This window comes from Cryobacterium sp. TMT4-31 (genome assembly GCF_004403385.1).
GTDB lineage: Bacteria > Actinomycetota > Actinomycetes > Actinomycetales > Microbacteriaceae > Cryobacterium > Cryobacterium zongtaii.
The window spans coordinates 1-56,723 of the sequence record NZ_SOGI01000032.1 but is presented as its reverse complement, the minus strand read 5'-3'; the positions used below and the strand labels follow the sequence as shown (position 1 = coordinate 56,723).

The 56,723-nt window shown below is 69.2% G+C and carries 55 protein-coding genes (1 of these 55 running past the window's edge); 35 read left to right on the top strand and 20 right to left on the bottom strand.

The genetic code is table 11. The annotated features are described in order from the left end of the window. The 5 genes from E3T19_RS07640 to E3T19_RS07620 all read left to right on the top strand — a co-directional run. On the top strand, positions 1–520 hold the end of the coding sequence (locus E3T19_RS07640; protein ID WP_121678507.1) for a phosphoribosyltransferase domain-containing protein. Its footprint begins 899 nt before the window's first position; the window shows 520 of its 1,419 coding nt (coding positions 900–1,419); the start codon falls outside the window, past its left edge; its stop codon occupies positions 518–520. Beyond that, complete coding sequence (locus tag E3T19_RS07635) at positions 517–1,677, top strand: cysteine protease StiP family protein (protein WP_166788826.1); 1,161 nt, start codon at positions 517–519, stop codon at positions 1,675–1,677. Before E3T19_RS07640 ends, E3T19_RS07635 begins: the two co-directional genes overlap by 4 nt. A 5-nt stretch (positions 1,678–1,682) precedes the next feature. Then, complete coding sequence (locus tag E3T19_RS07630; RefSeq protein WP_134408514.1) at positions 1,683–2,489, top strand: HAD family hydrolase; 807 nt, start codon at positions 1,683–1,685, stop codon at positions 2,487–2,489. Positions 2,490–2,582: 93 nt separating this feature from the next. Continuing rightward, positions 2,583–3,008 (top strand): YciI family protein, encoded by a 426-nt coding sequence (locus E3T19_RS07625; RefSeq protein ID WP_088457533.1) that lies wholly within the window; start codon positions 2,583–2,585, stop codon positions 3,006–3,008. A 26-nt stretch (positions 3,009–3,034) separates the two neighbouring features. Then, positions 3,035–4,270, top strand: a complete 1,236-nt coding sequence (locus tag E3T19_RS07620) for an RNA polymerase sigma factor (protein ID WP_088457534.1) — start codon at positions 3,035–3,037, stop codon at positions 4,268–4,270. Here E3T19_RS07620 and E3T19_RS07615 read toward each other — a convergent pair. Next, positions 4,267–4,677 carry a low molecular weight phosphatase family protein gene (locus E3T19_RS07615; RefSeq protein ID WP_088457535.1) on the bottom strand — a complete coding sequence of 137 codons (411 nt, stop codon included), beginning with the start codon at positions 4,675–4,677 and terminating at the stop codon, positions 4,267–4,269. The two genes, E3T19_RS07620 and E3T19_RS07615, sit on opposite strands and share 4 nt — an antisense overlap. Before the next feature lie 162 nt (positions 4,678–4,839). Between E3T19_RS07615 and E3T19_RS07610 the strand changes: the two genes are divergently transcribed. The 7 genes from E3T19_RS07610 (at position 4,840) to E3T19_RS07580 (ending at position 9,736) form a co-directional block, all read left to right on the top strand. Next, positions 4,840–5,832, top strand: a complete 993-nt coding sequence (locus E3T19_RS07610) for an epimerase (RefSeq protein ID WP_134408513.1) — start codon at positions 4,840–4,842, stop codon at positions 5,830–5,832. Beyond that, positions 5,829–6,077: a hypothetical protein gene (locus tag E3T19_RS07605; protein WP_134408512.1), complete on the top strand. Its 249-nt coding sequence runs from the start codon at positions 5,829–5,831 to the stop codon at positions 6,075–6,077. Before E3T19_RS07610 ends, E3T19_RS07605 begins: the two co-directional genes overlap by 4 nt. A 97-nt stretch (positions 6,078–6,174) precedes the next feature. Next, positions 6,175–6,579 (top strand): molybdopterin-binding protein, encoded by a 405-nt coding sequence (locus tag E3T19_RS07600; protein ID WP_088458155.1) that lies wholly within the window; start codon positions 6,175–6,177, stop codon positions 6,577–6,579. Next, entirely contained in the window at positions 6,576–7,361 is a 786-nt protein-coding gene (gene modA, locus E3T19_RS07595; protein ID WP_088457538.1) for a molybdate ABC transporter substrate-binding protein, read from the top strand. The genes E3T19_RS07600 and modA overlap by 4 nt, the downstream gene beginning before the upstream one ends. Positions 7,362–7,365: 4 nt before the next feature. Further along, positions 7,366–8,160, top strand: coding sequence for an ABC transporter permease (locus tag E3T19_RS07590; protein WP_134408511.1), 795 nt, complete (start codon positions 7,366–7,368; stop codon positions 8,158–8,160). Further along, positions 8,157–9,245 (top strand): sulfate/molybdate ABC transporter ATP-binding protein, encoded by a 1,089-nt coding sequence (locus E3T19_RS07585; protein ID WP_134408510.1) that lies wholly within the window; start codon positions 8,157–8,159, stop codon positions 9,243–9,245. The genes E3T19_RS07590 and E3T19_RS07585 overlap by 4 nt, the downstream gene beginning before the upstream one ends. Continuing rightward, positions 9,242–9,736 carry a MepB family protein gene (locus E3T19_RS07580; RefSeq protein ID WP_240632289.1) on the top strand — a complete coding sequence of 165 codons (495 nt, stop codon included), beginning with the start codon at positions 9,242–9,244 and terminating at the stop codon, positions 9,734–9,736. Before E3T19_RS07585 ends, E3T19_RS07580 begins: the two co-directional genes overlap by 4 nt. A 59-nt stretch (positions 9,737–9,795) precedes the next feature. Here the strand turns inward: E3T19_RS07580 and E3T19_RS07575 are convergent, their stop codons facing one another. The 3 genes from E3T19_RS07575 to E3T19_RS07565 all read right to left on the bottom strand — a co-directional run bounded on the left by E3T19_RS07575 (position 9,796) and on the right by E3T19_RS07565 (position 12,800). Then, complete coding sequence (locus tag E3T19_RS07575; RefSeq protein ID WP_255578498.1) at positions 9,796–10,857, bottom strand: EAL domain-containing protein; 1,062 nt, start codon at positions 10,855–10,857, stop codon at positions 9,796–9,798. 35 nt (positions 10,858–10,892) lie between these two features. Beyond that, positions 10,893–11,069 carry a DUF1059 domain-containing protein gene (locus E3T19_RS07570; RefSeq protein ID WP_088457543.1) on the bottom strand — a complete coding sequence of 59 codons (177 nt, stop codon included), beginning with the start codon at positions 11,067–11,069 and terminating at the stop codon, positions 10,893–10,895. Between the two features lie 93 nt (positions 11,070–11,162). Then, positions 11,163–12,800, bottom strand: coding sequence for a peptide chain release factor 3 (locus E3T19_RS07565; RefSeq protein ID WP_241980076.1), 1,638 nt, complete (start codon positions 12,798–12,800; stop codon positions 11,163–11,165). Between the two features lie 227 nt (positions 12,801–13,027). Between E3T19_RS07565 and E3T19_RS07560 the strand changes: the two genes are divergently transcribed. Continuing rightward, positions 13,028–13,990, top strand: coding sequence for an ROK family protein (locus E3T19_RS07560; RefSeq protein ID WP_088457544.1), 963 nt, complete (start codon positions 13,028–13,030; stop codon positions 13,988–13,990). On the opposite strand, the gene E3T19_RS07555 is transcribed toward E3T19_RS07560, so the two are convergent. The 7 genes from E3T19_RS07555 to E3T19_RS07525 form a co-directional block, all read right to left on the bottom strand. Further along, complete coding sequence (locus tag E3T19_RS07555) at positions 13,987–15,540, bottom strand: glycoside hydrolase family 3 protein (RefSeq protein WP_134408509.1); 1,554 nt, start codon at positions 15,538–15,540, stop codon at positions 13,987–13,989. The two genes, E3T19_RS07560 and E3T19_RS07555, sit on opposite strands and share 4 nt — an antisense overlap. Beyond that, positions 15,537–16,475 (bottom strand): carbohydrate ABC transporter permease, encoded by a 939-nt coding sequence (locus E3T19_RS07550; protein ID WP_088457546.1) that lies wholly within the window; start codon positions 16,473–16,475, stop codon positions 15,537–15,539. The genes E3T19_RS07555 and E3T19_RS07550 overlap by 4 nt, the downstream gene beginning before the upstream one ends. Continuing rightward, a complete protein-coding gene (locus E3T19_RS07545; RefSeq protein ID WP_088457547.1) occupies positions 16,472–17,416 on the bottom strand; it encodes a carbohydrate ABC transporter permease in 945 nt (314 codons plus the stop codon). Before E3T19_RS07545 ends, E3T19_RS07550 begins: the two co-directional genes overlap by 4 nt. A 49-nt stretch (positions 17,417–17,465) precedes the next feature. After that, complete coding sequence (locus E3T19_RS07540) at positions 17,466–18,818, bottom strand: extracellular solute-binding protein (protein ID WP_134408508.1); 1,353 nt, start codon at positions 18,816–18,818, stop codon at positions 17,466–17,468. Between the two features lie 69 nt (positions 18,819–18,887). Continuing rightward, positions 18,888–20,063 carry an ROK family transcriptional regulator gene (locus tag E3T19_RS07535; protein ID WP_088457549.1) on the bottom strand — a complete coding sequence of 392 codons (1,176 nt, stop codon included), beginning with the start codon at positions 20,061–20,063 and terminating at the stop codon, positions 18,888–18,890. 115 nt (positions 20,064–20,178) lie between these two features. Beyond that, entirely contained in the window at positions 20,179–20,940 is a 762-nt protein-coding gene (locus E3T19_RS07530; protein WP_134408507.1) for a DNA alkylation repair protein, read from the bottom strand. Positions 20,941–20,968: 28 nt separating this feature from the next. Next, on the bottom strand, positions 20,969–21,217 hold the full coding sequence (locus tag E3T19_RS07525; protein ID WP_133160304.1) for a hypothetical protein: 249 nt from the start codon (positions 21,215–21,217) through the stop codon (positions 20,969–20,971). Positions 21,218–21,339: 122 nt separating this feature from the next. Here E3T19_RS07525 and E3T19_RS07520 point away from each other — a divergent pair, with 122 nt between their 5' ends. From E3T19_RS07520 to E3T19_RS07460, 12 genes are all read left to right on the top strand, one after another. Next, positions 21,340–21,960, top strand: a complete 621-nt coding sequence (locus E3T19_RS07520; protein ID WP_134408506.1) for a helix-turn-helix domain-containing protein — start codon at positions 21,340–21,342, stop codon at positions 21,958–21,960. Between the two features lie 178 nt (positions 21,961–22,138). Continuing rightward, entirely contained in the window at positions 22,139–23,536 is a 1,398-nt protein-coding gene (locus tag E3T19_RS07515) for a DUF6421 family protein (protein WP_134408505.1), read from the top strand. Next, positions 23,529–24,275: an SDR family NAD(P)-dependent oxidoreductase gene (locus E3T19_RS07510; RefSeq protein ID WP_134408504.1), complete on the top strand. Its 747-nt coding sequence runs from the start codon at positions 23,529–23,531 to the stop codon at positions 24,273–24,275. Before E3T19_RS07515 ends, E3T19_RS07510 begins: the two co-directional genes overlap by 8 nt. 34 nt (positions 24,276–24,309) lie before the next feature. Beyond that, on the top strand, positions 24,310–25,716 hold the full coding sequence (locus E3T19_RS07505; protein WP_088457555.1) for a sensor histidine kinase: 1,407 nt from the start codon (positions 24,310–24,312) through the stop codon (positions 25,714–25,716). Further along, positions 25,713–26,453 carry a response regulator transcription factor gene (locus E3T19_RS07500; RefSeq protein ID WP_088457556.1) on the top strand — a complete coding sequence of 247 codons (741 nt, stop codon included), beginning with the start codon at positions 25,713–25,715 and terminating at the stop codon, positions 26,451–26,453. The genes E3T19_RS07505 and E3T19_RS07500 overlap by 4 nt, the downstream gene beginning before the upstream one ends. Before the next feature lie 147 nt (positions 26,454–26,600). Beyond that, entirely contained in the window at positions 26,601–27,641 is a 1,041-nt protein-coding gene (locus E3T19_RS07495; protein ID WP_134408503.1) for an LPXTG cell wall anchor domain-containing protein, read from the top strand. A 594-nt stretch (positions 27,642–28,235) separates the two neighbouring features. Next, positions 28,236–28,742, top strand: coding sequence for a universal stress protein (locus E3T19_RS07485; RefSeq protein WP_134408501.1), 507 nt, complete (start codon positions 28,236–28,238; stop codon positions 28,740–28,742). Positions 28,743–28,848: 106 nt separating this feature from the next. Further along, a complete protein-coding gene (locus tag E3T19_RS07480) occupies positions 28,849–29,733 on the top strand; it encodes an ABC transporter ATP-binding protein (RefSeq protein ID WP_088457559.1) in 885 nt (294 codons plus the stop codon). After that, a complete protein-coding gene (locus tag E3T19_RS07475; RefSeq protein ID WP_134408500.1) occupies positions 29,730–30,899 on the top strand; it encodes an ABC transporter permease in 1,170 nt (389 codons plus the stop codon). The genes E3T19_RS07480 and E3T19_RS07475 overlap by 4 nt, the downstream gene beginning before the upstream one ends. A 125-nt stretch (positions 30,900–31,024) precedes the next feature. Beyond that, the gene (locus tag E3T19_RS07470; RefSeq protein WP_088457561.1) at positions 31,025–32,095 is read left to right on the top strand and encodes a low specificity L-threonine aldolase; all 1,071 of its coding nucleotides are present in this window, start codon (positions 31,025–31,027) and stop codon (positions 32,093–32,095) included. Continuing rightward, the gene (locus E3T19_RS07465) at positions 32,092–33,795 is read left to right on the top strand and encodes a long-chain-fatty-acid--CoA ligase (protein WP_088457562.1); all 1,704 of its coding nucleotides are present in this window, start codon (positions 32,092–32,094) and stop codon (positions 33,793–33,795) included. Before E3T19_RS07470 ends, E3T19_RS07465 begins: the two co-directional genes overlap by 4 nt. A gap of 122 nt (positions 33,796–33,917) precedes the next feature. Continuing rightward, complete coding sequence (locus tag E3T19_RS07460; protein ID WP_088457563.1) at positions 33,918–34,493, top strand: nitroreductase family protein; 576 nt, start codon at positions 33,918–33,920, stop codon at positions 34,491–34,493. Positions 34,494–34,799: 306 nt separating this feature from the next. Here E3T19_RS07460 and E3T19_RS07455 read toward each other — a convergent pair whose 3' ends face one another. Together E3T19_RS07455 and E3T19_RS07450 are read right to left on the bottom strand one after the other, a co-directional pair. Then, entirely contained in the window at positions 34,800–35,849 is a 1,050-nt protein-coding gene (locus E3T19_RS07455) for a zinc-dependent alcohol dehydrogenase family protein (RefSeq protein ID WP_088457564.1), read from the bottom strand. Positions 35,850–35,920: 71 nt separating this feature from the next. Continuing rightward, positions 35,921–36,418 carry a nitroreductase/quinone reductase family protein gene (locus E3T19_RS07450; protein ID WP_088457565.1) on the bottom strand — a complete coding sequence of 166 codons (498 nt, stop codon included), beginning with the start codon at positions 36,416–36,418 and terminating at the stop codon, positions 35,921–35,923. On the opposite strand from E3T19_RS07450, the gene E3T19_RS07445 reads away from it, so the two are divergent. After that, the gene (locus E3T19_RS07445; protein ID WP_134408499.1) at positions 36,417–36,608 is read left to right on the top strand and encodes a hypothetical protein; all 192 of its coding nucleotides are present in this window, start codon (positions 36,417–36,419) and stop codon (positions 36,606–36,608) included. The two genes, E3T19_RS07450 and E3T19_RS07445, sit on opposite strands and share 2 nt — an antisense overlap. An 87-nt stretch (positions 36,609–36,695) precedes the next feature. On the opposite strand, the gene E3T19_RS07440 is transcribed toward E3T19_RS07445, so the two are convergent. Next, positions 36,696–37,694, bottom strand: a complete 999-nt coding sequence (locus E3T19_RS07440) for a RimK family alpha-L-glutamate ligase (protein ID WP_134408498.1) — start codon at positions 37,692–37,694, stop codon at positions 36,696–36,698. 126 nt (positions 37,695–37,820) lie between these two features. Here E3T19_RS07440 and E3T19_RS07435 point away from each other — a divergent pair, with 126 nt between their 5' ends. Together E3T19_RS07435 and E3T19_RS07430 are read left to right on the top strand one after the other, a co-directional pair. Next, the gene (locus tag E3T19_RS07435; RefSeq protein WP_088457567.1) at positions 37,821–38,996 is read left to right on the top strand and encodes a MalY/PatB family protein; all 1,176 of its coding nucleotides are present in this window, start codon (positions 37,821–37,823) and stop codon (positions 38,994–38,996) included. After that, positions 38,993–40,312 carry an O-acetylhomoserine aminocarboxypropyltransferase/cysteine synthase family protein gene (locus E3T19_RS07430; RefSeq protein ID WP_134408497.1) on the top strand — a complete coding sequence of 440 codons (1,320 nt, stop codon included), beginning with the start codon at positions 38,993–38,995 and terminating at the stop codon, positions 40,310–40,312. Before E3T19_RS07435 ends, E3T19_RS07430 begins: the two co-directional genes overlap by 4 nt. Here E3T19_RS07430 and E3T19_RS07425 read toward each other — a convergent pair. The 6 genes from E3T19_RS07425 to E3T19_RS07400 form a co-directional block, all read right to left on the bottom strand. Further along, positions 40,305–41,933 carry a HAMP domain-containing sensor histidine kinase gene (locus E3T19_RS07425; protein ID WP_134408496.1) on the bottom strand — a complete coding sequence of 543 codons (1,629 nt, stop codon included), beginning with the start codon at positions 41,931–41,933 and terminating at the stop codon, positions 40,305–40,307. The genes E3T19_RS07430 and E3T19_RS07425 overlap by 8 nt on opposite strands. Before the next feature lie 114 nt (positions 41,934–42,047). After that, positions 42,048–44,210 carry an ATP-dependent Clp protease ATP-binding subunit gene (locus E3T19_RS07420; RefSeq protein WP_088457570.1) on the bottom strand — a complete coding sequence of 721 codons (2,163 nt, stop codon included), beginning with the start codon at positions 44,208–44,210 and terminating at the stop codon, positions 42,048–42,050. 79 nt (positions 44,211–44,289) lie between these two features. After that, positions 44,290–44,943, bottom strand: a complete 654-nt coding sequence (locus tag E3T19_RS07415) for an alpha/beta hydrolase (RefSeq protein WP_134408495.1) — start codon at positions 44,941–44,943, stop codon at positions 44,290–44,292. Then, the gene (locus E3T19_RS07410; protein WP_134408494.1) at positions 44,940–45,854 is read right to left on the bottom strand and encodes a VOC family protein; all 915 of its coding nucleotides are present in this window, start codon (positions 45,852–45,854) and stop codon (positions 44,940–44,942) included. The genes E3T19_RS07415 and E3T19_RS07410 overlap by 4 nt, the downstream gene beginning before the upstream one ends. A 64-nt stretch (positions 45,855–45,918) precedes the next feature. Next, positions 45,919–46,311 carry a VOC family protein gene (locus E3T19_RS07405; protein WP_088457573.1) on the bottom strand — a complete coding sequence of 131 codons (393 nt, stop codon included), beginning with the start codon at positions 46,309–46,311 and terminating at the stop codon, positions 45,919–45,921. A 126-nt stretch (positions 46,312–46,437) separates the two neighbouring features. Further along, a complete protein-coding gene (locus tag E3T19_RS07400; protein ID WP_134408493.1) occupies positions 46,438–47,817 on the bottom strand; it encodes an LLM class flavin-dependent oxidoreductase in 1,380 nt (459 codons plus the stop codon). 284 nt (positions 47,818–48,101) lie between these two features. Here E3T19_RS07400 and E3T19_RS07395 point away from each other — a divergent pair, with 284 nt between their 5' ends. The 7 genes from E3T19_RS07395 (at position 48,102) to E3T19_RS07365 (ending at position 56,600) form a co-directional block, all read left to right on the top strand. Next, entirely contained in the window at positions 48,102–49,532 is a 1,431-nt protein-coding gene (locus E3T19_RS07395; protein ID WP_241980074.1) for an aminobutyraldehyde dehydrogenase, read from the top strand. Further along, the gene (locus E3T19_RS07390; RefSeq protein ID WP_134408491.1) at positions 49,529–51,562 is read left to right on the top strand and encodes a primary-amine oxidase; all 2,034 of its coding nucleotides are present in this window, start codon (positions 49,529–49,531) and stop codon (positions 51,560–51,562) included. The genes E3T19_RS07395 and E3T19_RS07390 overlap by 4 nt, the downstream gene beginning before the upstream one ends. Beyond that, positions 51,559–52,434, top strand: a complete 876-nt coding sequence (locus tag E3T19_RS07385; RefSeq protein WP_241980072.1) for a universal stress protein — start codon at positions 51,559–51,561, stop codon at positions 52,432–52,434. The genes E3T19_RS07390 and E3T19_RS07385 overlap by 4 nt, the downstream gene beginning before the upstream one ends. 54 nt (positions 52,435–52,488) lie before the next feature. Next, complete coding sequence (locus tag E3T19_RS07380) at positions 52,489–54,039, top strand: APC family permease (RefSeq protein WP_088457577.1); 1,551 nt, start codon at positions 52,489–52,491, stop codon at positions 54,037–54,039. 48 nt (positions 54,040–54,087) lie between these two features. After that, positions 54,088–54,450 (top strand): hypothetical protein, encoded by a 363-nt coding sequence (locus E3T19_RS07375; protein ID WP_088457578.1) that lies wholly within the window; start codon positions 54,088–54,090, stop codon positions 54,448–54,450. Positions 54,451–54,633: 183 nt separating this feature from the next. Beyond that, complete coding sequence (locus E3T19_RS07370; protein WP_134408490.1) at positions 54,634–55,998, top strand: glycosyltransferase 87 family protein; 1,365 nt, start codon at positions 54,634–54,636, stop codon at positions 55,996–55,998. Continuing rightward, positions 55,995–56,600 (top strand): histidine phosphatase family protein, encoded by a 606-nt coding sequence (locus tag E3T19_RS07365; protein WP_134408489.1) that lies wholly within the window; start codon positions 55,995–55,997, stop codon positions 56,598–56,600. Before E3T19_RS07370 ends, E3T19_RS07365 begins: the two co-directional genes overlap by 4 nt. The last annotated feature ends 123 nt before the right edge of the window (positions 56,601–56,723 follow it).

The following is a 56,723-nucleotide window of genomic DNA, read 5'->3' as shown; positions in this document are numbered from 1 at the left end:
CCTCGCCCCGCTGCGAAGCGCCCGATTCGGCACCACGGCACCCGCGGACGCCGCCCTCGCCGCGGCGGTCGCCGATCGTGTGGCCGCCCTGCTCCCCGCCGGGGAGGCGACCGCGGACGACCGCGGGGTCCTGGTCCTGGGCTCGGAAGAGTTCATCGCCCTGCCGATGCTGACCGCGGACGAGCTCGGACGCGCCGCCACGCCGCTGTTCGTCAGGTTCTCCACCAGCACCCGATCGCCGATCGCCGCCCTCGATGCGGCCGACTACCCGATCAGAAGCGCCATCAGTTTCCGCAGCCACGACACCACCTCCGACGGCGCCGGCGTGCGATTCGCCTACAACCTCACCGCCGGCCATCACCGGTTCGGCACCGTGGTGTTCATGCCGGAACCCGGCACCGACCCCGCCCGGCTGACCGGTGCCGACGGCGTGATCGACGCCCTCCGCCGCGTGAGCGACCGCATCGTGGTCGTGCTCCTGACCGCTTCAGCCCCCACCGATGGGATACCCACCCCGTGACCACCAGCCCTCTCCCGCCGGCGGCCGTGCTGCCGCATCCGCTCAGCGGCCCCGCCTTCGGCTCATACGCCGCCGAGGACGTGAGCTGGCTGCTGCAGGACCTGCAGGGCGTTGCCCTCGAGGCACCGGCCGAGGAACGCGAGCACGCCATCCAGACCGGGGCGGCGAACTACGCCGAGTCGTTACCCATCGAGTACCTGCCGTCGCCGGAATACGAGGCGCTCTACCGGGAGGCGCTTCAGCGTTCCGGCCGCCGGCTCGCTGTAGCCGTCGGCGTCGTCACCGACCTGGCCCTCGCCGCCCGCGGTGACCGGCCGGTGTTCGTCTCCCTCGCCCGGGCCGGCACCCCGATCGGCATCCTGATGCGGCGCTGGGCCCAGCAGGCGCGCGGGATCGACGTGCCGCACTACACGATGAGCATCGTGCGCGGCGTGGGGCTGGACCAGACCGCCCTGCGCTACCTCGCCGCCCACCACGATCCGGAGCAGATCATCTTCGTCGACGGCTGGACCGGCAAGGGCGCCATCGCGCGGGAGCTGTCCGCGGCGATCGCCCTGTTCGGCCGGACCGACGGTGTGTTCTTCAGGGACGACCTGGCAGTGCTGGCCGACCCAGGACACTGCGTCACCATCCACGGCACCCGCGAGGACTACCTGATCCCGTCCGCCTGCTTGAACTCCACGGTGTCCGGGCTCGTGTCCCGCACCGTCTTCAACCGGGATCTGATCGGCGAGGACGAGTTCCACGGCGCCAAGTTCTACGCCGAGCTGAGCCCCAACGACGTCTCGGGCGACTTTCTCGACACCGTCTGCGGCTACTTCACCGATGTCGCCGCCGACGTCGCCGCCGGAGTCGCGGCGGCGAGCGGCGAGGACCGCACCCCGTCGTGGGTCGGCTGGAAGGCTGTCGAGAAGATCAGCACCGAGTACGGCATCAACGATGTGAACCTGGTCAAGCCGGGAGTCGGCGAGACCACCCGGGTCCTGCTGCGCCGGGTGCCCTGGAAGGTGCTGGTGCGGGCGGATGCCGTGGCGGATGTCGCGCACGTGCTGCTGCTGGCCGAGCAGCGCGGCGTCCCGATCGAGGTCGTTCCCGACCTGCCGTACAGCTGTGTCGGGCTCATTCGGCCCGGTCGCGGGATTGCGGGTGCACAGTGACCGGCATGCCCCTGGTCGCCTGCGATCTCGACCGCACCCTCATCTACTCATCGCGCGCCTTCTGGCTCGAGACGACCGACGCCCAGGCTCCACCGATCGTCGTCTCCGAGGTCTATCAGGGCGTGCCGATCTCGTTCATGACGCGCGCCGCCGAGCAGCTTCTGCTCGACCTCGCCGCGACCGCCACGTTCGTGCCGGTCACCACCCGCACCGTCGCCCAGTACAGCCGGGTGCAGCTGCCGGGGTCGGTGCCGCGCTTCGCCATCACCACTAACGGCGGCACGATCCTGGTCGACGGTGAGGTCGATCCGGCGTGGTCGCACACACTGCAGGCCCGGTTGGGCGCGGAAGCGGCTCCGTTGGCCGAGGTCAGGGCCCTGCTCGAGGATCCGGCCGCCGGGGAGTGGATTGTGCGGGTGCACACCGCGGAGGACCTGTTCACCTACGCGATCATCGACCGGGAGGCGATGCCCGCGGACTGGATCGCCGGGCTGCACGTGCGGTGCCGGGCGCTCGGCTGGACCGTCTCCGTGCAGGGACGCAAGCTTTACTGTGTGCCGGAAGCCGTGAACAAGAGCGCCGCCGTAGCCGAGGTGCACCGCTGGCTCGGCGCCCCCACGGTGCTGGCCGCCGGCGACTCGCTCCTCGACCAGCGGATGCTGGAGGAGGCGCACTTCGCCTTCCGGCCGGCGCACGGCGAGCTGCATGACGCGGCCTTCACCAGGCACAACCTGGCCGTGACCGCCCGGCGGGGCATCCTGGCCGGGGAGGAACTGCTGCACTCAATCACCCGGCAGGTGCTGTCGAGCTGAATTTCTTTCCCGTCCTGTCGATCCAGGCCCGCCCCGTTCGACGCATCATGTAGAGGGACGCACTCGGCGCCCTCCACGAGTGAGGAGAACCCGATGAAGTACATGCTGATCATGCGAGCAACCGAAGCGGCCCGTCAGGACTACGACACGGCGGACATCAATCAGATCATCGAGAAGATGGGTGCATACAACGAGGCCCTGGTCAAGGCCGGCGTAATGCTCGCCGGCGACGGTCTGGCCGACTCGATGGCCGACAATTTTGTGGTCGACTTCGCCGCAGACCCACCCATCGTGACCGACGGCCCCTACGGCGAAACCCACGAGCTGTTCAGCGGCTTCTGGATGATCCAGGTCGCGTCGAAGGAGGAGGCCATCGAGTGGGCGAGCCGGTGCCCGCTCGGACCGGGGTCGAAGCTCGAGGTACGCCGGGTCACCGAGATGAGCGATTTCGGTGAGGCGGCCGACAACCCGATCCTTGCGCAGCAGGAGCTCTGGCGCGCCGAGAGCGGCCAGGTCTAGCGGGCTTCGGCCGGCAGGCTGGGGTCATGGCCGATCCGCGGCGCACCGTGGACGCGGTCTGGCGCATCGAGGGCGCCAGGATCGTCGCCACGCTCGCGAAGATGACCAACGATGTGGTGCTGGCCGAGGATCTCGCCCAGGAAGCGGTGGTCGACGCGCTCAGGCAATGGCCGGAGGCGGGCATCCCCCGGAACCCCGGGGCCTGGCTCACGGCCGTCGCCAAGCGCAAGGCCATCGACACCTGGCGGCGACGCGAACGCCTCGATGAGAGGTACCGGGCGATGGCCCATGATCTGGTGGGCATCGGCACCGCCGCGGATGCTGGGGAACCGATCGATGACGACGTGCTGCGGCTGGTATTCATCGCCTGCCACCCGGTGCTCGCCCGCGAGGCTCAGGTCGCGCTGACGCTGCGGCTGATCGGCGGCCTCACCACCGAGGAGATCGCCCGGCTGTTCCTGGTGCCGGTGGCCACCATCCAGCAGCGCATCCTGCGGGCCAAGAAGACCCTCGCCGCGGCGGGGGTGCCTTTCGAGGTGCCCGACCCGAGCGAGTGGCGGTCCAGGCTCGGCGCCGTGCTCGGGGTGGTCTACCTGATCTTCACCGAGGGTTACGCGGCCACGTCCGGCGACCATTGGCTGCGCACCGACCTCGCGAACGAGGCGCTGCGGCTTGCTCGGGTACTCGCCGGTCTCACCCCGCGGGAGCCCGAGGCGCACGCGCTGGTGGCCCTGATGGAGCTGCAGGCCTCCAGGTTCGGCGCCAGGGTGCGCGCCGACGGCACGCCCATCCTGTTGGCCGATCAGGACCGCCGTCGCTGGGACCACGGCCAGATCGCCCGTGGGCAGGCCGCCCTCGCCCGCGCCGACGCGCTGGGCCGCGGCCGGGGCAGCTACGCCCTGCAGGCCGCGATCGCCCAGTGCCACGCGAGGGCCCCCAGCGTGGCGGACACCGACTGGGACCGGATCGTGTTGCTCTACGAGGCACTCGGCCGGATCGCGCCGAACCCGGTGGTTGAGCTCAACCGCGCGGTAGCGGTGGCCATGGCGACCGGTCCCGCATCCGCACTGCGCATCGTCGACGACCTCGCCGACGACGGCGCCCTGCGTGGTTCGGCCCTGCTGGCGAGTGTGCGCGGCGAACTACTGGCCCGGCTCGGCCGCGCCCAGGAGGCCCGGGCCGAGTTCCTCACGGCCGCCGCCCTCACCGCGAACACGCGGGAACGTGACGTCCTGCTCGCCAAGGCCGACGCGCAGGGCTAGAGGCGGGCGCGGAGCTCGTCGACGCGGGCGCGGATGTCGTCACGGACCAGTCGCATGCGCTCCATGCCCTCGATGCCGCGCTCGGAGGGCTCGTCCGTGATCCACGTCTCGAACCTCGTTCCGGCCACCTCATCGACCTGCGCCTCAGACCCGAGGATCACGACGACGTCGGCAGCGGCCACCATGGACGCGGTGATGGCCTTCGGCTGCTCGTCTCCGACGCGGATTCCCAGCTCGGCCAGTGACTCCACGGACTGAGCGTTCAGGGCCGCCGCGGGCTTCGTTCCCGCCGAGAACACCTCGACACCGTCCCCCGCCGCTGCCCTCATCAGTGCGGCCGCCATCTGCGACTTCCCACCGTTCTTCTGGCAGACGAACAGAACGGATGGGATACGGGTCTCGGTCATGCCGCAATCGTACCCACCGCGGCTTGCGCACCGGTCCGTGCGGGTGCCCACCGAACTATGCGGGGCAGGCGCCGGTATGCGGGTGGCGCGCCACCCGCATACCGGCGCGGCACCCGCAGATCGTGGCGACCGGCCCGCACCCGCACCTCGTAGGCTGAACCCGTGGGGGACACCAGAGAACGCGCAGTGGTAGCCGGGGCATCCGGGTTCATCGGCCAGAGACTCGTTCGCGAGCTCCGCGACCAGGGCTACGAGGTCGCCCGCATCGGCCGCACCGGGCCCGACGCGCGCTGGGACGACGACACCGCCGTGCGGGAGCTGATCGACGGTTCCGCCCTGGTCATCAACCTGGCCGGCAAGAGTGTCGACTGCCGGTACACCGACCGCAACCGCACCGAGATCCTGCACTCCAGGGTCAACACCACCCGGCAGCTCCGCGAGGCCATCCAGACGAGCGCGCGGCCGCCGCGGGTGTGGCTGAACGCGAGCACCGCCACCATCTACAGATACGCGATGGACCGCCCGATGACCGAGACCCACGGCGAGATCGGCTCCGGCTTCTCGGCGGACATCGCCCGCAACTGGGAGGACGAGCTCTTCGCCGGTGTCCTGCCCGGCACCCGCCGGGTGGCGCTGCGGATGGCCATCGTGCTCGGTGACGGTCCCGCCACCGCGATTCTCGCGCGCCTGGCACGCCTCGGGCTGGGTGGGCCGCAGGTCGACGGGCGGTGGTTCCCGCACCGGCGCTACCGCGGCATCGGCACTCAGCCGAGCGGAGACGGCACGGCGCCGACCCATCACTCCCGCGGGCGGCAGCGCTTCAGCTGGATCCACATCGACGATGTCATGGCATCCATTCGGTTCATCGTCGCCCACGACGGACTCGCCGGGCCGGTCAACCTGGCCGCGCCGCACCCCAGCGACAACCGCACGCTCATGGCGACGCTACGCCGCCGGGTGGGCGCCAGGCTCGGCTTGCCGGCGTTCCGTTGGATGCTGGAACCGGCCATGTGGCTGCTGCGCACCGAACCCGAGCTGGTGCTCAAGAGCCGCTGGGTGGAACCGGAACGCCTGGTCGCCGCCGGATACCGGTTTGCCTGGCCTGAACTCGAGCCGGCCATCTACGATGTGGTCGCTAGATCGGCACGACCATGACCGGGAATCGTGCCCGCGGCTCCGTCACCGCCGTGGCAGTCCGCGTCGCGCAGAGGATCGTCCAGGCGACCCTCAAAACGGCTCTGGTGATCGTCGACGCGCTGAACATCGGCCCCGGCTCCGCGACATCGTCGGTGGCGCACCTGCCCGTCCTGCTTCCGCGCCCGGGCGGGGACGAGCCGCCCGCCGCCCAGCCCCGCAGGAAGCCGCGTTTTCGCCGCCGCCGCCCACGTCGCTCCAACTAGGCAGCAGCCCCGCGCCGAATCGTCTAGTCCCCACCGAATTGCGGATGCGGGTCACAGCCGCACGTCACTCCGCGAAATCGGAGCTAGAGTGTTTTTCATGCCTCAGATACGCATCAAAGACGCGGCCGCGTTCTTGAGTGTCAGCGACGATACCGTGCGCCGGTGGATCGACAACGGCGTGCTGCCCAGCTCGAAGGACGCCTCGTCCCGCACCGTGGTCGACGGCCTGGCGCTGGCCCAGCTGGCGCGCACGAACGCGGTGCTCCCGGAGGATCCGTCCGGAATCGGCCGGTCCGCCCGCAACCGGTTCGTGGGCCTCGTGACCGACATCGTGATGGACACCGTGATGGCCCAGGTTGAGATCCAGTGCGGCCCGCACCGCGTGGTCTCGCTGATGAGCAGTGAAGCCGTACGCGAACTCGGCCTGGAACTCGGCTCGGTCGCCATCGCCGTGGTCAAGGCCACGACGGTCATCGTCGAAACACCCCAGGGGCGAGTCTGACCGTGGCCCGCGTCACCCGCAGCCTCGCGACCGCAGTCGTGATCAGCCTGACCCTCACCGGATGCGGGTCCGCGACCCCGTCACCGACCGGCTCCGCCGCCGCGCTCGGGGGCGACATCACGGTCTACGCCGCCGCGTCACTGCAGGGCACCTTCACCGAGCTGGCCGCGTCCTTCGAAGCCGCCAACCCGGGCACCACGGTGGTGCTGAACTTCGCCGGCTCCTCCGCCCTCGTCACCCAGATCATCGAGGGCGCCCCGGCCGACGTTTTCGCCTCGGCAGACACCGATAACATGGCCAGGCTCACGGATGCGGCGCTGGGCGACGGCGAGCCCGTGGACTTCGCCACCAACGTCCTGACCATCGCGGTGCCGCCGGGCAACCCCGCGGGTATCACCGACCTCACCGACCTGACCAGACCCGACGTCAGGCTCGTCGCCTGCGCCCCCGAGGTACCCTGCGGCGCCGCGGCCGAGACCGTGGCCGCGAGCGCGGGGGTCACGCTCAGCCCGGTGAGCGAAGAATCATCCGTCACCGATGTGCTCGGCAAGGTCACCTCGGGTGAAGCGGACGCCGGCCTGGTCTACGTCACCGACGTCGCCGCCGCGGGCGCCGCGGTCGAGGGCATCGAGTTCGCCGAGGCCGCCAGCGCCGTCAACACCTACCCGATCGTGCCCGTGACCGGCTCGGCATCCGTTGACGTGGCCCGGGCGTTCGTCGACTACGTCACCGGCAGCGCCGGCGCCGCCGTGCTGCGCGCCGCGGGCTTCGGGGCGGCGTGATCTCATGACGGTTCCCCGTTGGGTCTTCGCCGTGGCCGGCCTCGGCGCGGTCTTCGTGCTACTGCCGCTCGTGGCGATGGTGCTCAGGGTGAACTGGACCGAGTTCGTGCCGCTGATCAGCTCGGAGTCCTCGGTCGCCGCGCTGCTTCTCAGTCTGCGCACCTCGCTGGCGGCGACCGCGTTGTGTGTAGTCTTCGGCGTGCCGATGGCGTTGGTCCTGGCCCGCACCGACTTCTGGGGGCAGAAGGTGCTCCGCTCGCTGGTGTTGCTCCCCCTCGTGCTCCCCCCGGTCGTCGGCGGCATCGCGCTGCTCTACACCTTCGGCCGCCGGGGACTGTTGGGCAAGACCTTCGAACTCCTGGGCATCGAGATCGCCTTCTCCACCACCGCCGTCGTGATCGCGCAGACCTTCGTCGCCCTGCCGTTCCTGGTGCTGAGCCTGGAGGGCGCCCTGCGCGCGGTGGGCAGCCGGTACGAAGCCGTCGGCGCCACCCTCGGCGCCAGCCCCACCACGGTGCTGCGCCGCATCACCCTGCCCCTGGTGCTGCCGGCCGTGCTGTCGGGCGCCGTGCTGTCGTTCGCCAGGGCACTGGGCGAGTTCGGCGCCACCCTCACCTTTGCCGGCAGCCTGCAGGGCACCACCCGCACCCTGCCGCTGGAGATCTACCTGCAGCGGGAGACCGACCCGGACACCGCCGTGGCGCTGTCACTGGTGCTGGTGGTCGTGGCCGTCATCATCGTCAGCCTCGCCCATCGCACCGGTGAGCCCTCCCGCCGTCGGGCACGGGCGCTCTCGTGACCTTCTCCCTCGACCTGCACGTCGCCGACCGCGACGTCAGCCTGCACCTGGACGTGGCGGCCGGCGAGACCGTCGCGATCCTGGGGCCCAACGGCGCCGGCAAGTCCACCCTGCTGGGCACCATCGCCGGGCTGGTCACCCCCGACTCCGGGCGTTGCGAGCTGAACGGCACCGTCTTGTTCGACCTGCCGGGCGCCGGGCGTCGCCCCCGCACCTGGCGGCCCCCACACCAGCGCGGTGTCTCCCTGCTCGCCCAGGAGGCGCTGCTGTTCCCGCATCTGAGCGTGCTCGACAACGTCGCCTTCGGCCCCCGCAGCGCGGGAGCGCCCTCGGGCCGGGCTCGCCAGATCGCGACCCACTGGCTCCGCGAAGTGGATGCCGAACAGCTGGCCGCCCGGCGCCCGGCCGAGCTCTCCGGCGGGCAAGCTCAGCGGATCGCGGTGGCGCGGGCCCTCGCATCCGACCCCGGCCTGCTGCTGCTCGACGAACCGTTGGCCGCCCTGGACATCTCGGTGGCGCCGGCGGTGCGGCGGATGCTGCGCCGCGTGCTGGCCGGCCGCAGCGCGCTGATCGTGACCCACGATGTGCTCGACGCCTACACCCTGGCCGACCGCGTGGTGATCGTCGAGGGCGGCCGGATCGTCGACCAGGGCACCCCGGCCGAGGTCTTCGACCGGCCGCGCAGCGCCTTCGCGGCCGGTCTGGCGGGCCTGAACCTGCTCACCGGTGTGCGCCGGGGCACCAACCTGATCACGGCGGATGCCGCGGCCCCAGTCGCGAACATCCCCGAGCCGGGCGTGGCCGACGGGGCACCGCTGTCTTTGGCGGTCCGTCCGGGCGCAGTGTCGGTGTCGATCGACCCGCCGGCCGATTCGCAGCTCAGCAGCGTGCGAGCCGAACTGATCGACCTCGAGCCCCGGGGCGACTTTGTTCGGGCACGGAGCGCCGTGCTGGCCGCGGACGTCAGCCCGAAGGAGGCCGCGCAGCTCGACGCCGCCGTGGGCTCCCCGGTCTGGTTCTCGTTTGCGACGGCCGCCGCCACGCTGTACCCCACCGTGCCCTCCGACCGGACCACGTCGTCGTGATCCACCCGGACGTGTCAGGGGCCATGGCCCTGTTCGGGTCGTTGTGCGGTCATTCGGAGACTGCGGCCGCCGAGAACGACATCGACAACGTGGACTACGGCGGCGCCGTTGCCCGGATCGGAACTCGACGCCTGCGGTTCCGGGTAGGCCGGGTGACGCCCCGCAAGGTCGGCCTGTTCGTCGCCGTCTGGCAGCGATCGCCCACCGGTTCGACCGAACCTTTCCCGGTCGACGACGTCGACCACCTGGTCATCCTCACCCGGGAGGGGCTGCACTCCGGTCAGTTCGTATTCCCGCGCTCCGCGCTGCAGCGTCACGGCATCGTGTCGGTGGCGGGCCAGGGCGGCAAACGCGGCTTCAGGGTCTATCCACCGTGGTCGCGCACCAGCAACGCCCAGGCCATCCGCACCCAGGCGTGGCAGGGCGCGTTCTTCCTCGACACCAGCGACGGCGTCGACCTCGAGCGGCTGCGTGAACTTCTCGACCCCTGAGCCCGCACGCACCGGCACGGGGCAGGCGCGCTGGTGTCGTAGCGATGCGGCTGACCGGCCTACCGAACAGCGGTGGTGATGAGGCGTTCCAGGCGCACGATGCCGGCGTAGCGGCCGGCGTTGTCGGTGACGATCAGGGGATCGTAGCGATGCGTGCTGTCACGGGTGATCGCGCGCAGCAGGGCATCCCGAACCGGGGTGTCCAGGTTCACCCGCACGGCGCCGGTCGTGACCCCGAGGTGGGCGCTCTCACTGTCGAGAACCGAGACGGGCCGGCCATGGTGGTCGATGAGCACCACGGTGCGCACCTCCGCGTGATCGGTGAAGATCCGGGCTGCGGCGGCCACCGACTCCGCGCCGGGGGCGATGTCGAGCAGATCGCGCACGACGGGAACGGGCTGCCGCTCCGCACTGGGCACCACCGGCCTGGCCAGGTCGGGCCAGGCGGGACCGGGCCGGGCGAGGTAGTAGCCCTGCGCGAGCGGCACCCCGAGGGCGGTGATGGTGTCGTACTCCGCCGCTGTTTCGATGCCCTCGGCCAGCACCCAGGAGTCGATGCGGTTGGCGAAGGTGCCGATCATCTCGACCAGCGCGCGTTTCGCCTCGTCGGTGTCGATGCCCTGGATGAGTTCCCTGTCGAGTTTGATCAGTGCGGGTTTGAGCGCCAGCAGCCGGCTGAGACCGGCGTAGCCCGAGCCGAGGTCGTCAACGGCGATCAGGCCGCCGGCAGCACGGATGGCGTCGAGCTCGGGCTCGAGGTCGGCCGCGGAGTCGATGGCGGACTGTTCGGTGAGCTCGACGAACACCCCGGTGAGGTCGGCCTGGTCCCGCCAGACCTGCCGGATCGCGTCATGGCCGAGCACGTGCGGTGACACGTTCACGGTGATGAAGCAGTTGGTCGGCACCGAGCCGCGCTCGGCGAGGATGACCCGCAGACAGCGCGCCTCGATCTCCGCGGACCGGTTCGTGGCGCGGGCCTGGGCAAACAGGTCCTCGACGCTGATCCCCGCGGGCATTTCGAAGCGGGCCAGGCCCTCGAACCCCACCACGATCCCGCGGGCGGTGTCCACGATCGGCTGGAACGCCGCCGTTACGCCCGTTCCGGCGCTGACAGCGTCCAGCAGGGCGGCCCACTCGGTGGCGGGGAGCGGTGTCGTCAGGAGACGACCACGATCCGGTCCGTGACGCTCTGGACCAACTCGGGGCTCACGGTGCTGATGCCGTGCACCGCGCTCGCGTGCTGGGCGACGAGAACGAGAATTTCGTCATCGGTGGAACTGACCCAACTCGCCGTGCACCCTGGCACCACATCTCCGCACGCGAATGACTTCATGACGTTTTCCCCTGTCGTTGCTGCCACCGGGGCGATTCCCTGGTCACTGAGGCTTCCGAGTGTAGTTCGGCGCGACGTGATGTGCGGATTGGGCTAGTACCGCACCTCGTCGATGGGGCCGCCGCCGGCGAGGTCCTCGAGCAACAGCTCGGGGTGGTCGCGCACGGTGTTGCGCAGCCGCCACGGGGTGCTGAACAGGGCCAGCAAGGTGCCGTCGCTGCGGCGGAGCACCTCCACCTGGCGGTCGTGGCCCAGGATCAGCGCGCTTTCCTTGTCGGTGCGCCGGGCCAGCTGGTACGGCAGCACGTCGCTGCGGATGGCGGCGCCGAAGTCGTGCGACATCCGCTCTTCGACGACCTCGAACTGCATCGGGCCAACGGCGCCGAGCACCGGGGCCTGGTCGCCGCGGAGGTCCGAGCGCATCACCTGGATGACACCCTCGTGGTCGAGCTGGTCGATACCGCGGCGGAACTGCTTGTGCTTACTGGTGTCGGCGGGGCGCACGGCGCGGAAGTGCGCGGGGGCGAACATCGGCAGCGGCGGGAAGGTGACCGCGGGGCTGCCCTCGTGGATGGAGTCGCCGACCCGCAAAGCGGAGGCGTTGACCAGGCCGACGATGTCGCCGGGCCAGGCCTCCTCGGCCACTTCGCGGTCCTTGCCGAACAGCTGCTGGGCGTACTTGGTGGCGAACGGCCGGCCGGTGGCGGAGTGGGTGACGACCATGCCACGGCGGAACTGGCCGGAGCAGACCCGCACGAATGCGACGTAGTCGCGGTGCGAGGAGTTCATGCCGGACTGCACCTTGAACACGAAGCCGGAGAACGGGCTGGTCACCGGGCGGTGGCCGCCGTCGGCGTCCAGGCGCGCCTCGGCAGGCGGGGCGAAGTCCACCAGGGTGTCCAGGATGTGCTGCACACCGAAGTTGAGCACCGCGGCGGAGAACAGCACCGGGGTGGTCACGCCGTCGAGGAACAGTTCCTCGTCGTGGTTCTGGCCTTCCTCGGTGAGCAGTTCGGACTCCTCGGCGGCGGCGACCCAGGCGTCACCCTCGACTGCGGCGGCCTCTTCGGCGGTGGTGCGCTCGGAGTCGGCGCGGGTGGCGCCGCCGGCGGTGCGGTTGAAGCGGATGAAGTCGCTGCTGTCCCGCTCGATCACACCGCGGAAGTCACCCGCGATGCCCACCGGCCAGGTCAGCGGGGTGGGGATCAGGCCGGTGCGGGTGCGGATCTCGTCCATCAGGTCGAGGGCGGCGGAGCCCGGCCGGTCCCACTTGTTGATCACGGTGATGACGGGCAGGCCCCGCTGCTTGCAGACCTCGAAGAGCTTCATGGTCTGCACCTCGAGGCCCTTGCTGGCGTCGACGAGCATCACGGCGGCATCCACCGCGGAGAGCACCCTGAAGGTGTCCTCGGAGAAGTCGGCGTGGCCGGGGGTGTCGACGAGGTTGATCACGCTGTCGCGGTACTCGAACTGGATGGCGGCGGAGGTGATCGAGATGCCACGCTCCTGTTCCATGGTCATCCAGTCGGAGACGGTGCCGCGCCGGCCGGCCTTGCCGTGCGTGGCGCCGGCGGTGGTGATGGCCCGCGCGTGCAACAGCAGCGCCTCGGTGAGCGTGGACTTGCCCGCGTCGGGGTGCGAGATGACGGCGAAGGTACGCCGGCGCACGGCCTGAGCCTCGACCTCTTTCGGGGACACCTCGGTGCCCGGGGTCACGGTTGCTTCAGCCACTGCTCGGTTCCTACCTCTATATGTCTGTCAATGCGCCGCTTGCGCGCACGCGTCCTTCAAACCTAACCTGCGCGGCTGTTCACCCGCTCCCCGCTAATTGTTACCATCCTTTACAAACAGAGTCGGCGCGTGGGACAATGTCCTCACAGGCAGTTGATACAGCATGAGCACCCTCGTGGCCGGTTTCTTGCCCCGCGACACTCGCCGACCGCTGAGGAGCCCCAGCCATGACCGCCGTGACCCTCACTTCGGTTCTCGCCCAGGCCCTCCCGCTCGGCGCCGGCGAGCCGGTGATCGCCGTGGATGTGGGCGGCACCGACACCAAGGCCGCGCTCTTCGACACCTCCGGCCGGATGCTCGGACTCAGCCGCACGCCGACACCGCTGGACGGCGAGCGCACGGCCTTCTCGGTGATCGCCCGGGTGCAGGAGCTCACGCTGCAGTTCGCCGCGGATTTTCCCGCGGTGCGGCCCCGGGCGGTGGGCCTGCTCGCCCCCGGCCTCGTCGACGACGACGCGGGCATCGGCGTGCTCTCCACCAACCTGCACTGGTCCAACGTGCCCTTCAAACAACTCACCGAAGAACTCATCCACCTGCCCACCACTTTCTCGCACGATGTGCGGGCCGCCGGTGAGGCCGAGTTCAGGCTCGGCGCCGCCCGCCCCTATCGCAACGTGGTGGTGTTGGTCATCGGCACCGGGATCGCCGGGTCGCTGTTCATCAACGGCCGGGCGCACACCGGCGGCGGCTACGCGGGCGAAATCGGCCACTCGATAGTGCACCCGTCCGGTCCGCTCTGCGGCTGCGGCTCCCGGGGCTGCCTGGAGACCGTGGCCTCGGCCGGCGCGATAGTGCGCCGCTACGAAGAGGTCACCGGCATCCGGTTGAGCGGGGCCCGCGAGGCTCTGGCCCTGGCCCGCACCGGCGACCCCGCGGCGGCGCTGATCTGGAGCGAGGCACTGGATGCGCTCGCCCTGAGCATCGCCCAGCTGGCCGCGATCCTCGCCCCGGAAGCGATCGTGATCGGGGGCGGCCTGGCGCAGGCGGGCGACCAGCTGTTCGTGCCGCTGCGTGAGAGGGTGAGCGCTCTGCTCAGCTTCCACCGGCGTCCGGTGATCCTACCGGCGTCGATCGGCGAGAACGCCGGCCTGCTCGGCGGCGCGCTGCGGGCGCGCGACCTGGTGAGCTAGACCGGCTCGGCGGTCAGGGGCACCGCGGTCGGGGGCACCGCCGCCAGCAGCTCCAGCAGCGCCCGCCCGGCCAGCCTCGACGCACCGAAGGTGGCGATGTCGGCGTAGCGCAGGTCGTCCGACGGCCAGCCCATGTCGACCACGAGAACATCACGGCGGTCGGCGCGCAGCGTATCCACCAGGTCACGAATGAACGGATGCCGGTGGTTGTCCTTGCCGATCACGACCACGGCAGAGTCGGCCGAGAGCTCCAGCGCCCCGCTGTCCTCTGCGCTGCGTGCGAGGAGAGGCCTGGCCAGCCACACGGTCGCGAGGTCCGACTCCGGATGCGCGGCCGCCTCGGCGAACGGCCCCCAGGGCGCCAAGCCCACGGCGATGTTCGTGACGGTGTCGAGGCGAACCACGGGGAAGGTCTCCGGAACCGCCGCGAGCCACCGCTTCGCGTGGTCGTTGATCGCGAAGGAGGCACGGATCCGCCCGGTATCGAAGCTGGGTTCCGGCATCGTCAGCGCGGCAGCCGGGAGCTGGATGTCCAGGGTGTCGTCGCGGATTCCGGCCGCGAGGCGGTGCACCCGGCCGGCCGCCTCGGCGAGACGGGCCTCGGTGAGGGTTCCGGCGTCGACGGCGGCCAGGATGGCGGCCTCGATCTGGTCGAGCTGCTCGGCGGTGTTCTCGGTGCCGATGCAGAGCAGGTCGCAGCCGGCGGCGAGGGCGGCGGCGGCGGCCCCCGGGATGCCCAGGATGCCGCTGGCACCCTTCATATCCAGGGCGTCGCTGACGATGACGCCGGTGAAGCCCAGTTCGGTGCGCAGCAGGCCGCCGAGCACCCGCGTCGAGAGTGTTGCGGGGTTCTCCGGATCGATTTGGGGCAGCAGGATGTGCGAGGTCATGATGGTCTTCGCGCCGGCGGTGATCGCGGCGTTGAAGGGCACCAGCTCCCGCTCGCGCAGGGTCGACGGCGGCAGGTCGACGACGGGCATGGCCAGGTGGGAGTCGAGGGCGGTGTCACCGTGGCCCGGGAAATGCTTGGGGCAGGCGGCGACCCCGGTGGACTGCAACCCGCGCACCCAGGCGGCGGAGTGCAGGCCCACCCGCACCGGGTCGACGCCGAAACTGCGCACGCCGATCACCGGGTTGTCGGGGTTGGAGTTGACGTCGGTGTCCGGCGCGAAGGTGAGGGTGCAGCCGGCCTTCCGCAGCTCCCAGCCGACCTGCCGGCCGACTTCCTCGGTGTAGCCGAGGTCGTCGATCCGGCCGAGGATGGCGTTGCCCGGATACGGCGAGCCCGAGGAGAAGTAGAGCCGGGTGACGTCGCCGCCCTCCTCGTCGATCGCGATGACCGCGAGCGGATTCGCGGCGCGGATCGAGTCGGTCAGCGCCCGCAGCTGGGCGATCGAGACGATGTTCTGCCCGAACAGGCACACGGCTCCGAGTCCGTCCTGCAGGCGCAGGCGCAACCAGTCCGGCAGCAAGGTGCCCACGAAGCCCGGCATCAGGGTCGCCCGGATGTTCCTGCGCACCGGGGAGTCGTCGCCGTGGCCGCCGGTCATCCCTTGACCGCCCCGCTGACCAGTCCGCTGGTCATTCTGCCCTGCACGAAGAGGAAGAAGATGATCACCGGAATGGCCACCATGGTGGACGCCGCCATCACCTGGCCCCAGTCGGTGGCCCGGCTTGCGCTGGCCTGGATGAAGCCGCGCAGCCAGAGCGGAAGCGTCTGGCTGGAGTTGTCCTGCAACAGCACCAGGGCCACGGTGAACTCGTTCCAGGCCTGCAGGAACGCGTAGACGCCCGAGGCCACCAGGCCGGGGGCGAGGAGGGGGAAGGTGATGCGCATGAACGCCTGGGTGCGGCTCAGGCCGTCGATCATGCCCGCCTCCTCGAGGTCGGCGGGGACGCCGGCGACGAAGCCGCGCAGCATCCAGATCGTGAAGGGCACGACCGCGGCGATGTAGATGATGCTCACGCCCACGATCGAATTGAGCATGTTCAGGCTGCCCATCAGCTTGTACTGAGCGATGAAGAGCCCCTCGGCTGGGAGCATCTGGATCAGCAGCACGGCCAGGACGAACGCCTTGCGCCCGCGGAATCTGAACCGGCTGATCGCCAATGCCCCGAGGAAAGCGAAGAGCAGGCAGAACACCACGGTGATGAGGGCGATGGCCGTGCTCATGCCCAGGGCGGGCAGGAAGGTGCCGCCCGAAAAGACCGCGACGAAGTTGTCGAGGGAGCCGCCGAACGGGAGCCAGGTCGGGGTGGTGCTCTGCAGCACCACGTTGGGCAGCAGCGACGAGTTGAGCATCCAATAGACCGGGAACACCCAGATCAGGGAGACCACGATGCCGATCACGCCCAGCGCGATCCGGCCAGGGCGGATGCGCCGGTTGCCGCCGCCGCCCTTCCGGCCGGTCGGCGGGAGGTCGGGCCGGGGCCGCGAGCCGGCCGGCGGGGCGGATGCGCCGGTGGATTGGACCGTCGAGGTCATGATTCGTCCTCCTTGAGCATGCTGCGTACGTAGAACCAGCTCAGGGCCACGGTCAGCACGAGCACGAAGATCGAGACGGCGCTGGCCATCGCGAAGTCGCTGGAGCCGACGCCGAGTTGGTAGATGTAGGTGCCGAGCAGATTGGTCTCCGAGGCGATCGACCCGACGTCCTGCAGCAGGCGGATCTGGGTGAACACCCGCAGGTCCCAGATCACCTGCAGCAGCAGGATGATCGCGAGCACCGGCCGGATGATCGGCACGATGATGTACCGGAGCCGCTGGGCCAGCGTGGCGCCGTCCAGCTGGGCGGCCTCGAGCACCTCTGTGGACACCTGGGTGAGGCCGGCGTAGATGGAGAACGCCACGAACGGCACGCTCATCCAGACCACGATGACCATCGCCACGAAAAAGAACGACAGCGGGTTGGCCAGCCAGTTGTGGTTCTGGAAGTCCAGGCCCATACCGGTCAGAACCGAGTTCAGCACCCCCCGGCGCCAGTCGATGAGCCAGTTCCAGACCGTCATCGCCGCGACGACGGGCATCGCCCAGGCCAGCAGCAACGAGATCTGCAGGGTGATGCGCACGCTGGTGTGCACGGCGTTCATCAGCAGCGCCATCAGGGTGCCGATGGCCATGGTGACCGCGGCGGTGACCAGGCAGAAGGCCAGCGACCGAGCCACCACGGTCCACATGTACGGGTCCGTGAACAGGGTCACGTAGTTGTCGAACCAGACGAATTCCGGGGGTTGGCCGAACTGCTGGGAGAGTCCGAACCTCTGCATCGAGGTGATGAACTGCCAGACCAGCGGATAGCCGAGCGCCAGGATCAGGATGGCGCAGGCCGGGATGACCAGCAGGTACGGCGTTGATCTGCCCCTTTTTCGGGGCCTGGCCGGCCGCGGCGGATCGGCCTGGCCGAGCACGAGGTTCTGCGTGGTCACGCCGACCCTCCTTTCGTTGTTCGATTCGTCTGGTTCGACAGGCTGCCGGCTATTCGCCGTTCAGCATCGGGGTGAGCTTGTCGTCGTATTCCGTGGCGAGTGCCTTCAGGTCGGTGGAGCCCTCGATCTTGCTGAAGAACTCTTCCATCACGAGGGAGCCTTCGACCGTGGCCCAGCCGGGCGCTGCCGGGGTGAGCTTCGAGTTCGAGGCCGAGGCGATCAGCGCCTGGGCAAACTGGTCGTCGCCGAGCGAGTCCACGTAGTCGCTGTTCGCCGGGCCGAGGCCGTTCTGGCCGAGCATCATCTGGTACTCCTCCGAGTAGATGATCCTGAGGAGGCTCTTGGCCAGCTCGGGGTTCTTGCTCGTCGCAGAGATGCCGATGTTGGATCCGCCGGCGAAGACCGGGGCGGGCTTGCCGTCGTTGCCTGGCAGGGCGAAGACCGCGTTCTTGGTGTCATCCCAGGTGCGGGTGGCCTTGCCGTCGGCGTCGGTGCCGAGAGTTCCGATCGACCAGTGCGCCCAGGTGGGGGCCATGATCGTGGCGGCGGACAGTGAGGTGTTCGACGTGACGGCGCCCTCGGCATCCTTGATCTCGTCGCTGTCGTTCAGGTAGATGTACTGGTTGGAGTCCTTGGCGTCGTTGGGCGCATTGGAGGCTGACTTGTACAGCTCCTGCAGCTGGGCGAGGCCGGTCAGGGTGTTCTCCGAGGCCAGCGTCGAGGTCCAGGTGCCGTCCTTGACGGTGGCGAGTTCGCCGTCGTTGGCGAAGATCCAGGAGATGCCGTTGCGCCAGTCCTGACCGCCGAGGTAGAAGCCGGAGAAGTCGGGGATGTTCAGCGGGTTGGCGGCGTTGATCGCGGCGACGCCGGCGTTGAACTCCTCGAGGGTGGTGGGCTGCTCGACTCCGGCTGCCGCCCAGACGTCGGCGCGGGTGAATACGGCGCGGGAGCCGAAGTAGTAGGGCAGGGCGTAGTTCTTGTCGCCCACCATGCCGGCGTCGACGAAGGACTGCAGCAGGTTGGCGCCGCCGAGCTCCTCGTACATGTCGGAGATGTCGAGGAACGCACCCACGTTGGTGAAGGTCGACGACTGGGTGTTGCCCAGCTCGGTGACATCCGGGGTGTTGTTGGCGTCCGGCAGTGAGGTCGTCAGCTTGGTGACCAGGTCACCCCAGTCCTGCTGCTGGATGTTCAGGGTGGCGCCGGTCTGTGCGGTGAATTCGGACTTCAGGTAGTCGCGCAGTTCATCGGGGGTGTCGCCGCCGGCGAGCCAGAGGGTGATGGTCTTGTCGCCGTTGTCGGTGGAGGCGTCGGTGCCTTCATCGGTGGCGGACGAACATCCCGCCAGCACGAGCGCGGACGCAGTGGCCAGCGCGGCGAGAGATGCGAGCTTTCTCTTCATGAGATATTCCTTTCGTGGATTGCCGACGTTGGCGGGCGCCACATCGTTGGTGCAGGGGAAATCCGTCGGCTAGGAAACGCCGAGTTGTGCGGAGAGAACCATGACGGCCGCGCCGCGCAGAACGATGTCCTCCCCCTGCGCGGTCATCCGCAGGGTGAGATCGCCGGTTTCGGTGGCCATGGTCCTCGACCGGAGGGTCTCGACGGTGGCCGCGGAGAGGGCGCCGTCGAGAAGTTCGGGGGGCCCGCTCAACACGATCTCGAGCAGGTTGAGGGCACCGACGACGGGGGCGAGGATGATGCCGAGCCGGCGGCCCGCCTCGGTGAGGATGTCGGAGGTGGCGCGCTCGGCATCCGCCGGGGTAGCCGCCGCGGCGGTGGCGTCATGGATCGCCGCGGTCAGCCGCGGTACGGAGAGCCAGGCCTCGAGGCAGCCGGACTTGCCGCAGGCGCACAGCGGGCCGTCGTCGGTGCCGACCACGACGTGGCCGATCTCACCGGCGGCGAAGCGCTCACCGAAGATTGCGCGACCGCCGATCAGCAGCCCGGCGCCGACACCGTGGCCCACTTTGACCAGGAGCAGATCGTGGTCGGCGCCGCCGAAGCTGTGTTCGGCGAGCACGGCGGCGTTGGCGTCGTTGACCACCCGAACGGGCAGACCGGTCAGCTCCTGGAGCCGGGCCTGGAGCGGCTGGTCACGCCAGCCGAGGTTGGGCGCGTTGCGCACGACTCCCGCCCGGTCCACGATGCCCGGAGACCCGATTCCGACACCGAGGATCGGGGCGGTGGCCGCGGCGATGACCTGGGCGAGCAGCTCGGCGACAGTGTCGTAGGCGGCCTCGCCGCGGGCGCCGGCCAGGTCGAGTCCCGAGCTGGACAGCACCGCACCGTCAAGACTGAGCACCGCGCCGCGCAACCGGGTGTGACCGGAGAGGTCGAGTGAGACGATCTGAAACGCGGACCGGTTGATGTCGAGCAGGGTGGCGGGCTTGCCTGGACGCGGTTCCTGGCGCTGGCCCAGTTCGATGACGAGGTTCTCCCCCATCAGCTCGCTGATCAGGTCGGAGACCGTCACCCGGGTCAGGCCGGTTTCCCGGGCCAAGTCAGCGCGGCTTTGCAGGCCGGCGCGGTACAGCGTTTGCAGCACCAGGGTGCGGTTGTTCAGGCGGATGTGCTCGGGCAAGACCTTCGCGGTGGGGCGGAGGGCTCGGTCCTGGATCGTCCGCGGGGCGCCGGTTGCTGTCATGTTTGTTAGTAAACCTTACGAACGAAATGCGCGCAAGGGAGAACAAACTATTGGTTGGGTTGGTTACCAAGTCGTAACGCGGCGATGCTATCCGCCGCCTGGATGCCCCCCGCGCTCAGCGGGGCAGGCCACGATAGTGCGCGCGAAGCTCGGAGCCGAGGTGCTCGATGGCGTAGCTGAGCATGGTGCGGGGCATGCGGCCCGCGTGCAGGTCGAGGAAGCGGAGCAGCAGGTCCCGGTCGACGCGGGCGCCGACCTCGCGCAGCATCCAGCCCACGGCCTTGTGCATCAGCGGCTCGGGATCACCCAGCAGCCGCGCGGCCAAGTCGAGGGTGGTGGTGGCGTCGCCGCGCCGGATGAACGCCGAGGTGGCGATCACCGCCACCCGCCGTTGCCAGAGCACCTCGCTGGCGGCGAGCTCAGCCAGCAGCCCGCGCGGCCGGTCGAACAGGTACTCGCCGAGCAGCCCCGGCGCGGAGGAGTCCACCAGGTCCCAATTGTTCACCCGGCCGGCTCGCAGCTGCGCGAGATAGAACTCGGCGAGAACCCGGCGCCGGGGGTCGTCACGGGTGCGCGGGGCGCTTGCCCGGGCGAATTGCGCCACCAGGATCAGCAGGGCGGCGAGTCGGTGCTCGTGCACCGGGCCGGCCAGGAGCAGGTCGATCTCGTGCGGCGGCAGGGTGGCGAACCGTGTGACCACCGCTCGGGTCTGCGGCACGGTGACGCCGATGAACACATCACCCTCGGCGTACTGCCCTTGCCCGGTCTGGAAGTACCGGGCGGCCCCGGTGGCGCGCTCCGGATCGGCGATCGCGGCGAGCGCCGCCCGCACCTCGGCCGCGGTGGCACTGCCCGAAACGCGCCCGGCATCCGTCATGGCAGCAGGCTAGCGCCCGGGCGGCCGATCAGCGCCGCGTGGTGCGGATCGCGCCGTAGGCGCGCATCAGCTGAGGCACCACAAGGTACACGGCGACCGGCACCACGACCACCGAGAGCACAAAGGCGCGCAGAACCGGATTCCAGTCGGTGGCGAACGGGGCAATCGCGAAGAATCCAAGCGTCACCAACGGGAAGATGGCGATCCAGGTGATCACGGCCCGCACGTGCACAGACGGGGGTGCGGCACTTCCGCGGGGAGCTGGGGGTAGTGACACTGGGTCTTCCTTTCGAGAGATGAGCGGCCGATGATCACGACCTCGTCCCCCTACAGTGCGGCCGTCGCGAAATTCCTGAAACTATCGTTGCCAAAAGTGGGACACGCTGCTTAGCTGTCCGCATGAGCAGCACTCCCCGGATCAACGACGAGCTGAGTCAGATCGCACCGCGCCTGCGCCGCGCCCGCGAAAAGAAGAACGTCACGCTGGCCGAACTCGCCACCGCAACCGGGATCTCCAAGAGCACGCTCTCCAGGCTCGAGTCCGGGCAGAGGAAGCCCAATCTCGAGCTCCTGTTGCCCATCGTGGCCGCCCTGGCGGTGCCGTTCGAGGAGATCGTCAGCCCGCCCAGGGTGCAGGACCCGCGAGTACCGCAGAGGTCCACCCGGGCGGACGGCCGCACCCTCACGCCGCTCTCCCAGCACCAGGGCGAGCCCCAGGCCTTCAAGATCGTCATCCCCGCCACCGATCGGGAGCCCGCGCCCCGCACCCACACCGGGTACGAGTGGATCTACGTGCTCTCCGGTCGCCTTCGGCTGATCCTCGGCGAGCACGATGTGGTCCTGGGCACGGGTGAGGCGGCGGAGTTCGACACCCGCAATCCCCACTGGTTCGGCTCCACCGGCACCGATTCGGTGGAGATCCTCTCCATGTTCGGCAAGCAGGGCGAACGCATCCACCTGCGTGCCCGGTCGACATCGGCGACATCGGCGACATCGGCGACATCGGCGACATCGAGCTAACCGTTCGGTCGGTGCAATCACGCGCCAAACCGGGCCAAGACGGCGATTCGCTGCGGAGGCTCGCATGAAAACGCCGTCAACCCCCGGTTACGCTGGGGGCGGCGCACACCGGTGTATTCCAGTTGAGTGCGCCGCACGCACGTCGCGCCCGCGGCACTCACGAGGACGGGAGGTTCCCATGTCGAATTACATTGCAGACGCACTGGTCGGTGAGCCCGAGGTTCTCGAGGACACCCGCCCCTCCGCCACGGACCTGACCGGCTCGCCCGCCTGGCTGCGGCTCAAGACCGCCGCCGCCGCCCTGCAGACCGTGCAGGCCCAGGACGGTTCGATCCCCGAGGCCGGCGCCCACGCGGATGCGCAGGCGTCCGTCGCCGAGATCACCGGCGCGGTCACCGAGTTGGCGCCGCAGTTCCCGCACGATGCCGCCTACCTGGCCGCCGTTGTGGTCGACTTCGACCGCTGGGCGGCCGGCGGCTTCGGCGTGCCCGACTTCTACGACTCGCTGCTGGCCTTCCAGCCGCAGCAGCACCGGGAGGACGGCATTCGGCACCTGGTGGTGTTTCCGATGTACACCCAGAACGGCAGCCCCAACCGGCTCGTCGAGGCGGTGCTCATCGAGGTGCTCTGGCCGGAGTTCGTGGCCGAGCTCGAGACCGAGTACACCAACAAGCTGTTCGTGCCCATCCGCTTTCTCGACTTCACGGCCGGGTACGACACCAACTCGGCGGTGCTCTTCCCCGAGACCGTGGCGATGCGGCAGATCCCCACGTTCACCTGGGGGGCCATCTTCGCCGACCGGGAGGCCGCGAGGTTCCGCAGGGTGGTGCGCGCCGCGGCCGAGATCACCAGGCTGGAGCTGCCCGCCGAGGCCGAGGCGCTGCTCGACGACCAGCACCTCACCGAAGAGACCTTCGTGATGTGGGACCTCATCCACGACCGCACCCACATGCGCGGCGACCTGCCCTTCGACCCGTTCATGATCAAGCAGCGGATGCCGTTCTTCCTCTATTCACTCGAGGAACTGCGCTGCGATCTCACGGCGTTCCGCGAGTCGGTGAAGATCGAACGGGACGAGGCCGCCAGCCCCGAGGCCCGCCGGCACGCGAAGCTGGTGCAGTACGCGGTCATTTTCGACCGTATCTTCAGGTTCTCGATCACCGGCAGCCGGGTGCGCAACTATGACGGCCTCGGCGGCCAGCTGCTGTTCGCCTGGCTGCACCAGCACCACGTGCTGCACTGGACCGACACGGCGCTCTCCTTCGACTGGGAGGCGGTGCCCGATGTGGTCATCGCGCTCGGCGCCCAGATCGACGAGCTCTACTGGGCGTCGATCGACCGGCCGAAGAAGGCGCACTGGCTGGCCGCCTACGAGATGCTGACGAAGACGCTCACGCCCAACCCGGCGTCGGCGTGGGCTCGTGGGCTGCCGCTCGAGGTGCTCGCCGGCGCGCCGAAGGGGTACACCGACCTCGTCCTTGACGACGAGTTCCCGCTCTCGATGTTCTTCGAGGCGCTCGACAAGAAGATGAAACCCGTCATCGAGTCGACCAGGGGCATCACGGCGGATGCGTAGGCTCACGCTGGTCGACCCGTCCGGCGATCCCGGCCAGCCGGGGGCTGCCGGGCACACCGTGCTGATCGCCGGGGCCACCAGCACCGCCGGGGTGGCCGTCGCGGCCGCCCTGGCGGGTGCCGGGGCCCGGGTGCTGGCCGTGGGCTCCAACGAGGAACGGCTGGCGCGGGTGCTCGAGGTGGCGCCTCAAGCCTCCGTCTACGTCGCTGACCTGACCGATTTTGCGGCGGTGACCGCCCTCGCCGCCACCGTGCACACCGAACACGGACCCGTCGACGGGCTCGTGCACCTGGTGGGCGGCTGGCGTGGCGGCGGCGGGCTCGACGGTCAGACCGACGAGGACTGGGACTTTTTGCACCAACGCGTCGTGCAGACGCTGCGCAACACCACTCGCGCGTTCAACGCCGATCTGCTGGCCTCGTTCACCGGCCGGCTGGCGATCGTGTCGTCGGTGTCGGTGGATGCGCCCACCCCCGGCGGCGCCAACTACGCCAGCGCCAAGGCCGCCGCCGAGACCTGGACCCGGGCTGTGGGCCACGGCTTCGCCAAGGCCGGCGACACCGCCGCGGCCGTGGTCTTCGCCGTGCGCGCCCTCGACGGACTCGAGCCCCGGCTGGCCGCCGAGGTCGTGGCCCTCTGGGACTGGCCCGCCGCGTCCCTGAACAACACCCGCCGCATCCTCACCCCCGGACCGGCAGCCCCGGCCGGCGCAACCATCGAACCTCCCCCTGGGGGCTGATTCGCCCGCGACGCGTCGGCGCTAGCGTGGGGGCATGACTGCCGAAGCCCGCACCGAACCGGTCACCGACCTGCTGGCCGACCCGCTGGCCGACGGATGGCGGCGGCCGCGCGGCCCCCGCTCCGCGTACCGGGTGGATGCCTGGGTGGCGCTGGCGCTGGCCGGCGGCACCGCCCTGAGCATCTCGCTGAGCCTCGGCACCGGGCTCATGGGCGATGCGCCGTGGTGGCAGGTAGTGATCTGGGTGGCCCTCATCGCTCTGCCGCTGGCGGCCCGCCGCCGCTGGCCGGAGGCCGTGGCACTGCTCGTCTCCCTGGTCTTCGCCGTGTCCGCCAGCATGGGCATCACCGACGGCCTCTTCTCCAACATCTGCCTCTATGTGGCCATCTACTCGGTGGGCGCGTGGAGCCACCACCGCACGATCGCCCGGTGGACGCGGCTGGGCATCATCGCGGGCATGTTCATCTGGCTGTTCTGGAGCCTCTTGGAGACCGCCAACCAGGCCACCGTCATCCCCGAACTGTCCAGGGACGGGTTCTTCTCCCCCTATGCCGCCTACGGACTGCTGCAGGTGCTGCTCAACCTGGTCTACTTCTGGGCGGCATACTACTTCGGCGGCGCCGCCTGGCACGCGGCCCGGCGCTCGGCGGCGCTCGAGGGTCTCACCCGTGAGCTCGCCACCGAACGGGAGCGCACCGCGGCCCAGGCCGTCAGTCTCGAACGGGTGCGCATCGCCCGGGAGCTCCACGACGTGGTCGCCCACCACGTGTCGTTGATGGGCGTGCAGGCCGGCGCGGCCCGGCGCATCCTGGACCGCGACCCGGCCGCGGCCGTGCGCGCGATCACGGTTATCGAGGAGAGCGCCCGCACCGCTGTGGACGAACTGAACACCATGCTCGGCGCTCTGCGTGCCGATGACGCCGACGGTGCGCAGCCCGCCCACCAGAGCACCAGCACCCGCGGTGTCGACCAGCTCGCCGAACTCGCCCAGGAGAACACCGACGCCGGGTTGCCCGTGCGGCTCCAGGTGATCGGCGAGCCCCGCCCGGTACCCGGCACCATCGGTCTCAGCCTCTACCGAATCGCCCAGGAGGCCCTGACCAACACCCGCAAGCACGCCGGTTCCGGTGCGACGGCCGACCTGCGCCTGCGGTACGAGACGGATGCCGTGGAGCTGGAGGCGACCGACACCGGTCGCGGCGTGCGCGCCCCGGCCAACCCCGCCGCCGAGCGGAGCGCCCCCGGCGGTCTCGGCCAGCAGGGCATGCGCGAGCGCGTCGCGGCCGTCGGCGGCACCCTCGAGCTGGCGAACCGGCCGCGCGGCGGCTATCTGGTGCGCGCCCGCGTTCCGCTCACCGGTCCGGCTGTGGCCACCGAGCCGCCCCTCTCCGTGCCGCCCGCCGAAATGCGGGCGCCCCAGACCGTGGAGACCGTCGAATGAGCGTGCCGATCCGGGTGCTCCTCGTTGACGACCAGGCCCTGGTGCGGGCCGGATTCCGCATCATCCTCGAGTCCGAGCCGGGCATCGTGGTGGTCGGCGAGGCCGTGGACGGCGCCGCCGCGATTCGCCAGGCCGGCGCCTTGCGGCCCGACGTGGTCTGCATGGACGTGCAGATGCCGGGCATGGACGGGCTCACCGCCACCCGCGCGATCGTGGCAGACCCGACCAGCCGCGCCGCGGTACTCGTGCTCACCACCTTCGACAGGGAGGACTACCTGTTCGCCGCCCTGCAGCACGGCGCCAGCGGGTTCCTGCTCAAGAATGCCTCGCCGGAGTCCCTCGTCGAGGCGGTGCAGGTGCTCGCCCGCGGCGACGCCCTGCTCTCCCCCGAAATCACCCGTCGGGTGATCGCCCGCTTCGCCGGCGCCTTCTCCAACTCCTCGCTTGCCGCCGCACCGGATGTCGCGCTCGCGCAGGGCGCGCACCGGCCGGAGCCGAAGGCGGTGGGCATGCTAACCGACCGGGAGCGGGAGGTTTTCGAGCTGATCGCGCTGGGCCTGGCCAACGCCGAGATCGCCGCCCGGCTGTACCTGGGCGAGGCCACGGTGAAGACCCACGTCTCGAAGGTGCTGCAGAAACTGGATTTACGCGACCGTATCCAGGCCGTGGTTTACGCCTACGAACACGGCATCGTCGTGCCGGGGGCGGCGCAGCGGCAGAGCACCAACCCGCACTGACGCGCCTGACTCACCCCCAGTCCGGGGGCAAATCCTCGGCGTCGGGGCCCGGATTCGTTGCGCGCCCGTAGCGTATGAAGGCGGTCGAGCTTGCAGCTCCTGCCGCGCGATCCGCTTTCCAATCCTGAACTGAATGAGGCCCGAACCGTGACCACACGAACCACACAGAGTTGGACGAACCGCACGGCAGCGTTCGGCCTCGGCCTGGCCCTCATCGGGGGAATGACCCTGGTCGCCAGCCCCGCCCAGGCAGAAGAGATTCAGCCGGCTGCCGCAACGGCCTCACCCGTCCCCTCTGAAGAGGCCGTCGCCCCCGAGGTCGAGCCGACGCCCGCACCGTCCGACGAGGCCACGCCCTCCCCGTCGCCCTCCGACGTTCCGACGTCCTCTCCCACTCCAGCGCCCGCAGCTCCTGAGCTCCCCGCTCTTGCGGCCGGCACCGTCACGGTCTCCGGCGAACCGATCGTGGGAAACACCCTCACGGGCACCACGACCGGCTGGCCGGCAGGAACCACCTTCACGTACCAGTGGACCGTCGGTTTCGGTTACTACGGCGGTGAGGTCGAAGGCGCCACGTCGATCAGCTACACCCTGACTTCGGCCGAGGCCAACGGCTCGATGGGTCTGGCTGTCACTGGGTCGCTCGACGGCTTCACCTCAACGACTGTGCGCGAATTCATGGAGGCAACGGTGACCCAACCCCAGAAGCCGGCCGCGGTGGCGCCCGATTCTGCCGTGCTGAGCCAGTACCTGACAGCTGCGAATGTGACAGTTGAGCCGCAGACGTCGGCTGGACTGCCGGCAGGCGCGCTCAACCCGACAAACGCCTACACGGCGAACATCACGTGGATGGAAATGAGCGACTCTTACGTCGACGTCTACGTGTACTCACAGCCGACGCTGGTGGGCAGCTTTGCGGTTGTCGACGGTGCCGTGCAGATCCCGCTGAGCGCCGCGCTGCTGCGCTCCCTCCCTGCCGGTACACACACCCTGGTGATCACCGGACAGACCTCAGGTCTGACCCAGGCCGTGGCGCTGAACGTTGCCCCGTCTGCAGTTGCTACCGTGCGCACCGGCACCGCTCTTGCCGAGACCGGCGCCTCAGTGACCGGTCCGCTGACAGCCGCGGCGGTGCTCCTCATGCTCGGTGCCGTACTGGTCGTGCGTCGCCGTCGCGTGACCGCCTAACTAGCACAACCAGCGAAGGGGCGCGGCCAGTCGGCCGCGCCCCTGTGTCATGTCCTGCCGGTGCCCCTCCTCCACAGGCGGGCGTGGCTGAACACCTACCTCAAAGCCGAAGACGCTCAGGCGATCTGCGACCGGCTCAGCCACCTCGCCACCACTTCCGACACCGACACCGCGGCGCCCGGGGCCGACGCGGCCGGCACCGATGCGGCCGTCCCACCCCGCGCCCGCCGACATGCGCCGCTACCTCGACGCCCGCGACCAAACCTGCCAAGACCTACACCTCAGCCTCCGCCAACACCGACCCCACCCACACCGACCCCACCAGCTTCGACACCACCAGCTACGACAGCCGCCCGCCCGGCCCCAGCAACTCGGCGGCCACGCCAACGGCCTCGGCACCAGCGCCAATCCCGTATCAGGCGCTCGGCGTCCGGGACGGTTCCGCTTGATCCGCAGCCGGCGCCGGCGCCGGTTCGAACCCAGCCCGCGTCCGAGGACCCGCCGCCGTTCTGAGCCGGGTATCCCCGCTAGGGTCGAGGCAGAGCCCGGCACCGGGGGAACGGCGCCGGAGTCCTGCGTCGCGAAGGAGCAGCCATGGTGCGCACACACCCGCCCGTTGTCGTCGGTGTCACGGCGGGCCAGCCAGATGCCGTGCTCCTGGCCGCATCGGAATTCGCCGCCCAATTCGGTGCCGAGCTGATCTGCGCCTCGGTGGACCCGAGTCGCTTCATGCTCGAGGAGCTGCCAGACGGCAGCATGACGAGCGCCTCCTTCGACCCGGACTCGTTTGAGCAGGCGGCCGCCGAGTTCGACCCCGGCCTGCGCGCCCAGATCGAACGGGTGCTGGCCGGCCGCGGGGTCGGCTGGTCGACCCGGGCCCTCGCCGGCGAGCCCTCTAGGGCGCTCGGCCATCTCGCCGGCACCGTGCGGGCCATGATGATCGTCGTCGGGTCCCGCGAACCCACCGTGCGGCACACGCTCCGGTCCTTCTTCACCGGATCGGTGGCCGTGCGCCTCGCCCACGGCCAGCAACGTCCGGTCATCATCATCCCGCTCAACCCGATTCCCTTCGGCACCGAACTACCCTGGGACGAAGAGTAGGGCCGAGCGCCTCACCCTGTGGGCGGAGGCAGGCACTCACCCCGCAGGCGGATGCGGCCACGGCCCCGCATCCCTAGCGTTGACGGTACGCAACGAAAGGGCAGACATGCTCGAGATCAGGGACATCAACAAGCATTACGGCACCCACCAGGTGCTCACCGATGTGAGCTTCAGTGTGGGCGCTGGCCGCATGACCGGCTTCGTCGGCGCCAACGGTGCCGGCAAGACCACGTCGATGCGCATCATTCTGGGGGTGCTCTCGCCGGACTCCGGCAGCGTGCTGCTCGACGGCGTCGCGCTCACCGCCGGTGACCGGCGCCGGTTCGGCTACATGCCGGAGGAACGCGGCCTCTACCCCAAGATGAAGGTCGCCGAACAGCTGGTCTACCTGGCGCGGCTGCACGGCATGAGCACCAGCGCCGCCAAGCGCAACGCCAACGACCTGCTCGAGCGGCTCGGCCTCGGCGAGCGCGCCAACGATCTCGTCGAGGCCCTGTCGCTGGGCAACCAGCAGCGCGCCCAGATCGCCGCAGCGCTCGTGCACGACCCCGAGTTCCTGGTCCTCGACGAACCGTTCTCCGGCCTCGACCCCATCGCCGTCGAGGTGGTTCTCACGGTACTCAAGGAGCGTGCCGCCGCCGGCGCCCCCGTGCTGTTCTCCTCGCACCAGCTCGACCTCGTCGAACGGCTCTGCGACGACCTCGTGATCATCGCCGCCGGCGAAATCCGCGCCAACGGGTCCCGCGAACGCCTGCGCGAGCAGTTCAGCACCCCCAGGTTCGAAATCCACACGGATGCCGACGCCGGCTGGATCCGCGGGGTCGCCGGCATCACCGTGATCGACTTCGACGGCGGCGAAGCCGTCTTCGAAGCCGACTCCGACGCCGCCAGCCAGCAGGTCCTCCGCGAGGCCCTCACCCGCGGCGCCGTGCACTCCTTCGGCCACCTCCGGCCCTCCCTCTCCACCATCTTCAAGGAGGTCGTGCGATGAGCACCGACACCGAACCGGCCACTGGCACTGGCACTGGCACTGGCACCGGAACAGAACCCCGCCAGAGCGCCGCAGCCCGCACCACACCCCCCGCGCCCAATTTCTGGGCCAGCGTCTGGCTGGTCGCCACCCGCGAGATCGTCTCGCGCCTGCGCAGCAAGGCCTTCCTCATCTCCACCGGCATCCTGCTGCTGATCGCGGTCGGCTCCGTCGTCGCCGGCGGCATCATGAGCGCCAACCCGTCCACGACCTCGGTGGCCGTGGTCGGCTCGGCCGGATCCGTGGTCGGCGAGGCCGCCGGTCTCACCATGGTCTCCGCCGACGGCGTCGCAGAGGCGGAGGCCCTGGTGCGCGACGGCACCGTCGAAGCCGCCGTGGTGCCTGACGACTCCCTGCTCGGCGTCAGCGTGATCGCCCTGGATTCACCGCCGAGCGCGGTCATGAATGCGCTCAGCGTCGCCCCCGCCGTCGAACTGCTCGACCCGGCCGAGCAGGGCGGCTTCCTCGTCTACATCGTGGCGCTCGGCTTCGGCCTGGTGTTCTTCATGTCGGCGCTGACCTTCGGCTCCACCATCGCGCAGAGCGTGGTCGAAGAGAAGCAGACCCGGGTCGTCGAGATCCTGATGTCCGCTATCCCCGTGCGCGCCCTGCTGGCGGGCAAGGTGGTGGGCAACTCGATCATGGCGCTGGGTCAGATCGTGGCCATCGCCCTGCTCGTGGGCATCGGCATGGCGGTCACCGGCCAACGGGTGCTGCTGGCCGACCTGGGTCCGGCCATCGGCTGGTTCGCGGTGTTCTTCGCCTTCGGCTTCGTGATGATCGCCGCCCTGTTCGCGGCGACGGCGTCGATGGTGTCCCGCCAGGAAGACGTGGGCTCGACCACCGCACCGGTGACGTACCTCGTGATGATCCCCTATTTCCTGGTGATCTTCTTCAACGACAACCCGCTCGTGATGGCCATCATGTCCTACGTCCCGTTCTCCGCACCGGTCGGGATGCCCGTGCGCATCTTCCTGGGCTCGGCCGAGTGGTGGGAGCCGGTGCTGGCGCTGATCATCCTCGCCGTGACCACGGCCGGAGTGATCATCCTGGGCTCGCGCATCTACCGCAATTCGCTGCTGCGGATGGGCGGCCGCGTCACCATCAAGCAGGCCCTGCGCGGCTGATCGGCGCGAAAGCGCGAATCCGGGCCTGACCCGGGGTGTTGACACGTTGTGCAGGCACACAATCCGTGCGACACCCCGGAGCAGACGCACAGATTCGCCACCCAGGTTTACGCCAAGATGGAGGGGTGACCTCCCTCCATGACCTGCTCTCCCGCGGTTTCGCGTCCGACAACTATTCGGGCATCCACCCGGAGATTCTCGACGCCATCGTGCGGGCCAACGGCGCCCATCAGATCGCCTACGGCGACGACGTCTACACGGCCGAACTGCAGCGCGTTTTCGCGCGGCACTTCGGTGACGGCGTCGAGGCGTTCCCGGTGTTCAACGGCACCGGCGCCAACGTCACCGGGCTGCAGTCGATGCTGCCGCGCTGGGGAGCGGTGATCTGCGCGAGCACCGCTCACATCAACACCGACGAGGGCGGTGCTCCCGAGCGGGTCGGCGGCCTCAAGCTGCTGCCGATCGAGACGCCGGACGGCAAGCTCACTCCCGCCCTGATCGACCAGGAGGCCTGGGGCTGGGGCGACGAGCACCGCGCCCAGCCGCTCGTGGTGTCGATCACCCAGACCACCGAGCTCGGCACCCTGTACACGCCCGCAGAGGTGCGCGCCATCGCCGACCACGCGCACGCCAATGGCATGCTGCTGCACATGGACGGCGCCCGCATCTCCAACGCCGCGGCCGCCCTCGGGGTGCCGTTCCGGGAGTTCACCAGCGACGCCGGTGTCGACGTGCTCAGCTTCGGCGGCACCAAGAACGGCATGATGCTCGGCGAGTGCATTGTGGTGCTCAACCCCACCTCATCCACCGGGCTCAAGTACCTGCGGAAGCTCAACATGCAGCTGTCCTCGAAGATGCGCTTCATCTCGGCCCAGCTGATCGCCCTGCTCGACGGCGACCTGTGGCTGCGGAACGCCGACCACGCCAACGCCATGGCCGCACGCCTGCGCGGCGCGCTCGAAGAGGGCCTGGCGAATGGCTCGGTGACCGGACTCTCGTTCAGCCAGCCCACCCAGGCCAACGCGATCTTCGCCGTGCTGCCCGCCGGCGTGGCCGACAAGGTGCGCGAGTTCTACAGGTTCTACGACTGGAACCCGGCCACCGGCGAGGTGCGCTGGATGTGCGGCTTCGACACCACCCCCGACGACGTCGACGATTTTGTCGCCGCCCTGAAGAAGGAACTGATCAGCGCATGAACGTCTTCACGAACAAGCCCTGGTTGAGCTCATACGCCGCGGGCGTGCCCAACACGATCACTGATCCCACCGAGACCCTCATCGACATGATCGAGGGCTCCACCCGCCGGTTCGCCGACAAGGTGGCGCTGGACTTCTTCGGCGGCACCATGACCTACGGGCAGCTGGGCGATGAGATCTCTCGCGTGGCCAACGGCCTGCGCCGGCTCGGCGTCAAGCCCGGCGACAGGGTGGCCCTGGTGCTGCCGAACTGCCCGCAGCATATCGTCGCGTTCTACGCCGTGCTGCGGCTCGGCGCGATCGTGGTGGAGCACAACCCGCTCTACACCGAACGTGAGCTGCGCCACCAGTTCGAGGACCACGGCGCCAGCGTCGCCATCGTCTGGGACAAGGTTTACACCACGGTGCGCGGCTTCCCCCGCGACATGGGTCTGCACACCGTCGTGGCCGTCGACGTCACCAAGTCGATGCCGCTGACCACCCGGCTGGCCCTGCGCCTGCCGATCCCCAAGTCCCGCACCGCCCGCGCCGCCCTCACCGTGGCCCAGCCGCTCAAGGACGCCATCGAGTGGAGCGCCCTGGTGGGTTCCCGCCGGCTGCGCACCGCGCATCCGCGCCCGCTGCTCGGCGACACCGCCGTGCTGCAGTACACCAGCGGCACCACCGGCTCGCCCAAGGGCGCCATCCTCACCCACTTCAACCTGCAGGCCAACGCCCAGCAGAGCGAAGCCTGGGTGCCCGGGCTCGAGCGCGGCAACGAGGTCTTCTACGGCGTCCTGCCGATGTTCCACGCCTACGGCCTCACCCTCTGCCTCACCGTCGCGATGTCGATCGGCGCCCGGCTGGTGCTGTTCCCCAAGTTCGACGTGGGCCTGGTGCTCAACGCGGTCAAACGCACCCCACCCACCTTCCTGCCCGCGGTGCCCCCGATCTACGAGAAGCTCGTGACGGCCGCCAACGCGCAGAAGGTCAGCCTTCGCGGCACCAAGTACGCCATTTCCGGGGCGATGAGCCTGCCCCAGTCCACTGTCCAGCTGTGGGAGGAGGCCACCGGCGGCGTACTCGTCGAGGGGTACGGCATGACCGAGTGTTCGCCGATCGCGGTGGGCAACCCGATGGGCGAGAGCCGGCGCAACGGCACCGTGGGCGTCCCGTTCCCGAGCACCGAGATCCGGGTCGTCGACCCCGCGAACCCCGCGGTCGACCGCGGCTTCGACGAAGAAGGCGAGCTGCTCATCCGTGGCCCGCAGGTGTTCTCCGGTTACTGGGACCGCCCCACCGAAACCGCCCAGACCCTGCTGGCGGATGGCTGGTTGCGCACCGGTGACATCGTCACGGTGTCGCCGGACGGCTTCGTCACCATCGTGGACCGCATCAAGGAACTGATCATCACCGGCGGCTTCAACGTTTCGCCCTCCGAGGTGGAGGCCGCCCTGCTCTCGCACCCCGACATCGCCGACGCCGCTGTGGTCGGCCTCAAGAGCGAGCACGGCGGCGAGGATGTCGTGGCCGCCGTGGTGCTGATCGCCGGCGCCACCCTCGACGTGGCCGGTTTGCGGGAGTACTGCCGCACCCGCATCTCTGCCTACAAGGTGCCCCGCCGTATCGTCGAGGTCGACGACCTACCCCGGTCGCTGATCGGCAAGGTGCTGCGCCGCAAGGTGCGCGACAACCTCGAAGCGGCGGAGCACACCGCCTGACCGACGGCATCCGGTCAAATATGCGGGCGCATGGAATAACCGCGCCCGCACCGCGTTGACCAGATTGGGACGATGATGCCCCGCACCAATCGACAGACACGCACCAGAGAAAGCCGGGCATCATGACCCTCATCACCGACACCCACAGCCGCGCCGCCGATACGACGGCACCGATCCTCCCCGCGATGGCCGAGCGCTGGAGCCCGCGGGGATTCGACCCGACCGCCGTCATCGACGAGGACACCCTCACCACGGTGCTCGAGGCCGCCCGCTGGGCGCCATCCGGCAACAACAACCAGCCGGCCCGGTTCATCGTCGCCCGCCGCGGTTCCGAGAGCTTCGCCAAGATCCACGCGAACCTGATGGGCTTCAACCAGGCCTGGGCCGACAAGGCGTCGGTGCTGATCCTCAACATCGCCGAGGGTGACAACCCCTGGGCGCAGTACGACCTCGGCCAGGCCGTGGCTCACCTCACCATCCAGGCCCAGCACGAGGGACTGTTCAGCCACCAGCTGGGCGGTATCGACCGCAAGGCGCTGGCCAGTGCGTTCCGTCTCAAGGAGAACCAGGACGCCGTCACCGTGACCGTGCTGGGTGTGCTCGGCGACGCCGAGGCGCTCAGCCCCGAACTGCTCGAACGAGAGATCGCGCCGCGCACCCGCAAGCCGCTGACCGAGATCCTGCTGGTCAACGACTAACAGCCGCCGTTTCGGGCGGCGCACCATCCGCCGAATTGCCGCAGAGTTCCCCTCGAGTCCGCCGAAGGGGTCTGCCGCAACTCGCGGGCCTCGACGCCGCACAACGGGGGATGTGAGTTGCCACTTGGAGCCCCCTCAGGGCCTCCGAAGGGGCGCCAACTGCCATCTCACCCGACTGCGCCGCATCGACCTGCCAGTTGAGGCCCTCAACCGGGCCGCCAAGAGGCCGCAAGTGGCAAGTCGGGCAATACACGAACGCCCCCCTCGCATAAGCGAGGGGGGCGTTCGTCATGTGAGGGGTGCGGACTACGGGCGCAGCAGCACCTTGATGGCGCGGCGCTCGTCCATGGCGGCGTAGGCCAGCGCCACTTCGGACAACGGCAGCTGCAGGTCGAAGACCCGCCCCGGGTTGATCGCTCCGCTGAGCACCTCGGGCAACAGTTCCTCAACGTATCCGCGCACGGATGCGACGCCGCCGTTCACGCCCACGTTGCGGCCGAAGAGGGCCTTGATCGGCAGCTCGGCGCCGCCGTTGGGCACGCCGACGTAGCCGACCATGCCGCCGGGCCGGGTCGAGCGGATCGCCTGGTCCATCGACTCCTCGGTGCCAACGCACTCGAGCACGCAGTCGGCGCCGACACCGTCGAACATCTCCAGGATGCTCTCGACACCCGCGTCGCCCCGCTCCTCGACGATGTCGGTGGCACCGAATTCGCGGGCGACGGCCTGCCGGTCGGCGTGCCGGGACATGGCCACGATGCGGGACGCGCCCAGGCGCTTGGCGGCGATGATCGCGCAGAGGCCCACGGCCCCATCGCCGACCACGACGACGGTGCTGCCGACGGTGACGCCGGCCGAGACGGCAGCGTGGTGGCCGGTGCCCATCACATCGGCGAGGGTGAGCAGGCCAGGGACCTGGTCATCCGTGGGCTGCACGGGGGTGGCGACGAGCGAACCGTCGGCGTGCGGAACCCGCACCCGTTCGCCCTGGGCGCCGTCGGCGAAGCCGCCGAGCTGGTCGTCCGAGCCCCACCAGCCGCCGTTGAGGCAGGAGGTGCTGACGCCGTTCCGGCAATTGACGCAGGTGTTGTCGCAGTCGTAGAACGGGGCGATGACGAAGTCACCGACCGTGATGGTGGTGACGTCAGGACCGATCTCGTCGACGATGCCGACGAACTCGTGGCCGATCCGGTGCGGCTCGTCGGTGGGGGTCACGCCGCGGTACGGCCAGAGGTCTGACCCGCAGACGCAGGCCGCCACCACCCGCACGATGGCGTCACCGCCGGTGGACAGGACTGGGTTGGGAACTTCATCGAGTCGGACATCCCGCTCGCCGTAAATAACTGTTGCACGCATCCGAAAAGCCTAACCCTCAGCCCGCGAACCGTGAGATTTGCCCCAGGAACCGCCAGATTCCGGTGCTTGACTCACGGTTCGAGGGAGGCGGGAACAGGTTCGAGGACCACAACGGCAGTTTCGGTCGGGCGGCGGCGGGCCAGACCGTCGAGGTCCTTGTCCACCGTCCGCCAGCGGTCCCACAGCCGGGAGCGTTCCCCTCCGGTCGCGGCGTGCGCGACGACGTGGCGGGTCTCATCGGCGAGCTGGACCTCGCAGCGCGGCCGCGCCTGCAGGTTCAGCCACCACGCGGGTTCGGCTTCGCCCCAGCCGTTCATCGCCAGGGTCACCAGGTTCGGGCCGTCCTCCAGATAGCCCACGATCACGGACCGTTCCTGGCCGCTGCGGCGCCCGGTCGTGGTCAATCGCAGCGCACCCCACCGCTGGGGCCGCGCACGCCACAGACCACGACGACCACCGGTCACCCGGAACAGTGCCCTGTGAACCTTCCAGGCCAGCACGACGAACCAGCGCGGCGGCAGCCACGGGGTCCGCTCGCCGGTCTCGCTGCCGCGGCCGGGGGGCGTCATGGCGATCGCTTCCTCTCGCTCGGTCAGAACGGATCCGTTCAGCGCGACTGTACAACCGTTCCCCTCCCTCGAGGCCTTCGCCGCCACAGCGGCACTCCAGCCGCACGAGCTCGTGCGCCTGGGCAGCGAGGCCTTCTGCTCACCACGCCCCCGGGCCAAGCGCGGCTTCGGCCGCCGAGTCGACTACTGACCCGCGAGCCAGCCCGCGGCACGATTCAGACACGACACACACGCATGTCACTGCGTCTCGACAGGCTCGACCGACGACGGGGGCAGGTTAGGGCTTGCCGCCGACCTGCGGGTAGGACGCGGCGAGCACCCCGGCCAGGTAGGCCACGATCGCGCCGGGGCCGCTGTTCGGCGCTACAGCCTCGATCTCTGCGTTGTAGTTGGTGTTGGTGTTCACGTCGTAGGTCACCACCCGGCCGTCGACGGTTTCGATGAACTCGATCCCGGCGATCTCGATGCCCTCTGTGCGCAGGAAGTCCCGGTACCGGTCGATGATCGGGTGCTCGAACCCCTCCCGCAGGGCGAAGATCTGCTGCCCGGCCTCCGGCATGATGGTTGCCCCGGGCGGCAGAAGCAGTGCACCGGTGGTCGGGTCGATGGCGCAGGCATCCGCGGGGCAGAGCTGGTAGCCGCCGCGGGCGGTGTCGGCGGTGATCGCGTAGATGAACTCGTCGCCCACGATCTCGACCCGGGTGACCTCGGCGTGCGCTGACACCACGAACTCCTGCAGCAGCGAGATGCCGTCCTCGGGTTCCGCGTACTCGCCGGCCGCAATCGCCGCCGCCAATTCGGCGGCGCTGTCGAACTTCTGCACGCCCAGGCCCTTGCCGCCCTGGTTGTGCTTGGTGATGAACGGGGTCGGAAAGTCCCGCGCCGCCTCCACCAGGAGGTGCGTGCCGACGACCACGCGGGTGCGCGGCACGTCGAAGCCCTGCGCGCGCAGCCGGGTGAGCTGATCGACCTTGCTCACCTCGAGTTCGATGGTGCGGCGGCCGTTCACGGTGCGGGCGCCGTACGCCTCCAGCCAGTTCAACACGCTGCGGGTGTAGTCCTTCGACAGGCCGTGCCCGCGGGTGTGCGCCGACGCGCTGATCCGCGACCAGAAGATGCCGGCCGGCGGCGCCTCGTCGAGGTCGAGCACACCGTCGACGAGCAGCCATTCCCGGTACGGCACCCCGGCCGCCTCGAACGCGGCCTGGAACGGTCCGAACCAGTCCGGGTTCTCGTGCAGCACGTGGACGACGGGGGTGTCGGGAAGAAGGCTCATGAGACGAGCCTTCCACGTCACGACATTCCCCGCACGCTGACACATGGCGTAAAGGTCACTCCACCCTCCCCGCCCGGTTACTAGGGTCAGAAAACGGCCCATGTACGCTCGATGCGAAAGTACCCGATGACTCACTCACGTTTCGACGAGATCACTCGTGACGAGCTCAGCCGTGCCAGCAGCCGCAAGTGGAGCCTGCACCCGGGCACCATCGGCGCCTGGGTGGCCGAGATGGACTTCGGCACGGCGCCCGCGGTGTCCGCCGCCCTGCACCGAGCCGTCAACGCCGGCGAGCTGGGCTATCTAGCCCCCGCCACGACGCGGCTGATGGCCGAGGCCACCGCGGACTGGCTCCGGCAGGATTCCGGCTGGGTCGTGCCCCCGGAGAACATCCACCCGGTGTCCGACGTGATGTCGGCCTTCGACGTGACAGTGCGCCGGTTCTCGCCGGATGGCAGCGGCGTCATCGTCCCCACCCCGTCGTACATGCCGTTCCTCAGCTTCACGCCCACCCTGGGCCGGAAGATCTTCGAGGTTCCCGGCCACACCGTCGACGGTCGCTGGAGTCACGACCTGGCCGGCATCGACGCGGCGTTCCGTGCCGGCGCCCGCACCCTCGTGCTCTGCAACCCGCACAATCCCACCGGCGTGGCCCTGACCCTGGCCGAGCTCGAAGCCATCGCCGACGTCGTCGAGCGGCACAACGGCCGGGTCTTCGCCGACGAGATTCACGCGCCGCTCCGCTACGGCAATACCCCGCACATCCCGTACGCGTCGATCTCCCGCGAGACGGCCCGGCACACCATAACGGCCACCTCGGCCTCCAAAGCCTGGAACCTGCCCGGCCTCAAGACCGCGCAGTTCATCACCTCGAACCCGGCCGACGAAGAGGTCTACCAGGTCTACGGCTTCAGCGTGGTGCACGGTGCGTCGACGCCGGGGGTCATCGCGGCCACCGCCGCATACGCCGACGGCAGAGACTGGTTGGCCGAGGTGATCACCTATCTCGACGGCAACCGCACGGCCCTGCGGGACCTGCTCGACGAGCACCTGCCCGAGGTGCGGTACTCGCTGCCGGACGCCACCTACATAGCCTGGCTGGACTGTTCGGCGTTGGGTCTCGAGGGGTCCATCGCCGACTTCTTCCGCACCGAGGCCGGGGTCACGCTCACCGACGGGGCCCTGTGCGGCACCGGGTACGCCAACCATGCCCGCCTGATCTTCGCCATGCCCCGCCCCATTCTCGAGCAGGCGGTGCGGCAGATGGCCGCCGCCGTGCACCGACTGAAAGTGACCCTGTGACCCTCGACGCCACCACAGACTGTCCGTCCCAGCCCGAGTATGACTGGGAGGGCTACGCCTTCGACACCCGCCAGGTGCACGCCGGCGAGTACGACGACCTCACCAGCGGCGCCCGCATCTCGCCCATCAACATGACCGCGGGGTTCAGGTTCGACTCCTTCACGGATGCCAAGGCCCGCTTCGCCGGCGAGGCCGACGGTCTCATCTACTCCCGGCAGCGCAACCCCTCCGGCGGGGTCGCGGAGCGAAAGATCGCCTCGCTCGAGGGCGGCACCGAGGCCATCGTGGTGGCCTCCGGCCAGGCCGCGATCACCGCGGCGCTGCTGTCGATCGCGCAGTCCGGTGATCACATAGTCTCCACGGCGAGCATCTACAGCGGCACCCGCATCCTCTTCGGGCGCAGCTTCGCCCGGTTCGGGGTCACGGTCGACTACGTCTGGGACGAATTCGACGACGACGAGTGGGACCGTGTCATCCGGCCTAACACCAAGGCCATCTTCAGCGAGACCATCCCCAACCCGAAGAACGACATCGTCGACATCGGCCGGGTCGCCGCGGTCGCACAACGGCACGGTATCCCGTTCGTGGTCGACAACACGATAGCGTCGCCGTTCCTGATCCGGCCGTTCGAGCACGGCGCAGACGTCGTGGTGCATTCGTCGACCAAGTTCCTCAGCGGACACGGCGCGGCGATCTCCGGCACCATCGTCGACGGCGGCAGCTTCGACTGGGCCGCCGCCGACCGGGAGTACCCACTGATCACGCAGTCCGCGGCGGGCCTGCCGTCCATCGCCGAGAAGTTCGGGCGCACGGCCTATGCGCGAGCAACCCGCGAAGCCGTCGTCAACGACATCGGCCCGGCGCTGAGCCCGTTCAACTCGTTCCTGCTGCACCAGGGCATCGAGACGCTGTCGCTGCGGATGGAACGGCACCTGTCGAATTCGCTGGCCATCGCGGCCTGGCTGGCCGAGCATCCGGGTGTGCAGAGCGTCGACTACGCCGGCCTGCCCGGTAATCCGGCTTTCGGCCTCGCCCAGCGGCTCTACGGCGGCCGGAGCGGCTCGGTGTTCTCGTTCACCGTGCGGGGCGGCGAAGCAGGGGCGGGCCGGTTCCTCGACCGGCTGCGGGTGATCAGCCACATGACCAACATCGGCGACACCCGGTCGATGGCGTTGCACCCCGCCACGTCGACGCACGCCTCGTTCAGTCAGGAGTTGCGCGAGCGTTTGGGCATCGGCCCCGGCCTGATCCGCCTCTCGGTGGGTATCGAAGCCGTGGCCGACCTCATCGCCGACCTGGACCGCGCGCTCAGCTGACCAGCGGCAGGCGCACCGTGAAAGTGCTGCCCTCACCGAGCACACTGGAGACCTGCACGGTGCCCTGGTGGGCGTGCACAACGGCCCGCACGATCGCCAGGCCCAGGCCCATGCCGGGGATGGCCAGTTCGGTGGAGTTGCGGGCCCGGAAGAACCTGTCGAAGACCTGTCGCTGATCCTCGGCGCTGAGGCCGATGCCGTCGTCGGCGACCCGCACCACCGCATGCGTATCGTCGTGGTCGACGCTGAGCGAGACCGAGCCCCCTGGCCGCGAGAACTTGATGGCGTTGGCGAGCAGGTTGTCGATGGCCTGCTCGATCGCCAGCGGGTCCACCCTGGCGGTCACCGCGGCGTTGTCGTGGGCGCTGATGGTGATGCCGGCGCTCTGCGCGCGCTGCCGGGCGGTGCCCAGGCTGGAGCGCAGGATCCCGCCGAGGTCGCAGTCGACCCGGTGAATCGGCGGCTGGCCTTCGGTGGCGCTGAGCAGTTGCGCGATCACCGAGAGCAGCCGCTCGGCGTTGCGCTCGATCACGCTCACCTCCATGGTGATGCCGAGCTTCTCGGCGTCGATCAGGCCCAGGTAGCCGATGATCGAGGTCAGCGGGGTGCGCAGCTCGTGCGACACCGTGGCGAGAAAGCCGTCCCGCACGGCGATCGCCTCCACCAGCGGGGTCACGTCGGTGGCCACCACGACGGTGCCGAGCGGATACCCTGACTCACGTTCGACCACACCGGAGGACGCGATGATGGCGCTCTGGTCGTCGTCACCGCCGACCCAGTACACCCGGCCGGCGACGAGGTCCCCGCGCATGGCCCTGGCGGCGATCTGATCGTCGAGGGCGACCAGGGTGGTGCGGTCCACGTCGAAGACGAGCGACGCATCCCGGCCGTAGGAGCCGGTGGCCGAGTCGGTGCGCAGGGCGAGGGCGCGGGCGGCGGCGTTGCTCAGGATCACCTCGCCCTGCGGGTTGTAGAGCTCGATGCCGGCATCCACGGTCTCCATCACCGCTTCGAAGGTGGCCTGCCGGTCGGTTGCCTCGAGCAGGGCTGTGCGCAGCTCGCCGGACACCGCCACCAGCTCGCGTTGCTGAGCCCGCAGAGCGTTGGCGGCGATGCGGGCGGCGACGGCGATGAACGCGGTGATGATGGGCAGGAGCAGCACCGCTCCCCAGCCGACAGCGTCGGTGGGAAATCCACCGGCCTGCACCAACGGAAGGCCGCTCACGAACACCGCCCCGGCCAGGGCCAGGCCCAGCGCCCACCAGGCGAAGCCGTAAGCCAGCCAGAGCACGGGCAACACTATGAGCATCCCCACGGCGGGGAAGGTGTCGCGCACTCCGTCACGGAGGAACGCGACCACCACGACGTCGAGCAACGGGACCATGACCAGCCACTCGTGCCCGAACCGCGGCCAGGGCACCAACAGGCCCAGCAGGGTGGCGACGACGGCCAGGCCCAGACCCACCTGGAAACCCGTTTCGAGAAGGGCCTCCGGCCGACCGGCCAGCACGAAGCCCAGGAGCACCGCCACACCGGCCAGAAACGGCGCCTGGGCCAAGGGAAACTCGCGGATACTCGGCGGCCGAACCATCGGCACGAGACCACCCCTTACCTGCGTCACTCGACGATCCTCACGTTCGCGAGGCGTCTTAGGCTCAGTTGCCGGCCCTCCCCTGAATTCAAGCAGGTCGACAGGCTGAATTAGCCGTGTTCGGGGACCAATTCCGCCCGGGTTTCAGGCGTGCCCGATCGGGGCCACGGCCACGGTGAGCGAGTCGCCGTCCTCGGCGAGGTCAACCAGAACCGTCTCACCGTCACGGATGCTGCCATTCAGCAGCGCCGTGGCCAGCCTGTCGTCGATCTCGGTCTGCATCAGCCGCCGCAACGGCCGGGCCCCGTAGATCGGGTCGTAGCCGCGTTCGGCCAGCCAGGAGCGGGCATCCGGGGTCACGGCCAGCTCGAGCCGACGTTCGCCCAGGCGGCGCTGCAGCCTGTCGACGTAGAGCTCCACGATCTGGGCGAGGTCATCGGTGGAGAGCGACGAGAACACCACGATGTCGTCGAGCCGGTTCACGAACTCGGGCTTGAAGGCCTGCCGCACCATCTGCTGCACGGCCTCTTCCTTCTCCTCGGTGCTGAGGCTGGGGTCGACGAGGTACTGCGAGCCGAGGTTGGAGGTGAGCACCAGGATGGTGTTGCGGAAGTCGACCGTACGGCCCTGGCCGTCCGTGAGCCGGCCGTCGTCGAGCACCTGCAGCAGCACGTCGAACACTTCGGGGTGCGCCTTCTCCACCTCGTCGAAGAGAATCACCGAATAGGGCCGGCGCCGCACGGCTTCGGTGAGCTGGCCGCCCTGTTCGTACCCGATGTACCCGGGAGGGGCGCCGACCAGTCGGGAGACGGAGAACTTCTCGCCGTACTCGCTCATGTCGATGCGCACCATGGCCTTCTCGTCATCGAAGAGGAACTCGGCGAGCGCCTTGGCCAGCTCGGTCTTGCCCACTCCGGTGGGCCCGAGGAACAGGAACGAGCCGGTAGGCCGGTCGGGGTCGGAGATGCCGGCGCGTGACCGGCGCACCGCATCGGCCACGGCCCGCACGGCCCGCTTCTGGCCGATCAGCCGGTGGCCGAGTTCCCCCTCGAGGTTGAGCAGCTTGTCGGTCTCCCCCTGCAGCAACCGGCCCACCGGGATACCGGTCCAGGCGGCGACCACCGCGGCAATGTCCTCCGCCGTGACCTGATCGCCGACCATCCGGGCGCCCTCCTGCTCGGTCTGCTCGGCCTCGGCGAGCTCACGCTCTATCACGGGGATATCGCCGTAGAGCAGCCGGGAGGCCTTTTCCAGGTCGCCGCGACGTTCGGCCAGCTCGGCCTGGCTGCGGGCGCTCACCAGGCGCTTCCTCAGATCGCCGACCCGGTTGAGTGATGCACGTTCCTTCTGCCAACGTTCCTGCAATTCGCCGAGCTTGACCTGGCGCTCGGCCAGATCGCCGCGTAGCTTCTCCAGGCGCGCCTTGGAGGCGTCGTCCTTCTCCTTCTTGAGCGCCATTTCCTCGAGCTTGAGCCGGTCCACGCTGCGGCGCAGCTCGTCGATCTCCACCGGTGAGGAGTCGATCTCCATCCGCAGCCGGCTGGCGGCCTCGTCGATCAGGTCGATGGCCTTATCGGGCAACTGCCTCGCGGTGATGTACCGGTTCGAGAGGGATGCCGCGGCGACGAGCGCGGCATCCGCGATCGAAACTTTGTGGTGCGCCTCGTAGCGCTCCTTGAGACCGCGGAGGATGGCGACGGTGTCCTCGACGCTCGGTTCGTCCACCATCACCGGCTGGAACCGACGCTCGAGCGCGGCATCCTTTTCGATGAATTCGCGGTATTCGTTCAGGGTGGTGGCGCCGATCAGGCGCAGTTCACCGCGGGCGAGCATGGGCTTGAGCATGTTCGATGCCGCCACCGAGCCCTCGCCACCGCCGGCGCCCATCAGGGTGTGCAGCTCGTCGACGAAGGTGATGATCTGGCCGTCGGCGTCGTTGATCTCCTTGAGCACGGCCTTCAGGCGTTCCTCGAACTCGCCGCGGTACTTGGCGCCGGCCACCAGCGCGGCCAGGTCGAGCGACACCAGCTGCTTGTCCTTGAGCGAGTCGGCCACGTCACCTGCGACGATGCGCTGGGCCAGACCCTCCACCACGGCGGTCTTGCCCACGCCGGGTTCGCCGATCAGCACTGGATTGTTCTTGGTGCGCCTGGTGAGCACCTGGCTCACCCGGCGAATCTCGGCGTCACGGCCGATCACGGGGTCGAGCTTGCCGCTCCGGGCAATGTCGGTGAGGTTCACGCCGTACTGTTCCAGCGCGGTCTTCTGCTTCTCGTCGGTGCCAGGGGCGCCCTGCATGTTGGCCATCAAAAATCATCCTCCGCGAATACTTGAGTGGACTCGGCTCAAGTTTAGACTGGAGGTGGCGGATACGCTACCAGGGCACCTACTTCGCGGTGGCCGGCTTTCGGGCCGCGTGGAGCGCGAGGAAGTCGCGCACGTCGCCGGCCTCGGCGTCGTCGATTCCGTGGGCGAGGCCCGGGTAAATGTGTTCGACCAGGGTGGAGTGCCGCGGCAGGTAGGCGCTGGTGCGCGTGATCGCGGCCTCAGCAATGACCCGGTCCTCGGCGCCGCGACCCCAGAAGACGGCCGGGCGCGTCTCGGCGAGGGTCGCGTCGCCGGGCTGCTCTGCAGCCAGAACGAAACCGCCGAGCACGACGGGGGCGAGCACCCGCTCGGGCCGGGTGCGCAGCAGCTGGCTGGCCATCAGGCCGCCCTGCGAGAAGCCGATCGGGATCACCCGGGTGCCGGGAGCCAGGTTCGCATCGACCCAGGCCCAGATCGTCTCGGTGGCCTCGGCGACAGGCCGGGCGTCGGGGTTTCCGGGCGTGGTGATCGGGAACCAGGCCGCGCCACCGGTGCCGAGTTCGAGCGGCGCGCGCAGCGACGCCCACGGCAGGGCGAGCCCGAACGCCGGGATCAGGCCGGTCAGGTCGTGTTCGTTCGAACCATAGCCGTGCAGGAGCAGCGCGACCGCGGGTTCGGTGGTGCCGTCGGCCGGCCAGGCGGACGAGCGCACATCCCGCAGCTGCGGGGTCATCGGGCGATCAGCTCGTCGGTGGTGAGGTCGGGCAGCGCCACGGTGACCTGGGTGCCCCACGGGTCGGCGACCGTCACGGAGCGGCCGTCTCCGGCGAACGGAATCGACCGGGCGGTGAGGCGGGCGGTGAGGGAGTGCAGGTCAGCGACGGCGGGCACCGTCACGGCCACGTCACCGAGGCCGAGGCTCGCCGCGCGGGGGCCCGAGCCACAGCTGTTCCAGGTGTTCATGGCGATGTGGTGGTGGTAGCCACCCGCGGAGGCGAAGAGCGCGCCCGGGTAGCTGCCCTGGGTGGCCTCAAAGCCGAGCGCGTCGACGTAGAACGCCCGCGCCGTCTGGATGTCGCCGACCTGCAGGTGCACGTGCCCGACCGCGCCGGGCAGGGCGGAGCCGGCATCGACGATTGCCTGATCGAGGTGACCCTGCAGGTAGGCGTTGGGGTCGAGGTACTCGGTGGCCATCCGGATCTGTTCGCCGTCGTGGATCCAGGTGCTGCGGTCCCGGTCGGTGTAGAGCTCGACGCCGTTGCCCTCCGGGTCGGTGAAGTAGAACGCCTCGCTCACGAGGTGGTCGCTGGAGCCGATGAAGATGCTGCGCGGGTCCTGCGCAGCGCGGTAGACCGTCGCCGCGAGGCTGCCGGGGGTCTCGAAGAGGAACGCGGTGTGGAACAGGCCGGCCTGGCGCGGGTCGACGCCGGGCAGGTCCGGGGTGTGGATGAGCCGCACCAGCGGCGTCGTTCCCCGGCCGAGCGCACGGTGCACCTCACGATTGCGACTGCGCTCCTCGAGGGGTTCCATCGCGAAGGCCCGGGAGTAGTAGTCAGACATGGTCTCGAGGTCACCGACCCGCAGGGTTACCGCGCCCATTGACGTGGCGGCGTCGAGGATCTGCTCGCGTGCTGTGTCGCTCATGATTGGCTCCCGGTCTCGCTACGAAATGCTTGTAGCTACAACCATACAGCACGTTCCTCGGCGATCAGACCGGACTGGTCAGCTGGATGAGATTGCCACAGGTGTCGTCCAGCATGGCCACGACCACTGGGCCCATCGGCGTGGCCGGCTGGGTGATTCTCACACCCTTCGCTTCCAGCTCACGAACGGTGGCGGCCACATCGTCAACGGCGAACGAGGTGGCCGGGATGCCGTCCCCGACCAGCGCCCGCTGGTACGCCTGCGCCGCCGGGTGCACGTCCGGCTCCAACAGCAGCTCGACGCCGTCGGGCTCGCCCGGGCCGACCACGGTGAGCCAGCGGTGTTCGCCCACCGGCACATCCGTCTTCGGCAGGAAGCCGAGCTTGTCGGTGTAGAAGGCCAGGGCCTTCGCCTGGTCGTCGACGAAGATGCTGGTGACGTGGATGCGGATCGGCATGGGATTCTCCTCGTTCGGTGGAGCGGAGGGGCGCGGTGCGCTGATCCTAATACGCACGAAAGCGGCCGTGTGGTTGCCTCGTTTGGATGAGGCGACCACACGGCCGCATTCGCGAGCTGAGCTTGCTCAGGCGACGGGCACACCGACGCGGAAATTCGCGCCGTGGTGCTCGTCGGGCAGGCGGTCGCCGCGGCCGTGCAGCTTCTGCCGCAGGGTGCCCTCGGTGTACTCGGTGGGGTAGACGCCCCGTTTCTGCAGCTCGGGCACCACCCAGGTGACCACGTCTTCGAAGGTGCCCGGCGTGATGGCATAGGCCAGGTTGAACCCGTCCACGTCGGTCTCGGCCGCCCATTCCTCGAGCTGGTCGGCGATCTCCACACCGGAGCCCACGATGAACGGGCCGAGGCCGCCGATGGCGCCGGCCCGGGCGATGTCGCCGACGGTCCACTCGGAGCCGTCGTCGTTCGCGGCCTGAAAATTGGCCACGGCCGACTGGATGGCGTTGCTCTTGACGTTGCCGATCGGCTCGTCGAGCGCGAACTCGGACAGGTCGACCCCCATCCACCCGGACATGAACACCAGGGCGCCCTCCTCGCTGGCGTAGCTGAGGTAGTCGAGGTACTTGGCTTGAGCCTTCTCACTGGTCTCGTCGGTGATGATCGTGAGCAGCGTGTAGATCTTGGCCGAGTACCGGTCGCGGCCGGCCGCCTCGAGGGCATCGCGGATCTTGGTGACGGTGCCCGTGAGCACGGCCTTGGTCGACGCGGCCACGAAGATCGCTTCGGCGTTGCCGGCAGCGAACGCGATGCCGCGGCTGGAGGCGCCGGCCTGGTAGATCACGGGCGAACGCTGCGGCGACGGCTCGGAGAGGTGGATGCCCGGCACCTGGAAATGCTTGCCGGAGTGATTGATGGAGTGCACCTTGCTCGGGTCGGTGAAGACGCCGGTCTCGGTGTCGCGCACCACGGCGTCGTCCTCCCAGGAACCCTCCCACAGCTTGTACAACACCTCGAGGTACTCGTCGGCGTAGTCGTAGCGGTCGTCGTGCTCGAGCTGGTCTTCGTTGCCCATATTGCGCGCGGCGGAGGGCAGGTAGCCGGTGACGACGTTCCAGCCGACCCGCCCCTTGGTGAGGTGGTCGAGCGTGGACATGCGGCGTGCAAAGGGGTACGGGTGCTCGTATGCGGTGCCGGCGGTGACACCGAATCCGAGGTGCTCTGTGACATATGCCATTGCGGGAATGACCAGGAGCGGGTCGGCGACGGGGATCTGTGCTCCGTTGCGGATCGCCGCCTCGTTGGTGCCGCCGTAGACGTCGTAGGTGCCCAGGACGTCGGCGAGGAAGATGCCGTCGAAGCGTCCCTTCTCGAGCAGCTTGGCGAGCTCGGTCCAGTACCCGAGGTCGGTGTAGCTCTGCGACCTGTCGTCGGGGTGGCGCCAGAGGCCGGAGGACTGGTGGGCGACGCAGTTCATGTCGAAGGCATTGAAGCGAATCTGTCTGGGCATGGATCAATGCTCACCTCTTCGCGGCCCGATCACATCCCTGCACGAAACACGACGTCACAGTGGGATGCGGCGCAGTATCTTCGAGCCGCCCTCAGCGGACGATGCATGAGTGCAAGATCCTGCACCCGCGCGGACGGTCGGGAGGGCCGGCGCGGCGGCCCGCTCCGAATGAATGGGGGTGCCTTTTCTCCCGGCCAGGTGCCATACTGGCCCGGCAACGCCCCGACCGAGCCAACGCCACCGGCGGGCGCGCACCGCATGACCACTCATCGAAGAGGAGTCCCGTGAGCACCGCGCTACTGTCCAATTTCATCAATGGCCACTTTGTGACACCGACGGGCTCCGTGCTGCTGGACATCGTCGATCCGACGACCGGGTCGATCGTGGCCCGGGCCCCGATCTCCACAGCGCGCGACGTCGACGACGCCATGCGCGCCGCCAAGGCCGCCTTCCCCGGCTGGAGCCGGAAGACCCCGGGCGAACGGCAGTTGGCGCTGCTGCGGCTGGCCGACGCCGTGGAGGCCAACAGCGACGCGATCGTGGAGGCTCAGCACCGCAACACCGGCCAGCCGCGCGCCACCATCGCCGCCGACGAGGTGGCCGCCGGGGCCGATCAACTGCGTTTCTTCGCCGGCGCCGCCCGACTGCTCGAGGGCAAGTCGGCCGGCGAGTACCTCGAGGGCATGACCTCCTGGGTGCGCCGCGAACCGATCGGGGTGGTGGGCCAGGTCACCCCGTGGAACTTCCCGTTCCTCATGGCCATCTGGAAGATCGGTCCGGCCCTGGCCGTGGGCAACACCCTCGTGCTCAAGCCCAGCGACACCACCCCTGAATCCACCCTCGAACTCGCCCGGATCAGCCAGGGCATCCTGCCGGACGGCGTGATGAACATCGTGCTCGGCGATGCGAGCACCGGTGCGTTCATCGTCGAGCATCCGGTGCCCGGCCTGGTCTCGATCACCGGCAGCGTGCGCGCGGGTATGGCCGTGGCTGCCGGCGCCGCGCACACCCTCAAGCGCGCTCACCTGGAGCTCGGCGGCAAGGCGCCCGCCGTGGTGTTCGGTGACGTCGACGTGGCCAAGGTCGCCTCGGCGATCGCCGACTTCTCCTTCTATAACGCCGGCCAGGACTGCACGGCCATCACCCGGGTGCTCGTGCACGAGTCGATCCACGACGAATTCGTGGGCGCGTTCACGGCCGAGGCCGAGCTGCGCATCACCGGGTCCGCCGACGACGCCGACAACTACTTCGGGCCGCTCAACAACGTGCGGCACTTCACCGACGTGGTCGAGAAGGTGGAGGGCCTGCCGGCGCACGCGGTGATCAGCACCGGCGGCCACCGGGTGGGTGAGGCGGGCTTCTTCTTCGAACCCACCGTGGTGACCCAGGTGCGCCAGACGGATGCGATCGTGCAGGACGAGACATTCGGCCCGGTGATCACGGTGCAGAGCTTCGGCACCGAGGAGGAGGCCATCGCCATGGCCAATGACGTGCGCTACGCGCTGGCCTCGAGCGTCTGGACCCGCGACCATGCCCGGGCCCTGCGGGTCTCCCGCGACCTCGACTTCGGCGCTGTCTGGATCAACACGCACATCCTGCTGACCGCCGAGATGCCGCACGGCGGATTCAAGTACTCCGGCTACGGCAAGGACCTGTCCATGTACGGCGTCGAGGATTACACCCGCATCAAGCACGTGATGAGCGCACTCGAATGAGCTTCCATCCTCTCGACCCCCTGACCGGCCCCGAGTTCACCCAGGCGGCGGCCGTGCTCGCCCGTGAGCACGGGGTGGGTGCGGGCTGGCGGTTCGCCTCGATCGAACTTGTCGAGCCGGCCAAGGCCGCCATCGCCGAATTCGAGGCCACCGGTGTCGCCCCGGAGCGCCGGGCGCGCCTGGTGGTGCTGCATCGCGCCCAGAACCACACCTGGGTGGCGGTGGTGTCGCTGCGCACCGACGCCCTGCTCGAGTGGGGTCAGGTGATGGGTGTGCAGGCCAACTTCACCGTCGATGAGTGGGAAGAGGCCGACGCGGCGCTGCGGGCGCATCCGGAGGTCGTGGCCGCACTGGCCAAACGCGGCATCACAGACCTCGAGAACGTCTTCATCGACACCTGGACCTACGGCGACGCCGTGATCCCCGACGTCTACCGCGGCCTGCGCCTGGGTTGGGCCGACGTCTGGGTGCGCAGCGGTGCCGGCGCCAACCCCTACGCGGGACCGGTCAGCGGGCTGCACTTCGTGATCGACGTGAACACCATGAACCTGCTCGAAATCGAGGACACCTTTGCCGTGGACCCGCCGAGCGTGATGGGCGAGTACGTGCCGCACCTGGTGCCGGAGCGCATCCGCACCGCGAGCACGAGGCCGCCGTTGAAGCCGCTGGACATCGTGCAGCCGGAGGGCCCGAGCTTCAGCGTGGACGGCAACCTGGTGCAGTGGCAGAACTGGTCGCTTCGAGTGGGATTCAACTATCGCGAGGGCATGACGCTGCACAGGGTGACCTACACGGATGCCGGCCGCGAGCGCCCGATCGCCAACCGGCTCTCGTTCGCCGAGATGGTGGTGCCGTACCGCGACCCGAGCGTCGACCACTTCCGCCGCACCGCGTTCGACATCGGCGAGTGGGGCCTGGGGTTCATGACCACGTCGCTGGAGCTCGGCTGCGACTGCCTGGGCGAGATCCGCTACCTCGATGCCGTGCTGCACAACAGCGCCGGCGAGCCGTACTCGATCCCCAATGCCTTCTGCATCCACGAGGAAGACAACGCCGTGCTCTGGAAGCACGTCGACCACGACGGCGGCGCGGAGGTGCGCCGGATGCGCCGGCTGGTGGTGTCCTTCCACGTGACCGTGGCCAACTACGAGTACCTCGTCTACTGGCGGTTCTACCAGGACGGCAACATCGAGTGTGAGGTGCGCGCCACCGGCATCATGGTGGTCACCTACCTCGAGCCCGGCCAGCCGCACCCCAACGGCACCCTCGTCGACGAGCGCACCTACGCGCCGTTCCACCAGCACTTCATCGTGGCCCGGATGGACCTCGACATCGACGGCCCGGCCAACACCGTGTACCGCAGCGAGACCCGCATCGAACCGATCGACGCTGCCAACCCCCTCGGGCTGGCACTCACCCAACAGAACACCCCGATCGAGACCGAGGGCTTCGATGACTTCGACTGGAACACCCAGCGGGCCTGGAAGGTGGTCAACGAGCAGACCCTGAACGGGCTCGGCACCCCGGTGTCGTACAAGCTCGTGCCGGGCGGCGCCATCCCGTCGTTCTTCCACCCCGAAGCCCCGGCCCTCACCCGGGCTCAGGTGATCGGCCACACGGTGTGGGTCACTCCCAACGACGACGCTCAGCGTTGGCCCTGCGGCGAGTTCGTGAACCAGAGCGGCGTCGACCACGGCCTGCCCGAGTGGATCCAGGCCGGCCGCGCCGTACGCGATACCGATGTGGTGCTCTGGTACACCTTCGGCATCCACCACATCACCCGGCCGGAGGAATGGCCGGTGATGCCGGCCGACATCGTCTCGTTCTGGTTGAAGCCGGTGGGCTTCTTCGACCGCAACCCGTCGCTCGACGTGGAACCGAGCGCCGCGCACTGCGCCCCGGGCATGGAGCACGGCGGGATGGCCGACCACCCACACGAGCACAGCAGCCATGAACACAGCACGGACGAACACAGCACGGATGAACACAGCACGGATGCGCCGGCCACGGAACCAAGGAGAACAGCGTGACGCGAGTACCGAACTATGTGGTGGCCTACGAGGCCACCGCCCAAGGCCGCGAGGCCCTCGAGCTGGGCATCGCGATGGCCAGGATCACCGCGGCCGAACTGCGCATCTGCCTGGTGTTGCAGCGCGTCACCGCGGCCCCGGCGAAGATCCACGCCGCGAGCAGCGACTTCGAGGTTCTCCTGGCCGACCAGGCCACGAAGTGGCTCGAGCAGGCCGCCGGCTGGGTGCCCGCCGATGTCACGGCCACGACCCATCTGCTCTGGGCCGACTCCACATCTGAGGGCCTGATCCAGGCCAGCGCAGACCTCGATTCCGACCGGATCGTGGTGGGCGCCGCCCGCGGCGGACTGTTCAACAGGTTCACCATCGGCAGCGTCGCCAACGCCCTCTTGCATGCCTCCCCCGTACCCGTTGCCCTCGCCCCACACGGGTACCGCGCGCCGGCCCAGCTCACCCGGATCACCTGCGCCATCGGCACCCGGCCGGGCTGGGAAGCCCTGCTCGACTCGCTGGTGGCATTCTCCGACGGGCTGAGAGTGGACCTGCGCTTCGTGACCCTGGTGGAGGTCGACGCGGCCCGCGAGAAGCAGTCACCGGCCGCCGCGGGCAGCACCGCCCACCTCGACGCCGTGCTCGCCTACTACGAGCGGCACTCGACCAGCCACGGCGTCATCACGACCGAGGTCGGCACCGGCAAGAGCGTCGAAGACGCGGTCGAGGCCCTCGACTGGCGGCCCGATGAGCTCGCATTCGTCGGGTCAAGCCGGCTGGCCGCGCCGCGCACGATCTTCCTCGGCATCACCGCCCACCGCATGCTGCACGCCCTGCCGGTGCCGCTCGTCGTCGTCCCGACCTCGGCCACCCGCACCTGATCCAACCCGTTCGCTGATTTCGACCCGTAGCTGATCCGACCAAAGGACAGGTTCATGGCACAGTCATCCGCCTCCGGCGCCACGCCGGCCACCACCTCCACCTCATCCAGCGCCGGCGGTCTGTCCGCCAAGGGCCTGAGTGCCGGCAGCGTGGGCCTCCTCGGCGCCACCGTGATCGGCATCTCCTGCATCGCCCCCGCGTACACTCTCACCGCCTCGCTCGGCCCCACCGTCGCGGCCGTGGGCACCCAGATGCCGGGGATCTTCATGGTCGGCTTCATCCCGATGCTGCTCGTGGCGCTCGGCTACCGCGAACTCAACAACGCCATGCCGGATGCCGGCACCTCGTTCACCTGGGCGACCCGCGCGTTCGGGCCGTGGCTGGGCTGGATGGGTGGCTGGGGTCTGATCGTGGCCACGGTGGTGGTGCTGTCCAACCTCGCCGGGGTGGCCGTGGACTTCTTCTACCTGATGCTCGCGCAGCTGTTCGACAACCCCGGCCTGGCCGACCTGGCCGGCAACGTCTGGATCAACATCTTCACCTGTCTGGTCTTCATGGTCGGCGCCTGTTACGTCTCCTATCGGGGCATGGAGGCCACCAAGATGGTGCAGTACGTGCTCGTCGCATTCCAGCTGCTCGTGTTGATCTGGTTCAGCGTCGCGGCGCTCATCCACTTCTCCGACGGCACCGCGTTCGACGCCCTCGGCTTCAGCGCCAGCTGGTTCAACCCGTTCCTCACCCCGTCGTTCTCGGCATTCGCCGCCGGGGTGTCGCTGTCGATCTTCATCTACTGGGGCTGGGACGTCACGCTCACCATGAACGAGGAGACCAAGGACCCGGCCCGGACGCCTGGCCGGGCGGCGACCCTCACGGTGGGCATCATCTTCGTGCTGTACATCCTGGTCGCGGTGTCGGCGCTGATGTTCTCCGGTGTCGGCACCGGCGAGCTGGGGCTGGGCAACGAAGACATCCAGGGCAACGTCTTCGCGGCGCTGGCCGGCCCGGTGATGGGCCCGTTCGCGATCCTGATGTCGCTGGCCGTGCTGTCCAGTTCGGCGGCCTCGCTGCAGTCCACCTTCGTGGGCCCGGCCCGCACGATGCTCTCGATGGGTCACTACCGAGCGTTCCCCAAGCGGTTCGCCTCGATCAGCCCGCGGTTCAAGTCGCCGGGTTTCGCGACCGTGATCGCCGGTGTGGTGGCCTGGGGGTTCTACGCGGTGATGCGGGTGCTGAGCACCGATGTGCTCACCGACACCATCCTCACCCTGGGCATCATGATCTGCTTCTACTACGGCGTCACGGCGTTCGCCTGCGTCTGGTTCTTCCGCCGCGAGGTGTTCTCCAGCACCCGGGCGTTCCTGCTCAAGCTGCTCGCCCCGCTGCTGGGCGGCATCATCCTGGCCGTGATCTTCGCCACGACCCTGATCGACAGCACCAATCCCGACTACGGCAGCGGCTCGGAGATCGGCGGCGTCGGCCTGGTGTTCATCCTCGCGATGGTCCTCTTCCTCACCGGCATCGTCCTGATGCTCATCATGCGCAGGGTCGACCCGGCCTTCTTCCAGGGCAAGACCCTGACCAAGGGCACCTCCCGCGACGCGTGAGTCTTGTCTCGGGATCGGCGCCGTTCCGGCCGTGGTTGACTGTCTGCCATGGGGAAGTGGAGCGGTGACACCTGGCTGGGCTGGGCTCTCGTGCTGTTCTGCCTGTCGCTGGCATCGACATTCATTGCCGGTGTCGCCGGGTTCAATTTTGACCCCGACGATTATCCGAGCTCCTATTACGCCGCTCGGGTTCCCGGCCTTGTCGGGGTCATGGTTGTGTCGCTGGTGATTCCGGCGCTGGCTGCCGCGGCATCGGTCTTGTCCGCGCGTGCCGAACCACGTGAGGCGCGGCGGACCACGACCGCGACAGTCATCCTGGTTCTGGCGCTGTCATCTGTCTGGTTGTGCTTGGTGCTCGGGATCGACTCGGTGCAGCAGGCCATCGAATTCTCTGAGCATGCTCCGATGTAGGTGCCGAGGTCCGCTGCGGCGCAGTTGAGCCGCCCGACCGGCACCATCCGCTCACCTCGCTGAACACACTCTCAGGCGGCCGCCCCTCCCGGACAGCTTCTGGTTGTTTCCCTTTCACCTTCGATTCGTACACTCCCCAGTGATCGGCTTCACAAGGTCTGACTGTGGAAAGTGACGTGTGCGATGTCGTATTTTGTGGAACTGGTCGATCACCGCCTGGCCAGGCTGCTCACCCCCGCCAGGCGGGATTGGCTTCGGAGTCCCCGCACCCTGCTGCTCGGCTTCCTCGGGCTGCACCTGCTCTTCCTGTTCGCGCTGCTGCCGACCATCCTCACCGGCCGGGTGCTGGGCGACCTGCCGCTCTATCGGGTCTGGGCCGAGCAGGCGCTGGCCAACGGCGTGTGGCAGGGCATCGACGTCGAGTGGGTGTATCCCATCGGCGCGATCGTGCCGATCGTGCTGGCGGATGCGGCCGGCCCACTGCTGTACCAACTGCTCTGGTTCGTGATGACCGGGGCCCTCAACGCCGCGGCCATCGGCATCCTCACCGACTGGGGCCGCGATCGGGCCGGCTACCGGGCGGCCTGGTTCTGGCTGGCCTTCAGCCTGCTGCTCAGCCCCGTCGGACTGCTGCGCCTCGAGGGGCTCAGCGCCCCACTGGTGATCATGGGCCTGGTGCTGGTGGCCCGCCGCCCCGTGCTGGCCGCCGCCCTGCTCACCGCGGCGACCTGGATCAAGGTCTGGCCGGCCGCGGTGCTGCTCGCCGTCGTGGCGGCGAGCCGGCGCCGGGTGAGCGTGGTCGTCACCGGCGGAGTGATCACGGCCGGTATCGCCGGCGCCGTCTGGGCGGCCGGAGGCCTGCGGTTTCTGACCGGATTCGTCACCATGCAATCCGACCGGGCCCTGCAGCTCGAGGCGCCGGTGACGACCCCGTGGGTGTGGCTGGCCGCGATGGGCCAGCACGGCACCACGATCTACCAGAACCACGCCATCGCCACCCGCGAAGTGAGCGGCCCCGGCGCCGGCTTCGTGGCGGCCGCCATGACCCCGCTGATGTTCCTGGTCATCGCCGGCATCTTCGTTCTGCTCCTGCTGGCCCTGCGTCGCAGCCGCGACAACGCCCAGCTGGTGCTTCTGGGCGCATTGGCCCTGGTGACCACGTTCGTGGTGCTCAACAAGGTGGGTTCGCCGCAGTACATGCTGTGGATCGCCCCGGTCGTGGCCGTCGGGGTGGCCCACGACTGGGTTGTCTGGCGGGTGCCGGCCTATCTCACGATCGTGATCGGCGGGTTGACCACCCTGATCTTCCCGATCTTCTACCTGCCCCTGGTGCACGGGGATGCCGGTGCGATCCTGCTGCTCACCGTGCGCAACGCTCTGCTCGTGGTGCTGCTCGGCTGGTCGGTCCTGGCCCTGTGGCGCACGGCCTTCGCGAGCTCGCCGGCATCCGCATCGCGTGTCAGCGCGCCGGAGCGCGTGGCCTGGCCACCCGCTGACGCCACCAGTTTGCGGGGCGACCCGGCCACACGAGGCAGAATAGGGAGGTGACTGCTACAACGACCTTCGCCCTCGTCCGCCACGGCCAGACCGATTGGAACGCCATCGGGCGCATCCAGGGGGCCACCGATGTGCCCCTCAACGACGTGGGCCGGGGCCAGGCCACGGAGGCGGTCGCGCCGCTCTCGCAGTACGAATGGGACTTCGTCGTGGCATCGCCGCTGTCCCGTGCGGCCGAGACGGCAGACATCATCGCCGCGGACCTGGACCTCGAGGTGACCCGCCACCTGCCCGGCCTCGTCGAGCGCAACTACGGACCGGCGGAGGGGCTCTCCGCCGGACCCACGCTCGACGCCCTGCGGGTCGACGGCGACTCCGGCAGCTTCCGTGGTGCCGAGGCGGCGCTCAGCGTGTCCAACCGCGGCCTTGGTACGCTGCGCCAGCTCGCCGAGGACTACCCGGGCGCCCGCATCATCGTCGTCTGCCACGGCACCCTGATTCGCCTCAGCCTGATGGCCGCCCTCGAGCGGGACATCCCGCCGATCCTGAACGCGGCAATGTCGGTCGTGCAGTTCAGCCCCGAGGCCGGCTGGACCGCATCCGTCATCAACAACGAGCCGCTCGAGGCCGACGCCGTGGCCCTCGCCGGCTAACTGTTCCCGCTGCGGACAAATGGTCCCCTTGGGTTCAGGGGGTCGTTGCAACACCTGATTGATTGAGGTGTTGGTTATGGGTGGTCGTGTTGGGTTTCCGCGTGAGGTTCGTCGTCGGTTCTG

Excerpts from the sequence above, each read along its gene's own strand:
- E3T19_RS07590 (WP_134408511.1), top strand. The coding sequence starts at position 7,366 with ATGACGGTTCCCCGTTGGGTCTTCGCCGTGGCCGGCCTCGGCGCGGTC.
- E3T19_RS07485 (WP_134408501.1), top strand. The coding sequence starts at position 28,236 with ATGGTGCGCACACACCCGCCCGTTGTCGTCGGTGTCACGGCGGGCCAG.
- E3T19_RS07560 (WP_088457544.1), top strand. The coding sequence starts at position 13,028 with ATGACCGCCGTGACCCTCACTTCGGTTCTCGCCCAGGCCCTCCCGCTC.
- E3T19_RS07475 (WP_134408500.1), top strand. The coding sequence starts at position 29,730 with ATGAGCACCGACACCGAACCGGCCACTGGCACTGGCACTGGCACTGGC.
- E3T19_RS07630 (WP_134408514.1), top strand. The coding sequence starts at position 1,683 with ATGCCCCTGGTCGCCTGCGATCTCGACCGCACCCTCATCTACTCATCG.
- E3T19_RS07520 (WP_134408506.1), top strand. The coding sequence starts at position 21,340 with ATGAGCAGCACTCCCCGGATCAACGACGAGCTGAGTCAGATCGCACCG.
- E3T19_RS07370 (WP_134408490.1), top strand. The coding sequence starts at position 54,634 with ATGTCGTATTTTGTGGAACTGGTCGATCACCGCCTGGCCAGGCTGCTC.
- E3T19_RS07555 (WP_134408509.1), bottom strand. The coding sequence starts at position 15,540 with ATGACCGGCGGCCACGGCGACGACTCCCCGGTGCGCAGGAACATCCGG.
- E3T19_RS07440 (WP_134408498.1), bottom strand. The coding sequence starts at position 37,694 with ATGAGCCTTCTTCCCGACACCCCCGTCGTCCACGTGCTGCACGAGAAC.
- E3T19_RS07390 (WP_134408491.1), top strand. The coding sequence starts at position 49,529 with ATGAGCTTCCATCCTCTCGACCCCCTGACCGGCCCCGAGTTCACCCAG.
- E3T19_RS07530 (WP_134408507.1), bottom strand. The coding sequence starts at position 20,940 with ATGACGGATGCCGGGCGCGTTTCGGGCAGTGCCACCGCGGCCGAGGTG.
- E3T19_RS07445 (WP_134408499.1), top strand. The coding sequence starts at position 36,417 with ATGGCGATCGCTTCCTCTCGCTCGGTCAGAACGGATCCGTTCAGCGCG.
- E3T19_RS07615 (WP_088457535.1), bottom strand. The coding sequence starts at position 4,677 with ATGACCGAGACCCGTATCCCATCCGTTCTGTTCGTCTGCCAGAAGAAC.
- E3T19_RS07540 (WP_134408508.1), bottom strand. The coding sequence starts at position 18,818 with ATGAAGAGAAAGCTCGCATCTCTCGCCGCGCTGGCCACTGCGTCCGCG.
- E3T19_RS07375 (WP_088457578.1), top strand. The coding sequence starts at position 54,088 with ATGGGGAAGTGGAGCGGTGACACCTGGCTGGGCTGGGCTCTCGTGCTG.
- E3T19_RS07515 (WP_134408505.1), top strand. The coding sequence starts at position 22,139 with ATGTCGAATTACATTGCAGACGCACTGGTCGGTGAGCCCGAGGTTCTC.
- E3T19_RS07460 (WP_088457563.1), top strand. The coding sequence starts at position 33,918 with ATGACCCTCATCACCGACACCCACAGCCGCGCCGCCGATACGACGGCA.
- E3T19_RS07505 (WP_088457555.1), top strand. The coding sequence starts at position 24,310 with ATGACTGCCGAAGCCCGCACCGAACCGGTCACCGACCTGCTGGCCGAC.
- E3T19_RS07500 (WP_088457556.1), top strand. The coding sequence starts at position 25,713 with ATGAGCGTGCCGATCCGGGTGCTCCTCGTTGACGACCAGGCCCTGGTG.
- E3T19_RS07510 (WP_134408504.1), top strand. The coding sequence starts at position 23,529 with ATGCGTAGGCTCACGCTGGTCGACCCGTCCGGCGATCCCGGCCAGCCG.
- E3T19_RS07480 (WP_088457559.1), top strand. The coding sequence starts at position 28,849 with ATGCTCGAGATCAGGGACATCAACAAGCATTACGGCACCCACCAGGTG.
- E3T19_RS07465 (WP_088457562.1), top strand. The coding sequence starts at position 32,092 with ATGAACGTCTTCACGAACAAGCCCTGGTTGAGCTCATACGCCGCGGGC.
- E3T19_RS07605 (WP_134408512.1), top strand. The coding sequence starts at position 5,829 with ATGACCGGGAATCGTGCCCGCGGCTCCGTCACCGCCGTGGCAGTCCGC.
- E3T19_RS07450 (WP_088457565.1), bottom strand. The coding sequence starts at position 36,418 with ATGACGCCCCCCGGCCGCGGCAGCGAGACCGGCGAGCGGACCCCGTGG.
- E3T19_RS07550 (WP_088457546.1), bottom strand. The coding sequence starts at position 16,475 with ATGACCTCGACGGTCCAATCCACCGGCGCATCCGCCCCGCCGGCCGGC.
- E3T19_RS07400 (WP_134408493.1), bottom strand. The coding sequence starts at position 47,817 with ATGCCCAGACAGATTCGCTTCAATGCCTTCGACATGAACTGCGTCGCC.
- E3T19_RS07380 (WP_088457577.1), top strand. The coding sequence starts at position 52,489 with ATGGCACAGTCATCCGCCTCCGGCGCCACGCCGGCCACCACCTCCACC.
- E3T19_RS07600 (WP_088458155.1), top strand. The coding sequence starts at position 6,175 with ATGCCTCAGATACGCATCAAAGACGCGGCCGCGTTCTTGAGTGTCAGC.
- E3T19_RS07415 (WP_134408495.1), bottom strand. The coding sequence starts at position 44,943 with ATGACCCCGCAGCTGCGGGATGTGCGCTCGTCCGCCTGGCCGGCCGAC.
- E3T19_RS07435 (WP_088457567.1), top strand. The coding sequence starts at position 37,821 with ATGACTCACTCACGTTTCGACGAGATCACTCGTGACGAGCTCAGCCGT.
- E3T19_RS07455 (WP_088457564.1), bottom strand. The coding sequence starts at position 35,849 with ATGCGTGCAACAGTTATTTACGGCGAGCGGGATGTCCGACTCGATGAA.
- E3T19_RS07535 (WP_088457549.1), bottom strand. The coding sequence starts at position 20,063 with ATGACAGCAACCGGCGCCCCGCGGACGATCCAGGACCGAGCCCTCCGC.
- E3T19_RS07620 (WP_088457534.1), top strand. The coding sequence starts at position 3,035 with ATGGCCGATCCGCGGCGCACCGTGGACGCGGTCTGGCGCATCGAGGGC.
- E3T19_RS07570 (WP_088457543.1), bottom strand. The coding sequence starts at position 11,069 with ATGAAGTCATTCGCGTGCGGAGATGTGGTGCCAGGGTGCACGGCGAGT.
- E3T19_RS07410 (WP_134408494.1), bottom strand. The coding sequence starts at position 45,854 with ATGAGCGACACAGCACGCGAGCAGATCCTCGACGCCGCCACGTCAATG.
- E3T19_RS07420 (WP_088457570.1), bottom strand. The coding sequence starts at position 44,210 with ATGGCCAACATGCAGGGCGCCCCTGGCACCGACGAGAAGCAGAAGACC.
- E3T19_RS07625 (WP_088457533.1), top strand. The coding sequence starts at position 2,583 with ATGAAGTACATGCTGATCATGCGAGCAACCGAAGCGGCCCGTCAGGAC.
- E3T19_RS07405 (WP_088457573.1), bottom strand. The coding sequence starts at position 46,311 with ATGCCGATCCGCATCCACGTCACCAGCATCTTCGTCGACGACCAGGCG.